We start from the raw sequence: 57671 nt of genomic DNA on the forward strand, positions 1-57671 counted from the left end.
GTTGGAGCGGGAGCGGGCCGTGCGCCGCCGCCGGGTGGCCCGCCGGGAGCGCCGCCGCGCGGTGGTACGCCGGCTGACGCCCCGCTGGCCGCGCCGCCGCGCCGGCCGGCTGGCCCGGCACTCCCGGGGCGAGCGGGCCGCGATCGTCGGCCTGACCGGCGTGGCGCTGGTCGCCATCTGGAGTTTCGTCGACGACCTGGCGCTGCGGGTGGTGCTGGTCGTGTTGTTGCTGCTGGTGCTGCCGGCGGCCGTGGTGATCGCACTGGGCCGCCGGTCCTGACGCGCACGTTATCGATTCGAGGAGAAGAGCGTTGAGCCTCACCCTGTTGCCCGCCGTGGACGTCGCCGACGGCCAGGCCGTCCGGCTCGTGCAGGGCGCCGCCGGCAGCGAGACCGCCTACGGCGACCCCCTGGAGGCGGCGCTGGCCTGGCAGCGCGACGGCGCGGAGTGGATCCACCTGGTGGACCTGGACGCCGCGTTCGGCCGGGGGTCCAACGCCGCGCTGCTGGCCGACGTGGTGGGCCGGCTGGACGTGCAGGTGGAGCTGTCCGGCGGGATCCGCGACGACGCGTCGCTGCGGGCCGCGCTGGGCACCGGCGCGGCGCGGGTCAACATCGGCACCGCCGCGCTGGAGGACCCGCAGTGGTGCGACCGGGTCTGCGGCGAGTACGGCGACCGCGTCGCCATCGGGCTGGACGTGCGGGGTCGTACCCTCTCGGCGCGGGGCTGGACCCGCGACGGCGGCGACCTGTACGAGGTGCTGGAGCGGCTCGACAAGGCGGGCGCCTCCCGTTACGTGGTGACCGACATCACCAAGGACGGCACGATGCGCGGGCCGAACCTGGACCTGCTGCGCGAGGTCTGCTCCCGCACCGACGCCCCGGTGATCGCCTCGGGTGGCGTCTCGACGCTGGACGACCTGCGCGCCCTGGCCACCCTGGAGCCGGTCGGCGTGGAGGGCGTGATCGCCGGCAAGGCGCTGTACGCGGGCGCGTTCACCGTGCGGCAGGCCCTCGACGTGCTCGCCGCCGCGTGACCGTCACCCGGTTGGGCTCGGGCGGCCCCTGGGAGGCGCTGTACGGCTACTCCCGGGTCGTCCGGGCCGGCGACCGGGCCGTCACGGCCGGCTGCACGGCGACGGTCGACGGCCGGGTGGTGCACGTGGGGGACGCCGCCGCGCAGACCGCGCAGGCGCTGCGGATCGGCCTGGCGGCCCTCGCGGAGGTCGGCGCGGGGCCCGGCGACGTGGTGCGCACCCGGATGTACGTGACGGACCGCGCGTACGCCGACGAGGTGGGCCGGGCGCACAACGCGGTGTTCGGGGCGGTCCGGCCGGCGGCGACCCTGGTCGTGGTGGCCGCCCTGCTCGACCCCGACCACCTGGTCGAGGTGGAGCTGGAGGCGTACCTCGCCGACCGCTGACCCGGCGCACCCCGCCTGCCGGGGTGCGCCGGGTCGGCGGCGGTGCGTCGTCCGGCGGCGGTGAGCCGGGGCACAGTGCGGCCCATTAGGTTGTGCACAACTCAATTGCGCACTATGTTTTTCCCGTGACCGACGATCTGGTGCTGGGACGGCAGGTGTGCTTCGCGCTCTACGCCGCGTCGCGCGCCCTCACCGACGTCTACCGGCCGATCCTCGACGAGTTCGGGCTCACCTACCCGCAATACCTGGTGCTGCTGGTGCTCTGGGAGCGCGGCGACGACGCGCCCACCGTCTCCGAGCTGGGCGCCGCCCTGCGGCTGGACTCCGGCACGCTCTCCCCGCTGCTCAAGCGGCTGGAGGCCGCCGGGGTGCTGGTCCGGTCGCGGTCCGCCGCCGACGAGCGGCGGGTCGAGGTGCGCCTCACCGACGCCGGCCGCGCGCTGCGCGAGCGGATGTGCGGGGTGCCGCTGCGGGTGGCGCTGGCCACCGGGCTCACCGAGGCCGAGCTGATCGGGCTGCGCGACACCCTCAACCGGGTCACCGAGACGATCCACCGACAGAAGGAGAAGTGATCGCCATGCAGGTCCTCTACACCGCCAACGCCCGCGCCACCGGCGACGGCCGCGACGGCCACGTCCGCACCTCCGACGGCACCTTCGAGCTGGGCCTCGCGATCCCGAAGGAGCTGGGCGGCGCGGGCGGTGCGGCGAACCCGGAGCAGCTCTTCGCCGCCGGCTACGCCGCCTGCTTCCACTCCGCCCTGCGTCGGGTGGCCCGCGCCGCCAAGGCCGACGTGACCGGCTCGGTCGTCGAGGCCGAGGTGGGCATCGGCGCCAACGGCAGCGGCGGCTTCGGCCTGACCGCCGCCCTCGTGGTGGACCTGCCGGCCGTGCCCAGGGAGGCCGCCGAGCAGCTCGTCGCCCAGGCCCACCAGGTCTGCCCCTACTCGAACGCGACCCGGGGCAATGTCGAGGTCGCCCTCACCGTCCGCGAGACCCTCGCCGCCTGAGCCGTGGCGCGCGGCGCCGGCGCACCCGGGTGTCGCCGCGCGCCGCGCCCCGCCTGATGCAGCCCCGACCAGCGACCGAGAGGACGACCGACACCGTGACCGTCAACCGTGAGATCCACCTCGCCTCCCGCCCCGAGGGGTGGCCGACCGCCGACAACTTCCGGCTCGTCGAGACCGAGGTGCCCACCCCGGGCCCCGGCCAGCTCGTGGTCCGCAACCAGTTCATGTCCGTCGACCCGTACATGCGGGGACGGATGAACGACGTCAAGTCGTACGTGCCGCCGTTCGCCCTCGACGCCCCGCTCGACGGCGGCGCGGTCGGCGAGGTGGTGGCCGGTGAGGGCAACGGGATCGTCCCCGGCGACACCGTCCTGCACGGCCTCGGCTGGCGGGAGTACGCGCTCCTCGACGCCAAGGGCGCCCGCAAGGTCGACCCGTCCCTGGCCCCGGTGAGCGCCTACCTGGGCGTGCTCGGCATGACCGGGCTGACCGCGTACGCCGGCCTGCTCGACGTGGCCGCCATGCAGCCCGGGGAGAGCGTCTTCGTCTCCGGCGCGGCCGGCGCGGTGGGCAGCATGGTCGGCCAGATCGCCAAGCTGAAGGGCGCCGCCCGGGTGGTCGGCAGCGCCGGCTCGCCGGCCAAGGTCGAGCGGCTGCGGGCGCTCGGCTTCGACGCCGCCTTCGACTACCACGACGGCCCCGTGGCCGACCAGCTCGCCGCCGCCGCCCCGAACGGGATCGACGTGTACTTCGACAACGTCGGCGGCGAGCACCTGGAGGCCGCGATCGGCGCGCTGCGGCTGCACGGCCGGGCCGCCGTCTGCGGCATGATCGCCCAGTACAACGCCACCGAGCCGCCGGCCGCGCCGCGCAACCTGGCGATGCTCATCGGCAAGCGGCTCACCCTGCGCGGCTTCCTCGTCGGCGACCACGGCCACCTGCGCGACCAGTTCGTCCAGGAGGTGGCCGGCTGGCTGCGCGAGGGCAGGCTCTCGTACGACGAGACGGTCGTCGACGGCATCGCCGCCGCCCCGGAGGCGTTCCTCGGCCTGCTGCGCGGCGACAACCTCGGCAAGATGCTGGTGCGCCTGTAAGGAAGGGCCCCTTGTTAACGCTTCCGGTAGAGAAGGGTCCCCTTCTCACCCCCCGGAGCCGTGGCGCGGAGCCGTGGCGCGGAGCCGCCCCCCGGGGAGCCGCGTGGCGGAGCCGCCCGTCGCCGGTGGTCGGCCTCACTCGGCGGCCGCCGGGGCGGGCCGGGGCGATAGGCTTCGCGGCATGACGGTGGCGGTGCGGGTGATCCCGTGTCTCGACGTGGACGCCGGGCGGGTGGTCAAGGGGGTCAACTTCCTCGACCTGCGCGACGCGGGCGACCCGGTGGAGTTGGCGGCGGCGTACGACCGGGCGGGCGCCGACGAGCTGACCTTCCTGGACGTGACCGCCTCTTCCAGCGACCGGGGCACCATGCTCGACGTGGTGCGCCGCACCGCCGAGTCGGTCTTCATCCCGCTCACCGTCGGCGGCGGCGTGCGGCAGGTCGCCGACGTCGACACGCTGCTGCGGGCCGGCGCCGACAAAGTCGGGGTGAACACCGCGGCCATCGCCCGCCCCGAGCTGATCGCCGAGATCGCCGACCGGTTCGGCCGGCAGGTGCTGGTGCTCTCCCTCGACGTGCGCCGGGCGCCGGCCGGCACCACCGCGAGCGGCTTCGAGGTGACCACCCACGGCGGCCGCCGGGGCACCGGGCTCGACGCCGTCGAGTGGGCGCGGCGCGGCGCCGAGCTGGGCGCGGGGGAGATCCTGCTCAACTCGATGGACGCCGACGGCACGAAGGCCGGCTTCGACCTGGAGCTGATCGGGGCGGTCCGCGCCGTCGTCGACGTGCCGGTGGTGGCCAGCGGCGGCGCGGGCGAGGTGGCCCACTTCCCGCCGGCCATCGCCGCCGGCGCCGACGCGGTGCTCGCCGCCAGCGTCTTCCACTTCGGCGAGCTGACCGTCGCCGAGGTCAAGGCCGCCCTGCGCGGTTCGGGTCACCCCGTGCGCTGACCCGCCCTGCGGCACCGGGTGATCCGGCCCCGCCCGTCGGTGCCGGGCCGAGCCACCGCGGTGCGACCCCGTGGCGGGCCACCAGGCCCGTCGGCACCCGGCGTCGCGCCTCGCCCGTCAGTGCCGCCCGGAGTGGCCCTCCGGCGAGCGGCGCGGGGCCGGGATCGAGCGGACGGCGTACTCCTGCACGGCGGCGGCGTGCTCGTCCTCGGGGAGGGTCCAGTCGGCGCTGCCCGGGGCGTGCCGTCGGCTCAGCACGCCCTGCACGGTGTCGACGGCCGTGGCCAGGCCGGCGCTCGGGCGCGAGCGCCAGAGCTTCTCCCCGTCGGGGGTGAGCCGGAACCAGCCGTCGGTGACGCTGACCAGGCCGGCGCCGACGAGCCGGCGGACGGCGGTCTCCACCTCCTGCCGCTCGGGGATGGCGTGGTTGAGGTGGTCGGCTGTGGAGAGCACGTCAGCGAGCCGGACGCCCTCGGGGCGCCGCGTGGACGCCGCCCTGCGGTGCCGGCCGGCACCGTTGGCGATCACCAGCGAAACGAAGATCCAGGCGTCGGTCCAGCGCCATCCGCTCTCCCCCATGCAGGAATGATGCCGTGCGCCGCCGCCGGAGGAAACACCTACTTTTCCGGTACGGGTGTCGCCGCAGCTCAGCGCGGTTACGTGGTCACGGTCCGGCGGGGCGCGGCCCGGCGACCCCCACCTCGACCGGTCCCGCGCCGGCCGGTTCCGCTTCGACGGTGAACATCGGCAGGAACAGTTGGGCCAGCGGCCCGATGGTGAGGGCGTACGCGACGGTGCCGACGCCGACGGTGCCGCCGAGCAGCCAGCCGAGGGCCAGCACGGTGACCTCGATGACGGTGCGGACCAGCCGAATGGACCGCCCGGGGCGGCGCGCCACGTACCCGGTCATCAGGCCGTCGCGGGGGCCGGGGCCGAGCCGCGCGCCCAGGTAGAGGGCGGTGGCGGCGCCGTTGGCGACGATCCCGACGACCAGCAGCGCCGCCCGTGCCGCCAGCGGGGCGCCGCCGGGCAGCAGGGCCAGGGTGGCGTCGACCACCAAGCCGATCACCAGCACGTTGCTGACCGTGCCGAGGCCCGGTCGTTGGCGCAGCGGGACCCACAGCAGCAGTACGAGAGCGCCGACGGCGATGGTGACGGTGCCGAACGACAGGCCGGTCCGGCGGGCGACGCCCTGGTGGAAGACGTCCCACGGGTCGAGGCCGAGGCCGGAGCGGATCATCAGCGCCATGCTGACGCCGTAGAGGGTCAGGCCCGCGTAGAGCTGGACCAGCCGCCGGACGGGCCGGTGCCGCAGATTGCCAATTGCCACCATGCATGCCACCCTAGGTGCCAATCCGGCGGTGGGGAGAGCCAATATCGGGAGGGTGGCCATGACAAGTCAGGTGCGTGGGGCCCAATTGGCTCGGCTCCTCGGGCAGTGGCACGCCCTGCCGGGCCGCCGGCGCAGCCCCGACTACGCCGCGCTCGCCGGCGCCGTCCGGGGGCTGCTCGCCGACGGCCGCCTGCCCCTGGGGGTACGCCTGCCGGCCGAGCGGGAGCTGGCCGAGGCGCTGCGGATCAGCCGGACCACGGTGACGGCCGCCTACCGGCAGTTGCGGGAGAGCGGCCACCTGGCCAGCCGCCGGGGGGCGGGCAGCTGGACGATGCTCCCGGGCACCCACCGGGTGGCCAGCACCGGCCTGTGGACCCCGCTGGACGACCGCGACATGATCGACCTCGGGGTGGCCGCGCTGGCCGCGCCGCCCCAGCTGCTGCCCGCCGCCCGGGCCGCCGCCGAGGACCTGCCCCGCTACCTGGGCGGGGCCGGCTACCACCCGACCGGCGTCATCGAGCTTCGCGAGGCGGTCGCCGCCGGCTACACGGCGCGGGGCCTGCCCACCTCACCCGACCAGATCATGGTCACCAGCGGCACCCAGCACGCGCTCGACCTGGTGCTGCGGCTGGCCCTGGCACCCGGGGGCAACGTGCTGGTCGAGTCGCCGACGTACCCGAACGCCCTCGCCGCCCTCGCCGCCCGCCGGGCCCGGATCACCACCCACGGGCTGGCCACCGACGCCGCCGGCTGGGACGCCGACCTGCTGCTGGGCAGCCTGCGTCAGGGGCGGCCGAAGCTGGCGTACCTGATCCCCGACTTCCAGAACCCGACCGGGCACCTGATGCCGGCCGAGCTGCGTGAGCGGGTGGTCGCCGCGGCCCACGCGGCCGGCACCGACCTGGTGATCGACGAGTCGTTCGTGGACCTGCCGCTGGACGGCACCGAGCTGCCCCCGCCCGTCGCCACGTTCGACCGGCACTCCCGGGTGATCTCCATCGGCGGGATGAGCAAGCCCTACTGGGGCGGCCTGCGCATCGGCTGGGTCCGCGCGTCCGCCCCGCAGGTGCAGCGGCTGGCCGCCGCCCGGGTCGGGGTGGACATGGCCAGCCCGGTGCTCGACCAGCTCGTCGCGGTCCACCTGCTCGCCGACGCGCCGGCCATCGTGGCCGCCCGCCGCACCCAGCTCGCCGCCCAGCGCGACGCCCTGACCGACGCGCTCGCGCGCCGCCTGCCCGACTGGCGGGTCACCGCGCCGCGCGGCGGGGTGACGCTCTGGGTGGAGCTGGACGGGCCGATCTCCAGCGCGCTGGCCCGCGCCGCCGAGGAGGTCGGCGTACGGCTGGCGCCCGGCCCCCGGTTCGGCCTGGACGGCACCCTCGAACGCTTCCTGCGGCTGCCGTTCACGCTGCCCGCCGCGGACCTGGCGGAGGCCGTCGGCCGGCTCGCGGCGGTCCGCTACGACCTGGACCGCGCCAGCCGCCCGCGCTGGCAGGAGCCGGCGGTCATCGCCTGACCCGGCCGCCCGCCCGCGCGGTCCACCGATCCGGCCGAACCCGGCTGCCCGGCGGCCCCGGGTTGGAAGACTGCGGGGGTGGGCAACGCGGGATGGTCGCTCGGGGTACGCCCCGGCGCGCCCGGCTCGCGCACCACCCGGCTGGAGCTCTTCTACGACCTGGTCTTCGTCTACGCGTTCCTCAACGTCACCACGCTGACCGTGTACTACCCGAGCCCCGTCAACCTGTGCCGCTGCCTGCTCGTGCTCGGGCTGCTGTGGTGGTGCTGGACGGGCTTCGCCGGGCTCGGCAACGCGATCCGCGCCGACCAGGGGGTCCTGCCGCTGGTCGGCTTCGTCACGATCGCCGCGACCTTCCTGCTGGCCCTGAGCATGCCGGGCGCGTTCACGGACCGGCCCGGCGGGCTGAACGGCCCGCTGGTCTTCGCGAGCTGCTACTTCCTGGTCCGCGCCTCGCAGCTCGCGGTCTTCGGCTGGGTGGCCCGGGGCGACCCGGTGCGGCTGCGGCACTGGGCGTGGCTTGCCGGGCTGCCGGTGGTCGCGGCGGCCCTGCTCGTCGCGGCCGCGCTGGTGCCGCCGCGGATCGCCCACGACGGCACGGCGACGGCCCTGCAGCTGGCCTTCTGGGCCGCCGCGCTGACCCTGGAGTACGTGGCCGGGACGAGCCTCGGCGGCGCGTACTGGGTGGTGGTGTCGGCGGGGCACTGGGCGGAGCGGCACGCCCTGATGGTGCTGATCGCGCTCGGCGAATCGATCATCGCGTTGGGGCTGGGCTCGAAGTTCGTCACCGGCCTGCCGCTGACCTGGCCGGTGGTGGTCGCCGCGGTGACCGGCATCGCGATCGCGGCGACGCTGTGGTGGGCGTACTTCGACGTCCTGGCGCTCGCCGTCGAGCAGGCGCTGCACCGGGCCCGCGACCCGGTGGCGCGGGCCCGGCTGGCCCGGGACGCGTACACGTACCTGCACCTGCCGATCGTCACCGGGGTGATCTTCTTCGCCCTCGGGATCAAGGACCTGCTCGTCGAGGCGGCGGACCCGACCTCGCCGGCCTGGGGCGAGCCGCTGGGCGCGTTCTGGATCCTCGTGCTCTACGGCGGGGTCGGCCTCTACCTGCTCAGCCTCGTCGCCTGCGGGGTGCGGGCGCTGCGGGTGCTGCGCTGGCCGCCGGTGGTCGCGGTGGCGCTGCTGGCCCTGCTCTCGCCGCTGGCCGCCCGGATCGGGGCCCTGCAGGCGCTGCTGCTGCTGGGGGCGGTCTGCGTGGCGCTGGTCGTGGTGGAGACCCGGGGCGAGGGGCGCCGCCGGCACCGGGTCCGCCAGTTGGCGCTGGCGGAGCAGACGGAGGCCGAGGCCGAGGCGAGCCGGTGGCGCGCCGAGCACCTGTGAGCCCGGGCCGCTTCCGGGCGACCGGGCGACCGGCGGCCGTGCCCCGGGCCGGGGGGGCCCGGCCGCCGGTGGGTCGGTGCCGCGTGGGCGGGGACCGCCGGGGGAGGCGGCTCAGATCTCGGCGAGGCTGCCCTCGTACATCCGGTCGATCTCGGCCGCGAAGTTGCTCTCCACGCCCCGGCGCTTGATCTTGAGGGACGGGGTCATCTCGCCGTCCTCGATGGTCAGGTCGCGGGGCAGGACGGTCACCTTCTTGATCGTCTCCCAGCGGTTGAGCTTGGCGTTGAGCTGGGCGACGTACTCCTCGACCATGGCCCGGGCCTCGGCGGAGGCGGCGATCTCGGCGTAGCTGCGCCCCTCCAGCGGGCCGCCGGCCGCCCAGCCCCGGATCGCGTCCGGGTCGAGACTGACCAGCATCGTGCAGTAGTTGCGGGCCTGACCGATGACGACCGCCTGCGACGTGTACGGGCACAGCGCCTTGAACATGCCCTCGATGTGCGAGGGGGCGACGTACTTGCCGCCGGAGGTCTTGACCAGGTCCTTCTTCCGGTCGGTGATGCGCAGGTAGCCGTCGTCGTCGAGGCTGCCGATGTCGCCGGTGCGGAAGAAGCCGTCCTCGGTGAACGCGGCGGCCGTGTCCTCGGGGAGGTGGTGGTACCCCCGCATGACCGGCCGGCCCCGGACCAGGATCTCCCCGTCGGTGTCGATCCGGCACTCCAGGTCGCCCATCGCCCGGCCGACGGTGCCGATGCGCAGGCCGCCGGGCGGGTTGACGAAGTTGCCGGCGCTGCTCTCGGTGAGGCCGTAGCCCTCGGAGATCGGCAGGTTGGCGGCGGCGAAGAAGGTGGCGATCTCCTTGCTCAGCGGCGCGGCGCCGGAGACGAGCACCCGGATCCGGCCGCCGAGGCGGGCCTGGAGCTTGCTGAACACCAGCTTCTCGGCCAGCGCGTACCGCAGCCTCAGCCCGGCGGGGACGGGCCGGCCGGCCTGCTCCAGCGCGACCTTCTCCTTGCCGACCCGCACCCCCCAGGCGAAGATCTTCGCCTTCGCGCCGCCGGCGTCCTGCGCGGTGGTGACCGCCTTGTTGTAGACCTTCTCGAAGACGCGGGGCGCCCCGCACATCAGCGTCGGCCGCACGACGGCCAGCAGCTCGACCAGCTTCTCGACCCGGCCGTCGACGTAGGTCGGCAGGCCGACGTGGGTCGCGCCGCAGAGCAGGGTCTTACCGAACGAGTGGGCCAGCGGCAGCCACAGGTACTGCAGGTCGTCTTCGCGCAGCAGCCCCACCTCGGCCTGCGCCACGCCCTCCCAGCACCAGCCGCCGTGCAGCAGCTCGACGCCCTTGGGCCGCCCGGTGGTGCCGGAGGTGTAGATGAGGGTGGCCAGGTGGTCGGGCCCGAGGTCGGCGGTCAGGCGCTCGATCAGCTCCGGGTCGTCGGCCAGGGTCCGGGCGCCCCGCTCCTCCAGCTCGGCGAGGGTCAGCTGCGGCACGGCCGCCGCCGGGTCGGGCGTGCCGTCGAAGAGCACCACGTGGGTCAGGGCCGGCAGCGTCGCGCCGGCGAGCTTGGCGGCCTGGGCCGGGTTCTCCGCGAACAGCACCCGGGAGCCGGAGTCGGCGACGATGTACGTGGCGTCCTCGGGCTCGGTGGTCGGGTAGACGGTGGTGGTGGCGCCACCCGCGCACATGATGCCGAAGTCGGCGAGCACCCAGTCGAGCCGGGTGCTCGACAGGATCGCCACCGGGTCCTCGCGGCCGACACCGAGCCCGTGCAGCCCCGCCGCGACCGCCCGGGCCCGCTGCCCGACCTGGGCCCAGGTCAGCCAGACCGGCCCGGAGTCGTCGGGGGCGGGGTGGGCGAACGCGGGGCGGTCGGGGGTGGCCGCCACGCGCTTGAGGAACATGTCGGGGATGGAACGGTACGGTACATCGAGAGACATCGCTGTAGCCGCCTTCAGGGGTGGAGGCGTGACGGGGGTCACGTCGTTTGCGGTTACCGAAGGGTATTGCCTGCACCGCGCATCGGCTAGTCCTCGCGGCGACCCGCCGGGCCCCCGGGGCGGATCAGGCGTACCGGGCGGCCCGCAGCGACCAGTCGTAGGTGGCCCGCACCCAGTTGCGGCGGGCCGCCAGGAACGAGCGCAGCGCCGGGTCGTCGTCGGCGTCGCCCAGGGCCGCCTCCCGCTCGGCGTAGCACGCCAGGGCCCGGTTGAACCGCTCGGCGGCGGCCCGCAGCGCCGCCGGCTCGCCCCGGCCGGTCTCGGCCGCGATCGCGCTGACCAGGTTGTGCGCGTCCGGCCCCGCCCGGTTCTCCTTGCCGTACGAGAACAGGTCGTTGCACCAGCAGACCAGGTCCGCCGCCAGGGTCTCGACGTCGACGAGCGCCGGCTCGACGCGGCGGTCCGCCTCCGGCGGCGCGTCGTACGCGAGGTCGGTCAGGGTGAACGCGGGATGCACCGCCCCGGTGTGCCGGCGCAGCGAGACGTACTCGGCCACCCCGGGCACCCGGCCGTGCTCCCGGTTCGCCGCCTCCCACAGCAGGGCCAGCAGGTAGTCGCGCAGCTGGCCGACGAAGCGCAGCAGCAGCGGCGGGTGCCCGTGGGCCCGGATCCGCCGGCAGAGGTCGTCCAGGGCGGCGCCCAGCGGACCGCCGGCGGGGCTGGGGCCCGGGGCGCCGTGCCGGTCCAGCACGTCCAGCAGGTCGGCGACGACCGGGGCGAGCCGGGTGGGCGCGTCGCCGAGCCCGTCGTCGTCGCAGGCGTCGTCGACGACGAAGAGCCAGGTGATCAGGTCGGTGAGCAGCCGCAGCCGGTCGGCGGGCGCGTCCGGGCAGGTGCGACCGGCCAGCTCGGCGGCGGCGGCGTGCCGCAGCCGGTGCATCCGGCGTCCGTTGGTGATCAGGCCGAATGCCTGCGCCCAGCCCAGGCTCTGCGCGGCGGCCAGATCGGTGCCGGCGTGCCGGCACGGGGGAAACGGTGGCTCGTCCAGGGCAGAGACCGCGAAGCTCCGCACGTCACCCCCTGCCGGGTCGGGCCACCCCGGGTGGGGCGACCGGCCGAGGGTACGCCAGATGAATAGATATTCATAGTTCGGTCGGGAGCCTGCCCCGCGCCGTCGAGTGACCGTTCCTGCACAGCCGGTCAGATGCCGAGCTGGGCGGCCCGGAGCCGGTCCACCGCCGCCGCCGGCCCCTCCACCTGCACCCGCGAGACCCGCTGCCGGCCGGTGAGGAAGAGCACCAGCTCGCCCGGCGCGCCGACCACGCGGATCCGTGGCCCGCCCCGCCCCGCCGACAGCGCGCCGTGCCCGGGCGCCTGCACCAGCAGGTCGGCCGGGAAGCGGCGCAGCGCCAGCCGGCCCAGCACCGAGGCCCGCCGCCACAGCACGGCGTCCAGCCCGGCCGGCAGGTCGCGCGGACCCCACCCCGCCCGGGCCCGCCGGACGTCCTCGTGGTGGATGTAGAACTCCATCGTGTTGACCAGCTCGTCGGTGACGGGGTTGCTCAGCGGGCTCCACAGCGGCGGCCGGCGCACCTGCGCCACCAGCTCGTCGAAGGGCCGCGCCGCGACCCGCAGGCGCACCCGTTCGGCGTACCCGCGCAGCGGCGGCAGCGCGATCCCCCCGGCGGCGTCCGGCCGCCGCTCCCGCACGACGACGTGGGCGGCGAGGTCCCGCACCGACCAGCCCTCGTTGACGGTCGGCGCGTCCGGACCCAGGTTCTGCATGAGGTCGGCGAGCGCCTCGCGCTCCGAACGGGCGTACCGCGGCATGGCCCGATCGTAGGCCGGTCCGCCGCGGTCGGCCCGTCGTGCGGGGACGCCGCCCGACGTGATCGCCGACATACCCGTTCCGGGACAGCGTGGCTGGACCGGTCCGGTAAGGATGAGGGAGATAATTGCAACTTACGGCGGGGGAGAGCGTGACCAGCAGGACAAGTCGGGACGTGCTCCGCAGAGGGCTGTTCGTGCTCGGCCGGGCGATCCGGGAGCAGCCCCGGATCTTCGCGGTGGCGGTCAGCGGCAGCGTGTTGTTCGGCGGGCTGGTGATCGCCAGCGCGTACGTCGTCGGGGCGGTGGTCGGCGACGTCGTGGTGCCGGCGATCGCGCGCGGGTCGGTGGGCGTCGCGGCCCTCGCCCTCGCCGCCGGGGCGCTGTTCGGCATCAGCGTGCTGCGGGTGGTCGGCATCTTCGGCCGCCGGCTCGGCGCGGGCTACATGCAGTTCCGGCTCCAGGCCGCCTACCGCCGGCAGGTGACCCGCCGCTACCTGGAGCTGCCGCTGTCCTGGCACCAGCGCAACGCCACCGGCACCCTGCTGTCCAACGCCAACTCCGACGTCGAGGCGGCCTGGTACCCGATCGCCCCGCTGCCCTTCGCCGTCGGCACCGTGGTCATGCTGGTCGGCGCGATCGCCTCCCTGTTCGTCACCGACTGGGCGCTGGCCCTGGTCGGGCTCGCGGTCTTCCCCGCCCTGTTCGCCCTCAACGTGGTCTACTCCCGCCGGATGGCCCCGCGCCAGGCCCGCGCCCAGCGGCTGCGCGCCGAGGTCAGCGGCATCGCCCACGAGAGCTTCGACGGCGCCCTGGTGGTCAAGACCATGGGCCGCGAGGCGCAGGAGACCGCCCGGTTCGCCGCCCGCGCCGGCGAGCTGCGCGACGCGCTGATCTCCGTCGGCCGGCTGCGCGGCGTCTTCGACCCGATGCTGGAGACCCTGCCCAGCCTCGGCACCCTCGCCGTGCTGGTGGTCGGCGCGTTCCGGCTCCGGCAGGGTGCCATCGGTGTCACCGACCTGGTCAGCGTGGCCTTCCTGTTCACCGTGCTGGCCTTCCCCGTGCGGGCCATCGGCTGGGTGCTGGCCGAGCTGCCGCGCAGCGTCGCCGGCTGGGACCGGGTGCGCCGGGTGCTCGACGCCACCGGCGAGATGCCGTACGGCGACGTCCCGGCCGACCCGGCCGACCCGACGCCGGCCACGCTCGCCTTCGCCGACGTCGGCTTCGCCTACGAGCCCGCCGAGGCGCACCTGCCCGGCGCCGAGGTGCTCGGCGAGGTCACCTTCACCGTGCCCGCCGGGAAGACCGTGGCCCTGGTCGGGTCCACCGGCTCGGGCAAGTCCACCATCGCCGCGCTGGCCGTGCGGCTGGTCGACCCGCACACCGGCACGGTCAGCCTCGACGGCGTCGATGTCCGCCGGCTCACCGCCGCCTCGCTGGCCGGCACCGCCGCCCTGGTCGCCCAGGTGCCGTTCGTCTTCGACGACACCGTGCGGGCGAACATCGCGCTGGACCGGCCCGGCGTCACCGACGACGACGTCTGGGCCGCGCTGCGGCTCGCCGAGGCCGACGGCTTCGTCGCCGCGCTCCCCGAGGGGCTCGACACGATGGTCGGCGAGCGGGGCACCTCGCTCTCCGGCGGGCAGCGGCAGCGGCTCACCCTGGCCCGGGCCCTCGCCGGGCGGCCCCGGCTGCTGGTCCTCGACGACGCCACCAGCGCGGTCGACCCGAGGGTGGAGGCGGCCATCCTCGCCGGGCTGCGCGCGCCGGCCGCCGGCGGCCCCGCCGCCTCGATCCTGGTGGTGGCCTACCGGCGGGCCACCATCGCGCTCGCCGACGAGGTGATCTACCTGGAGCGGGGCCGGGTTGTCGCCCGGGGCACCCACGCCGAGCTGCTCGCGACCGTTCCCGGCTACGCCGACCTGGTCACCGCCTACGAGCAGGCCGAGGCCGACGGCGAGCAGCAGCCCCGCCCGTACGACGAGGTCGCCCCGTTGACCTCCGGCCTGGAAGTCGAGGTGGACCGGTGAGTGTGGTGGAGGCCGAGCAACCGGCGGAGAACACCTGGCGCACGCTGCGGCGGGGCCTGGCCCTCTCGCCCGAGCTGCGCACCGGCCTGGCCGGCACCCTCGCGTTGGCGCTGGTCTACATGGTGGGCCGGGTCGCCGTCCCGGTCGCCGTGCAGCAGGGCATCGACGAGGGCATCGTCGGCGGCCTCGACCTCGGCGTGGTGTGGACCGTCGTCGCGGTGACCGCCGCCGTGCTGGTGGTGACCACCACCTGCGGCTACCTGATGATGCGCCGGCTGTTCACGGTCAGCGAGACGGCCCTGGCCAACGTGCGCACCCGGGCGTTCCGGCACGTGCACGACCTGTCGATGCTGCACCAGCAGTCCGAGCGGCGCGGCTCGCTGGTCTCCCGCGTCACCAGCGACGTCGACCAGATCACCCAGTTCCTCCAGTGGGGCGGGGTGATCCTGATCGTCAACCTCGGCCAGCTCGCGGTGACGACGGCCGTCATGCTGGCCTACTCCTGGCAGTTGACCCTCGTGGTGCTCGCCGCGTTCGCGCCGGCGGTGCTGGTGATCCGGCAGCTCCAGCGCCGCCTCGCCGGGGCGTACGGGACGGTCCGGCAGCGGATGGGCACCCTGCTCGGCACGATCGGCGAGAGCGTCGTCGGCGCGCCGGTGATCCGGGCGTACGGGATCGCCGGGCGGACCGCCCGGCGGCTCGACGCGGCGATCGAGGGGCAGCAGCGGGCCCAGCAGCGGGCCATCCGGATCAGCATCCTGGGCAGCTCCGTCGGGGAACTGGCGGCCGGGCTGGCGCTGGCCGGCGTCGTCGTGCTCGGGGTGCTGCTCGGCGTGGACGGCACCCTGTCTATCGGGCAGCTCACCGCGTTCCTGTTCCTGGTCACCCTGTTCATCCAGCCGGTGCAGATCGCCACCGAGGTGCTCAACGAGGCGCAGAACGCCATCGCCGGCTGGCGGCGGGTGCTCGACGTGCTCGACGTCGCCCCGGACGTGGCCGACCCCGGCGAGCGGGGCCGGGACCTCCCGGCGGGGCCGCTGGACATCCGCTTCGCCGGGGTCGGCTTCGCCTATCCGGGCGGGCCGCCGGTGCTGCACGACGTGACCCTGGACATCGCGGCGAAGAGCCGGGTCGCCGTGGTGGGCGAGACCGGCAGCGGCAAGACCACGTTCGCGAAGCTGCTCACCCGCCTGATGGACCCGACCGCCGGGGCGGTGCTGCTCTCGGGCGTGCCGCTGACCGAGGTCCGGTTCGCCTCGCTGCGCTCCCGGGTGGTGATGGTGCCGCAGGACGGCTTCCTGTTCGACGCCACCGTCGGGCAGAACGTCCGCTTCGCCCGTCCGGAGCTGACCGACGCGGAGCTGACGGCCGCGTTCACCGAGCTGGGGCTGGCCGACTGGCTGGCCGGGCTGCCGGCGGGGCTGGACACCCCGGTCGGGGAGCGGGGCGAGGCGCTGAGCGTGGGGGAGCGGCAGCTCGTGGCGCTGGCCCGGGCGTACGTGGCGGACCCGGACCTGCTGGTGCTGGACGAGGCGACCAGCGCGGTGGACCCGGCGACCGAGGTGCGCCTGCAGCACACCCTGGACGCGGTGACCCGGGGCCGGACCACCCTCGCGATCGCCCACCGGCTCTCCACCGCCGAGGCCGCCGACGAGGTGATCGTGGTGGACCGGGGCCGGATCGTGCAGCGCGGGCCGCACGACGAGTTGATCCGCGACCCCGACTCGGTCTACGGCCTGCTGCACGCCTCCTGGCTGGAGCAGACCCGCTGACCGGCGCGGACGGGCGAACCGGCGGTGCGGTGGACGCGGGGACGCGCATGGTCTACCGTGCTGCTTAGGTAAGCCTAACCTTCGGAGGTGGGTCATGCGCCCCAGTCCCGCCCTGCGCCCCGCGCCCGCGGAGACCGTCCGGACGCTGGTCGCCGGCCGGCTCCCGGCCCTGGTCCACCTGGCCCAGCGGCCCGGCCCGTACCACGTCCGGCACGCCACCGACGCCGACGGGCGGGTCCTGCTCCTCGTCGGCGTGCACAGCGACCTGGCGGCGGCGCTGCCCCGGGGCGCGGGCGCCGACGTCGCCGTGGCGCTGGACGTGCTCGACCTGCCGCCCGCCGCCGGCGCCCCGTCGCTCGGCCGCGCCTGGGTCTCCGGGTGGGCCGCCGCCCTGCACGGCGACGAGGCCCGCCAGGCCACCCTGGACTTCGCCGAGGTGGACCCGACCGGCGACCTGCTCGACGTGGGCACCCGCTTCCGGCTGTACCGCTTCGAGGTGGCCGAGGCCCGCCTGGAGCGCCCCGACGGGCTGCTGCGGATCGACCCCGTCGCGTACGCCGAGGCGGAGCCGGACCCGCTGCACCCGGTGGAGCCGGAGCTGCTCACCGAGCTGGCCGTGCACCACGGCCGGGAGATGGCCGCGTACGTCCGGCGTCAGCTCGGCCTGGTCGAGTCCGGCCCCGACGGCCCGCCCCGCGTGGTCCGCGTCGACCGGTACGGGCTGCTGGTCTCCCTCGGCCGGCCCGGCGCCCGGCGGCGGGCCCGGCTGGCCTTCCCGCGCCCGGTGGCCGACCACCGGGAGCTGGCCCGGCTGCTGCACCCGATGCTCTGCCAGCACCCGCGCTCCGCCGCCCCCCGAGGCTGAGCGCACCGTGCCGCCGTGGGGCGCGCGCCGCGCCCCGGTGGGTGAGCGGGGTACCCCGCTCTACCGAATGCGTTAACAAGGGGCCCTTCCTTACCCCAGCTCCCCGCGCAGGTAGCGCTGGACGGTCGGGCCCACCGCCGCGACCAGGGTCTCCGGCGGGGCGGAGGCGACCGGCTCCAGCCGCACGACGTGCCGCATGAGGGCCAGCCCGACCAGCTGGCTGGCCACCAGCGACCCGCGCAGCGGCAGCTCGGCCGGGTCGACGTCGAGGTGGTGCAGGACCCGGCGCAGCACCTGGGTGACCAGGAACTCGCGCAGCAGCCGGGCCGTCCACTCGTTGCTCACGGCCGAGCGCAGCAGCGCCACCGCGGCGGTGCCGGCCGGGGAGTCCCAGACGCCGAGGAAGGTGCGCACCAGCCGCTCACCGACGCCGTCGGCGTCGCCGGCCAGCACCCGGGGCAGCAGCTCGCCCGGGTCGAGCGGGGCGCCCATCGCGGCCAGGAAGAGCTGGTCCTTGCCGCCGAAGTAGTGGTGCACCAGCGCCGGGTCGACCCCGGCCGCGGCGGCGATCGACCGGATCGAGGCCGCGTCGAAGCCCCGCTCGGCGAACGCGGCACGCGCCGCGGCGAGGATCGCCTCGCGGGTGCCCGGGTTGCCGGGCCGCCGCCCGGTGCGTCGCGCCGTCGCCATCCGCGCCCCGCCCGCGCGTCAGCCGCTACGGCGGCGCAGGGTGGCCGCGGCCAGCGCCAGCGCCAGCACCACCGCCCCGGCCACGACCCCGAGGTCGCGCCACATGGTGGCCGTCGGCTCGGCGTGCGCGCCAACCTCCTGCAGCGCCTCGACGGCGTACGACAGGGGGAGCGCGTCGCTGACCGCCTGCAACCAGCCGGCCATCTCGTCGCGGGCGACGAACAGCCCGCACAGCAGCAGCTGGGGGATCACCACGACGGGCATGAACTGCACGGCCTGGAACTCGGTGCGGGCGAAGGCGCTGCAGAACAGGCCGAGGGCGACGCCGAGCACCGCGTTGACCACGGCGATCACGATCACCAGGGCGCTGCTGCCGGCGGTGGTCAGCCCGAACACCCAGTACGCCACCGCCGAGGCGATCGCGGCCTGGCCGGCGGCGGCGAGGCCGAACGCGATGCCGTAGCCGAAGAGCAGGTCGAGCCGGCCCAGCGGGGTGGTGAGCAGCCGCTCCAGGGTGCCGGAGGTGCGCTCGCGCAGCATCGCGATGCTGGTCACCAGGAACATGATCACGAAGGGGAAGACGCCGAGCATCACCAGGGCCACCCGGTCGAACATGCTCGGCTGGCCGGGCGGGGTGGGCTGGTCGGCGTACATGTAGTAGACGAGCGTGAGCAGCAGGGCCGGCACCAGCACCAGCAGGGCGACGGTGCGCCGGTCGTGCCGCAGCTGGCGCAGGACGCGGCCGGTGGTGGCGGCCAGGATGCGCGCGTTCACGATGCCGCCCCCGCGCCGGCTGCCCGCCCGAGGCCGTCAGCCTGCCCGCCGCCGCCCGGCCCACCGCCACCCGGTCCGCCGTCGTCCTGTCCGGCGGTCGCCTCGCTGGCCCGGATCAGGCGCAGGAACGCCTCGTCGAGATCGTCGACCCCGGCGGCGGCGCGGACCGCGTCGGGGGTGTCGTCGGCGACGAGCCGGCCCTCGCGGATCAGCAGCAGCCGGTCGCAGCGGGCGGCCTCGTCCATCACGTGGCTGGACACCAACAGGGTCGTCCCGGCGGCGGCGAGGGCGTGGAACCGGGCCCACAGGTCGGCCCGCAGCACCGGGTCCTGCCCGACCGTCGGCTCGTCGAGGACGACCAGCTCCGGCTCGCCGACCAGGGCGCAGGCCAGCGACGCCCGGCTGCGCTGCCCGCCGGAGAGGGAGCCGACGAGCTGGCCGGCGGCGTCGGCCAGCCCGACGTCGGCCACGGACCGGTCGGCCTCGGCCCGGCCCCGGCCGTGCAGGGCGGCGAAGTAGCGGGCGTTCTCGGCGACGGTGAGGTCGGCGTAGACGCTGGGCGCCTGGGTCAGGTAGCCCACCCGGCTGCGCAGCGCCGGGGAGCCCGCCGGCCGGCCGAGGACGGTCACCGAGCCCGAGCGGACCGTCTGCACCCCGACGACGGCCCGCATGAGGGTGGTCTTGCCGCTGCCGCTGGGCCCGAGCAGGCCGGTGACGGCGCCGCGCGGCACCGCACATGTCACGCCGTGCAGCACCCGGCGTCGGCCCCGGTCCACGACCAGGTCGCGGACCGCGATCGCGTGGTCCATCGCCACCCCCTGGGAAGTAATTCATCATCTGATGAACTCCACGCTAGGTGAGGGAGGGGGTCGCCCGCAACGGTCGCCGCCCGGCCGGGCGGTACTGCCACCGAGCCGGGCGGTACTGCCGCCGCGACGGGCGGGGCGGTCGGCCGGAGTCGGGGTGCCGCCGGGCGGCGGCGAAAGGTACCCCGAGGCAGGAAAGAGAACCCTCGGGCACTAGCCTTCGGACCGGGGCGTCAGCCTTCTGACCGGACAGCCCGTCCGGCATCGGGCATTGCGCCCCGATCGGGCGTACGGCACGATGGCGCGGTGGGTCACTCTGCGTCACCGGAAAGTGGATTCCTCGACGACTGGGCCGCCCGGCTGCGGCAGGCGGCCGAGCGCCCCGTCGTCGGCATCCTGCTGCGGGGCAGCCACGCCCGCCGGGCCGCCACGGCGCACAGCGACGTCGACCTCGACGTGCTGGTCGCCGACGCCACGCCGGGCCGCCCGGCCGGGCCGCCGATCAACGCCCCGTACGCCGCCCGCCGCGCCTACCTGGCCGAAACCGGCGGCCGGCTCACCCACGTCTCGGTGGCGGTCCGCGACGTCCGCTCCTGGCTGGAGCGGCTCGCCCAGCCGGCCGAGTGGGCGTTCGGGCTGCCGGTCACCGCGCCGATCCGGCTGCTCTGGGCCGACGAACGGTGGCGTGCCCGCATCGACCTGCCGGTGCTCTGCCAGCCCGCCGACGAGCCCCGGCTGGAGGAACTGATCGCCACGCTCGGTAAGGTCGCCGGGGCCCGGGCCCGGGGTGACCACCTCGGCGTCCGGCTGGCCGCCGCCGACCTGGCCCGGCTCTGCCCGTCCGTGCTGCGGCTGGCCAACCCGTCGGTACGGGTGGTGTCCCGCCGGGCGGCGTTCGCCGCCGCCCTCGACCTGCCGGTCGCCCCGCCCGGATACCGCGACGACATGCTGCTCTGCCTCGGCGTGCGCCCCGGCTCCGTCGGGCAGCTCTGGGCCGCCGCCGGGCGGCTGGTCACCGGCACCGTCCCGCTGGTCCGCCCGTACGCCGAGGAGATCGCCGCCGTCGCCGGCACGGACCTCGCCGAGGCCCTGTCCGACGGGCGGCTGGACCGCTACCTCGCGCAGCTCACCGGCGGGCCCGTACCGGCGCGGGCCCGCGTGCCCGAGCCGGCGCCGGGTGCCCGGCGGGAGCCGTCGCCGGTGCCGTCGCCGCGTGCGGGAGAATGGCTGACTGTGCCCGTACCTGACGCGCCGGTGACCGGCGCCAACGCCCCCAGGACCCCGGCGGCGACGCCCGGCCCGGCCCGCCCGTCCCGGCTCGACCCGGCCGTCGCCGCGCGGCTGCGCCGCACCCCCGACGGTCTGGTGGCCGCCGTGGTGCGCCAGCACGACACGGGCGAGGTGCTGATGGTCGCCTGGATGGACGACGAGGCGCTGCACCGCACCCTCACCACCGGCCTGGCCACCTACTGGTCGCGCAGCCGGCAGGAATACTGGGTCAAGGGGGCCACCTCCGGCCACCTCCAGCACGTCCGCTCGGTCGCGCTGGACTGCGACGGCGACGCGCTGCTGGTCAGCGTCGACCAGGTCGGCGCGGCCTGCCACACCGGCGAGCGCACCTGCTTCTTCACCGAGCTGCCGGTCACCACCACCGGGGGGCAGGCATGACCGACGGCGTCGTCAGCCCCGACCAGGTCACCTTCGCCGACCTGGCGGCCCGCTGGCGGGTCGTCCCGGTCACCCGGCGGCTGCTCGCCGACGCGGAGACCCCGGTGGGCGTCTACCGCAAGCTGGCCGGCGGCCCCGGCACGTTCCTGCTGGAGTCCGCCGAGCAGGGGGCCGGCTCGGCGGGGATGGCCTGGTCGCGATACTCGTTCATCGGGGTGCGCAGCAGCGCCACCCTCACCGAGCGCGACGGCGTGGCGGGCTGGACCGGCCAGCCGCCGGCCGGGCTGCCCTCCGGCGGCGACCCGGTCAAGGTGCTGCGCGAGACCGTCGAGGCCCTCGCCGGCCCGGCCTGGGACCCGGCCAGCGGCATGCCGCCGCTGACCGGCGGCATGGTCGGCTACCTCGGGTACGACCTGGTCCGTCGCTTCGAGCGGCTGCCCGAGCTGACCGAGGACGACCTCGGCCTGCCCGAGCTGGGCATGATGCTCGCCACCGACCTGGTGGTCCTCGACCACTACGACGGCTCGGCGATCCTCATCGCCAACGCGGTACTCCCGCCGGCCGACGAGCCGGGCCGGGACGCCCTGGTCGCCGCCGCCTACCACCACGCGGTCGGCCGGCTGGACGCGATGACCACGGCGCTGTCCCGGCCCATCCCGCCGATGATCTCCACGGTCGACCGGCCGGCCGTGGGCGACGTGGTCAGCCGCACCGACGCGGGCGGCTACCCGAAGGCCGTCGAGGCGGCCAAGGAGGCGATCCGGGCCGGGGAGTGCTTCCAGATCGTGCTGGCCCAGCGCTTCGAGCGGCCCACCGACGCCGACCCGCTGGACGTCTACCGGGTGCTGCGCACCACCAACCCGAGCCCGTACATGTACCTGCTGCGCTTCGACGGCTTCGACGTGGTCGGCTCGTCGCCCGAGGCGCACCTGAAGGTCAACGCCGGCCCCGACGGCCGCCGCCGCGCGCTGCTGCACCCGATCGCCGGCACCCGCCCGCGCGGCGCCACGCCGGACGCCGACGCCCGGCTCGCCGCCGAGCTGCTCGCCGACCCGAAGGAGCGCTCCGAGCACGTCATGCTGGTCGACCTGGGCCGCAACGACCTGGGCCGGGTCTGCCGCCCGGGCACCGTCCAGGTGCCGGAGTTCGCCACCATCGAGCGGTACAGCCACGTCATGCACATCGTCTCGACCGTGGTCGGGGAGTTGCGCCCGGAGCAGACGGCGTTCGACGCGCTGGCCGCGACCTTCCCGGCCGGCACCCTGTCCGGCGCGCCGAAGGTCCGGGCCATGGAGATCATCGAGGAGCTGGAGCCGGTCCGGCGCGGCCTCTACGGCGGCACGGTCGGCTACTTCGGCTTCGGCGGGGACCTGGACATGGCGATCGCCATCCGCACCGCGCTGATCCGCGACGGCCGCGCGTACGTGCAGGCCGGAGCGGGGGTGGTGGCCGACTCCGACCCGGCCGCCGAGGACCGGGAGACCCGCGACAAGGCCGCCGCCGTGCTCGCCGCCATCGCCGCCGCCGAGACGCTGCGGCCCGCCCGATGAGCGCGGCGGGGCGGCGCGTCGTGGCGCCGGGCGGCGGGTGGCCGCGGTGACCGGGCCGGCGACCGACCGGGAGACCTCCGGGGCCGGCGCGCCGGCCGCGCGGGCGCGCCGTGAGCTGACGTACGCGGTGCTGCTCTGCCTGGCCGGCGCGGGCCTGGCGCTGTGGGCGTCGACCCGGACGTGGGCGGTGGAGCTGGCCGCCCGGCCGGCGCCGCTGCCCCCGGTGCGCGCGGCCCGCACCGGGGCGGGGCTGCTGCCCTGGCTGCCCGCGCTCGCGGTGGTCGGGCTGGCCGGGGGCGGCGCGGTGCTGGCCACCAGGGGGCTGCCGCGTCGGCTGGTCGGCGTCCTGCTGCTGGCGCTCGGGGCGGCCGTCGCGGTCGGCGGCGGCTACGGCCTGGTGGCCGCGTTCGACGGCACGGTGAGCCGGCAGTGGCCGGCGTTCTGCCTGGTCGGCGGCCTGCTCGCCGCCCTCGGCGGCGGCCTCGTCGCGCTGCGCGGCGCGGGCTGGCCGGCGATGGGGGCGCGTTACGAGCGCCCGGGTCGGCGCGGCGCGGGCCCCGCCCCGGCGGAGGCCGCGGCCGGCCCGGTGACCGGGCGGCGCACCACCGAGGCGTGGGACGCGCTGGACCGGGGCGAGGACCCGACGGCCGACTGACCGGCGAACGCCGTCCGCGTCGGGCGCGAGGGCGAGGGCCCACTGTCGAACCGGCCGGCCGGCGAACCGACTGGCCGGCGAAACGACTGGCCGGCGAACCGACTGGCCGGCGAAACGACTGGCCGGCGGCCTCGCGGCCGGGGCCGGCCCGGCGGCCGGGGTCAGCCGACCGGCTGGCGGTCCCGCGTCGCGGCGCGGGCGGCGGCCAGCTCGGCCACCAGGCGGTCCAGCTCGGCGCGCTGGTGGGCGCGGGCCCGGTCGGCGCAGACGGCCTCCCAGGCGTTGCCGCGCGCGGTGCGCACCCGGGCGTCGCCCACGACGGCCCGCTCCAGGGTGTGCACCACCCCGACGGCCAGCGACGCCACGGTGCGGGAGATGGTGGTCAGTCCGATGGTCGGGTTGGGCCCGGCAGTGCTCATCTGGTCACCCCACGCGAGATCGTTCCGACGGCTCGGGCGGCTGCTCGCCGCGGCCGCCCGATGGGCCGCAGGCAGGCCCCTCGTCGAGTCTGCCCGAGCTCCACGGTGCCCGGCTCACGTTTCGCCGTGGTCACCGCCACGTCAACTGTCCGCCGGATCCGTCCACCTGGGCAGGGCCGTTCAGCCTTGAGCTTCGTCACAACATCGACCGGCGTGCGCGCGGTCGCCGGCCGGCGCGCGTGCGGGTCGCCGGCCGGTCGCGCCGGTGGGCACCGGGCGGCGTGCGCGCGGCGCGGCGCCGACGGACAATGATCCGATGAAGATGGGCGATCATCGATGGCCTGGTGGGCGGTGGCGTCACCGCGATCGATGCGGGAGATCGCGCTCGGTGATCCACCGTTCACCGGAAGTCGGCCATTATGCCGCAGCCCATCTCGTGAGGAGCGCCATACCCCCGGCACGTGCTGCCAGGTGGCGCCCCCTAGCATCGGCCCATGACACCCGGAGAGGGGAGTCCGTTGGTGACTGCTGAGCATGCGCACGCGGAGGGGGACGGGGTCGGTCCGGCGGCGTCCGGAAGCGTCCTCGACGAGATCCTGGCCGGCGTCCGCGAGGACGTCGCCCGGCGGCAGGAGCAGGTTCCGCTGGAGCGGATCCGTGAGCTCGCCGCCGCCGCGCCGCCACCGCTGGACGCGTACGCGGCCCTGCGCCGACCCGGCGTGGCCGTGATCGCCGAGGTGAAGCGTTCGTCGCCGTCCAAGGGCCAGATCGCCGAGATCGCCGACCCGGCCGTCCTCGCCGCCGACTACGCCGCCGGGGGTGCGCGGGTCATCAGCGTGCTCACCGAGGGGCGCTGGTTCGGCGGCTCGCTGGACGACCTGGCCGCCGTCCGGGCCGCGGTCAAGGTCCCTGTCCTACGCAAGGACTTCGTCGTCTCCAGCTACCAGGTGCACGAGGCCCGCGCGCACGGTGCCGACCTGGTCCTGCTGATCGTGGCCGCGCTGGAGCAGAACGCGCTGGTCGGGCTGCTGGAGCGGATCGAGTCCCTCGGCATGTGCGCGCTGGTCGAGGTGCACACCGAGGAGGAGGCCGACCGGGCCATGGAGGCCGGCGCGCAGGTGATCGGGGTCAACGCCCGCGACCTGCGTACCCTGGAGGTCGACCGGTCGGTGTTCGAGCGGATCGCGCCCGGCCTGCCCAGCAACGTCGTCAAGATCGCTGAGTCCGGCGTGCGTGGCCCCCACGACCTGATCCGCTACGCCTCGGCCGGCGCCGACGCCGTGCTCGTCGGCGAGGGCCTGGTCACCCACTCCAGCCCCCGCGAGGCGGTGGCCGCCCTGGTCAACGCCGGCAACCACCCGGCGACGCCCCGCCCGGCGCGCTGAGCCGTGCCGGGCGCCCCGCCCGGCGCGCTGAGCAACCCGGGGCGAGAAGTCAGCAGCGAGAGGACACCGCCATGAGCGCCACCGAACCGGCCCCGGCCGGTCAGCTCCCCGACGCCGCCGGTCACTTCGGCCGGTTCGGCGGCCGGTTCGTCCCGGAGGCGCTCGTCGCGGCGCTCGACGAGCTGGACGCCGCGTACCGCAAGGCGATGTCCGACGAGTCGTTCCGCGCCGAGTTCGACGCGCTGCTGCGCGACTACGCCGGCACCCCCTCGCGGCTCTACCCGGCCCACCGGTTCTCCGCGAAGATCGGCGCGCGGGTGCTGCTCAAGCGGGAGGACCTCAACCACACCGGCGCCCACAAGGTGCGCAACGTGCTCGGCCAGGCGCTGCTGACCAAGCGGATGGGCAAGCGGCGGGTGATCGCCGAGACCGGTGCGGGCCAGCACGGCGTGGCCACCGCGACGGCCGCCGCCCTGTTCGACCTCGAATGCGTGGTCTACATGGGCGAGGTCGACACCCAGCGGCAGGCGCTCAACGTGGCCCGGATGCGGATGCTCGGCGCCACGGTCGTCCCGGTCACCACCGGCTCGCGCACCCTCAAGGACGCGATGAACGAGGCGATGCGGGACTGGGTGGCCAACGTCGACGAGACGCACTACCTCATCGGCACGGCCGCCGGCCCGCACCCGTTCCCCGAGCTGGTCCGGGACTTCGTCCGGGGCATCGGCGTCGAGGCCCGCGCGCAGTGCCTGGAGGCGACCGGCGCGCTGCCCGACGCCGTGGCGGCCTGCGTCGGCGGCGGTTCCAACGCGCTGGGCATCTTCCACGCCTTCGTGCCTGACGAGGGCGTGCGGCTCTACGGCTTCGAGGCCGGCGGGGAGGGCGTGGACACCGACCGGCACGCGGCCAGCATCACCGGCGGCACGTCCGGCGTGCTGCACGGCGCCCGCACCTACGTGCTGCAGGACGCCGACGGGCAGACCGTCGAGTCGCACTCCATCTCGGCCGGCCTGGACTACCCGGGCGTCGGGCCGGAGCACGCGTGGCTGCACGACAGCGGCCGGGCGAACTACCTGCCGGTCACCGACGCCGAGGCGATGGCCGCGTTCGAGCTGCTCTGCCGCACCGAGGGGATCATCCCGGCGATCGAGAGCGCGCACGCCCTCGCCGGCGCGCGCAAGATCGCCCCGGGGCTCGCCGCCGAGCTGGGCCGGGAACCGGTCATCCTGGTCAACCTCTCCGGCCGGGGCGACAAGGACGTGCACACCGCCGGCGAATACTTCGGCATCCTCGACAAGGAGCAGTGACTCGTGAGCCGCATCGGGGTCGCGTTCGACAAGGCCCGGGCCGACGGGCGGGCCGTGCTGGTGGGCTGCATGCCGGCCGGCTTCCCGACCGTCGAGGGCAGCATCGCCGCAATGAAGGCGATGGTCTCCGCCGGCGTGGACGTCATCGAGGTGGAGATCCCCTACTCCGACCCGGTGATGGACGGCCCGGTCATCCAGAAGGCCAGCGACATCGCCCTGGCCGGCGGCGTACGCACCGCCGACACGCTGCGCATCATCGAGGCCGTCGCGGCCACCGGCGCGCCGGTGGTCACCATGACCTACTGGAACCCCATCGAGCAGTACGGCGTCGACGCCTTCGCCCGGGACCTCGCGGCGGCCGGCGGCACGGGCCTGATCACCCCCGACCTGATCCCCGACGAGGCCGACGAGTGGCTGGCCGCCTCGGACGCGCACGGGCTGGACCGCACCTTCCTGGTCTCCCCGTCGTCGACCGACGCGCGGCTGCGGATGACCGTGGAACACTGCCGGGGCTTCGTCTACGCCACCGCCATCATGGGCGTCACCGGCGCCCGGTCGCAGACCTCGGAGGCCGCGCCGATCCTGGTCTCCCGGCTGCGCGAGGTGACCGACCTGCCGGTCGGCGTCGGGCTCGGCGTCGGCACGGGCGCGCAGGCCGGCACCGTCGCCGGGTACGCCGACGGCGTGATCGTCGGCAGCGCGCTGATCCGCTGCCTGCTCGACGCGCCCGACCCGGCCGCCGGCCTGACCGCCCTGCGGGCGCTGAGCGCCGAGCTTGCCGAGGGCGTCCGCCACCCGCAGCGCTGATCCGCCCCGCCCCCCGTCCGGCGTCGCTCGTGCGCGCCGTGCGGGGTGAGAAGGGGACCCATCTCTACCGTATGCGTTAACAAGGGGCCCCTCCTTGCACCCGGCCCGGGGTGCCGGTCGGGCGGTGGGCGGCGGTAGCGTGTGCACCCGTGACCCTCGTCTCCACGATCCCCCAGGCGGCCCTGCCGAGCCCCAGCACGGCCGTCTGGCAGCTCGGCCCGCTGCCGCTGCGGGCGTACGCGCTCTGCATCATCGCCGGCATCGCGGTGGCCTGCGTGGTCACCGAGCGCCGGCTGCGCCAGCGCGGCGTCGCCCCCGGCGCGGTGCTCGACATCGCCGTCTGGGCGGTGCCGACCGGCATCATCGGCGCCCGGATCTACCACGTGATCACCTCGCCGGAGAAATACTTCGGCGCGGGCGGCGAGCCGCTCAAGGCGTTCGCCATCTGGGAGGGCGGCCTCGGCATCTGGGGCGCGGTGGCCGGCGGTGCGCTCGGCGCGTGGATCGCCGCCCGCCAGCTCGGCATCCCGTTCGCGGTGGTGGCCGACGCGCTCGCCCCGGGGCTCCCGCTCGCGCAGGCGGTCGGCCGGTTCGGCAACTGGTTCAACAACGAGCTCTACGGCGGCCTGACGACCCTGCCGTGGGGGCTGCGGGTGCACGACATGGACCCGCGCAACCCCGGTCATGCCAAGGTCGTCGACGGCGAGCCGGTGCTGCTGCCGGGGCTCTACCATCCGACGTTCCTCTACGAGGCGCTGTGGAACGTCGGCGTCGCCGCCCTGGTCCTCGTCCTCGACCGGCGGCTGCGGCTGGGCCGGGGGCGGGCGTTCGCGCTCTACGTGATGGGCTACACGGCCGGCCGGTTCTGGATCGAGCTGATGCGCACCGACGAGGCCAACCACATCCTCGGCCTCCGGCTCAACGTCTGGACGGCCGCGCTGGTCTTCGTCGGGGCACTGGTCTACTTCCTGCGGGTGCGCGGGCCCCGCGAATACCTCGTCCCGGTGGGCGGCCCCGCCCCGGAGCCGGCCCCGACCGGGGGCGACGTGTCCCAGCTCGACCTGTCCGAGCGGGAGGCCGGCGCGCGGGCCGCCGCCCCGGAGGGCTACCGGGTGGTGAGCGAGGAGCAGTTCCGCGCGTACCGGGAGACCGGGGTCGTCCCCGACGACCCGGCCGCGGCCGGCCCCGACGCGGCGGGCGACGCCGATCGGGACGAAGACGGAGCCGACGAGACGGACGACGAGGCGGCCGGGGCCACCGGCACCCGCGCCGCCGACCGCGAGAGCTGAGCGGGAGGGGTCGGCATGCGTACCGCGGTGGTGGTCGGCGCCGGGATCGGCGGCCTGGCGGTCGCCGGCGCGCTGGCCCGGTCCGGCTGGCAGGTCACCCTCCTGGAGCGCGCCGACCGGGTCCGCCCGGACCCGACGGCCGTCGTGCTCTGGCCCAACGGGGTACGCGCGCTGCGCGCCCTCGACCTCGGCGCGGGGCTCGACGCGATCGCCACGCCGCTGCCCGACGGCGGCGTGCGCCGCCCCGACGGGCAGTGGCTGGTGCAGCCCCGCCCCACCCCGGCTGACCGGCTGCCCGTGGTGGTGCACCGGGAGGACCTGCACGACGCCCTGATCGCCGGCCTCGGCGAGCGGGTGGAGCTGCGCACCGGCGTGTCGGTGCGCACGGTGCGGGCCGAGCCGGGCCAGCGCCCGTCGGTCGGCGACGGCCGGCAGCGCTTCGAGGCCGACCTGATCGTCGCGGCCGACGGCACCGACAGCGAGATCCGCCGGCAGTTGGCCCCCGAGTCCCGGGTGGTCAGCTCCGGCTGCGCCGCCTGGCGGGCGGTGATCCCCTGGTACCGGGCGCCCCGGCTGCCGGCCGACCAGCCCGTCGGCGGGGAGACGCTGGGCGCCGGGTACCGCTTCGTGGCCGCCTCGCTGGGCGAGCGCGGCTCGTCGGGCGCGTCGAGCCGGGGCGGCATCTACTGGGTGGCCACCGCCGCGGGCGCGCCCCGCCCGGAGCCGCCGGAGACCCAGCTCACCCTGCTGCGCCGCTGGTACGCCGGCTGGCCCACGCCGGTCGGCGAGCTGCTCGACGCCACCGACCCGGCCGACCTGGTGCAGCAGGAGATCCGCGAGCTGCGCCCGCTGCCCCGCTCCTACGGCTTCCCGGCCGGGCCGGGCGGGGTGGTGCTGCTCGGCGACGCCGCGCACGCCATGCCCCCGCACCTCGGCCAGGGCGCCTGCCTCGCCTTCGAGGACGCCGCCACCCTCGCCTCGCTGCTGCGCGAGTCGCGCCTGCCGGACGCCGTGGTCGCGTACGACCGGCTGCGCCGCCCCCGCGCGGCGACGGTGGTGCGGCAGACCCGCCGGATGTCGGCGGTGCTCCAGGCCCGGGGCCGGCTCGCCCTGCGGGCGCGCGACGCCGCCCTCGGCGCGATCAGTCCCCGCCTGCTCTCCGGCGCGGCGGCCTCCGCCGCGCAGTGGCGCCCCCCGTCCTGACGGCCCGGGGCCGAGCCGGGCCGGGTCCGGTCCGGTCCGGGTCCGGGCGCGTCCGGGCACCGGCTGGGTCCGGGCGTGGGCCGGGTCCGGCCCCGGGCGTCATGTCGGCGACATGGCGGTATCCCCGACGCCCTGATACCGCGATGTCGCCGACACCGCCGCGCGCCCCCGGCCGGCAGCGCCGCGCGTCCCTGGCCGGCAGCGCCGCGCGTTCCCGGCCGGCAGGCGGCGGCGCCTCCCGCCGGTCCGCCGCGACGGCGACGGCGGCGTCAGATGATCGCGGCGGGCTCGGCGATGCAGGCGGTGCCGATCCGGCGGAAGCCGACCCGCACGTAGACGCGGGCGATGTCCTCGCTGCCGGCGGAGAGGAAGACCAGGTCGGTGCCGGCGGCGCGCAGCGCGTGGGCGAGGGTGGCGGTGACGGCCGCGGCGAGCCCCCGGCGGCGGGCGGCCGGCAGGGTGGCCACCCCGGCGATCTCGGCGGTGTCGCCCACCCGCATCGCCATCCCGCTGGCCAGCGCACCCTCGCCGGGGGCCTCGGCGAGCGCGGACAGCCGCCGGCCGTCGGCGGTGCGTGCCCGCTCCTCCTCCAGCGCCGCCACGTCCAGCTCGGTGATCGCCGCGTCCCGCTGCGCCGGGCCGGCGTCGCCCCGGGCGGTGCCGGCGGCGGCGAAGCCCACGGCGGCGACCGCCCGGCGGGCGGCCACGTCGGCGGCGAGGCCGGGGGAGGCCGCGTCCAGCAGGCGCACCGGCACGTCGGTGAAGCTGCCCGGGTCGGCCAGGGCGGCGGGGTCGAGGACCATCAGCGGGGCCTCCAGGACGGTCAGCCCGGCAGCGCGGGCCACCGCGAGCAGGTCCGGGTTGCGCTCGTGCACCCACTCGAACGCCTCCGGCAGGCCGAGGTCCCGCTGCCGCTGGCGCACGGCGGTGATGTCGGCCACGGAGGGTGGCCCGGCGGCGTCGAGGCGGGGACGCGCGTAGAACGGCCATCCCGCCCCTTCCCGGGCGAACAGGACCAGGGGGCCGTGCTCCTCGGCGCGGGCCACGTCGCGGGGCACGGCGTCGTAGAACCGCTCCAGCCGGTCGAACGTCACGGTCGTCTCAACGCGTACGTGATCCACCGCGCGAGACTACCTTTCCCAGGATCTGGAAGTGTGATCAATCTGAACTGGCCTTGCGCGCCTACCCCTAACGTAGACTCAATAGACCCATAAGGGCCGACGTCGTCCCGACCATGATCCAACCTGAGTGACGACAGGAGGCCCGGTGGCCTTTCCGTACCCTCTCAGCCAGCAGTCGGCCCCGCCCGCGGCCGGGCTGTACGACCCCGCGCACGAGCACGACGCGTGCGGGGTGGCGTTCGTGGCGGACCTGTACGGCCGGCGCTCCCACTCGGTCGTCGCCAACGGTCTCGGCGCGCTGCTCCGGCTGGACCACCGGGGCGCCCGGGGCGCGGAGCACAACACCGGCGACGGCGCGGGCATCATGATCCAGGTGCCGGACGCGTTCCTGCGCGAGGTCGTCGACTTCCCGCTGCCGCCCGCCGGCGAGTACGCCACCGGCCTGGTCTTCCTGCCGACCGACGACGACGGCGAGGCCCGCGCCCGCCGGGTCCTGGAGAAGTACGCCCTGGTCGAGGGCGCCGAGGTCCTCGGCTGGCGGGACGTGCCCACCGACCCGAGCGGCCTCGGCGAGACCGCCCTGGCGGCGATGCCCCGGGTGCGGCAGGTCTTCCTGGCCGCCAGCCGGCTCACCGACACCCCCGCCGGCCCGGCCGGCTCCCCGCTGTCCGGCCTCGACCTGGACCGGGTGGCGTTCTGCGTCCGCAAGCAGGCCGAGCGGGAGACCGCCGAGCGGGGCGTGGCGGCCTACTTCCCGTCGCTGTCGTGCCGGACGATGGTGTTCAAGGGGATGCTCACCCCCGACCAGCTCCCCGAGTTCTTCCCCGACCTGACCGACGGGCGGGTCGACAGCGCCATCGCGCTGGTGCACTCCCGGTTCTCCACCAACACGTTCCCGTCGTGGCCGCTGGCCCACCCGTACCGGATCATCGCCCACAACGGCGAGATCAACACGATCCGCGGCAACCGCAACTGGATGCAGGCCCGCGAGGCGCTGCTGCGCAGCCCGAACCTGCCCGGCAACATCCGCCGGGTGTTCCCCGTCTGCACCCCGGCGGCCTCCGACTCGGCGAACTTCGACGAGGTCCTGGAGCTGCTGCACCTGGCCGGGCGCAGCCTGCCGCACGCGGTGCTCATGATGATCCCCGAGGCGTGGGAGAACGACCCCGACATGCGCGCCGACAAGCGCGCCTTCTACCGGTTCCACGCGAGCCTCATGGAGCCGTGGGACGGGCCGGCGTCGGTCGCGTTCACCGACGGCGAGATCGTCGGTGCGGTGCTGGACCGCAACGGGCTGCGCCCGGGGCGCTGGTGGCGCACCGCCGACGGCCTGGTGGTGCTCGGCAGCGAGGCGGGCGTGCTCGACCTCGACCCGGCCACCGTGGTCGCCAAGGGCCGGCTCCAGCCGGGCCGGATGTTCCTGGTCGACACCGTCGCCGGCCGGATCGTCTCCGACGACGAGATCAAGACCGAGCTGGCCGCCGCCCAGCCGTACGCGGAGTGGCTGCACGCCGGGCTGATCGACCTGGGCGACCTGCCGCCGCGCGAGCACATCGTCTACACCCACGACTCGGTGCGCCGCCGCCAGCAGACCTTCGGCTACACCGAGGAGGAGCTGAAGATCCTGCTCGCCCCGATGGCCCGCACCGGGGCCGAGCCGCTGGGCTCGATGGGCACCGACACCCCGATCGCCCCACTCTCGACCCGGCCGCGGCTGCTCTACGACTACTTCCACCAGCTCTTCGCCCAGGTCACCAACCCGCCGCTGGACGCCATCCGTGAGGAGCTGGTGACCAGCCTCCAGCACACGATCGGCGCGGAGGGCAACCTGCTCGACCCGGGCCCGGCGAGCTGCCGGCAGATCGTGCTGCCCTACCCGGTGATCGACAACGACGAGCTGGCCAAGATCCTCTCCATCGACGAGGACGGCGACCTGCCCGGCTTCAAGGCCGTGCGGGTCTCCGGGCTCTACCGGGCCCGCGACGGCGGGGCCGGGATCAAGGCGCGGCTCACCGAGATCTGCCGGCACGTCTCCGAGGCGATCGAGGACGGCGTACGCATCCTGGTGCTGTCCGACCGCGACTCCAACGCCGACCTCGCCCCGATCCCGTCGCTGCTGCTCACCGCCGCCGTGCACCAGCACCTCGTCCGCGAGCAGACCCGCACCCAGGTGGCGCTGGTCGTCGAGTCCGGCGACTGCCGCGAGGTGCACCACGCGGCCGTGCTGATCGGCTACGGCGCGGCGGCCGTCAACCCCTACCTGGCCTTCGAGTCGGTCGAGGACATGATCGCCACCGGCGCCCTGACGGGCGTCGAGCCGGCGAAGGCGGTGCGCAACTACGTCAAGGGGCTCGGCAAGGGCGTCCTGAAGATCATGTCCAAGATGGGCATCTCGACCGTGTCGTCGTACTGCGGGGCGCAGGTGTTCGAGGCCGTCGGCCTGGACGCCCGCCTCGTCGAGCGCTACTTCCGGGGCACCCCCAGCACGATCGGCGGGGTCGACCTGCACGGCGTGCACGCCGAGGTGGCCGCCCGGCACTCGCTGGCCTGGCCGGCGCCGGGCGCGGTGGCGACCGACCGGCTGGAGGTCGGCGGGGAATACCAGTGGCGTCGCGAGGGCGAGCTGCACCTGTTCAACCCGGAGACCGTCTTCCTGCTCCAGCACGCCACCCGCAGCCGTCAGTACGACGTGTTCCGGCAGTACACGGCCAAGGTCGACGAACTGGCCGCGAAGGCCGGGTCGCTGCGCGGGCTGTTCACCCTGCGCACCGGCGTCCGTCCGCCCGTGCCGCTGGACGAGGTCGAGCCGGCCAGCGAGATCGTCAAGCGGTTCGCCACCGGCGCGATGTCGTACGGGTCGATCTCCGCCGAGGCGCACGAGACCCTGGCCATCGCCATGAACCGCCTCGGCGGCAAGTCCAACACCGGCGAGGGCGGCGAGGACGTCGACCGGCTGCACGACCCGGCCCGCCGCTCGTCGGTCAAGCAGATCGCCAGCGGCCGGTTCGGCGTGACCAGCGAATACCTGGTCAACGCCGACGACCTCCAGATCAAGATGGCCCAGGGCGCGAAGCCCGGCGAGGGCGGCCAGCTGCCCGGCAACAAGGTGTGGCCGTGGATCGCCCGCACCCGCCACGCCACCCCCGGCGTCGGCCTGATCTCCCCGCCGCCGCACCACGACATCTACTCGATCGAGGACCTGGCGCAGCTCGTCCACGACCTCAAGTGCGTCAACCCGGCCGCCCGGGTGCACGTCAAGCTGGTCAGCGAGACCGGCGTCGGCACCGTCGCGGCCGGCGTGGCCAAGCTCAAGGCCGACGTCATCCTCATCTCCGGCCACGACGGCGGCACCGGCGCGTCCCCGCTCAACTCGCTCAAGCACGCCGGCACCCCGTGGGAGCTGGGCCTGGCCGAGGCGCAGCAGACCCTGCTGCTCAACAAGCTGCGCGACCGGGTCACCGTGCAGGTCGACGGCCAGCTCAAGACGGGCCGGGACGTGCTGGTCGCGGCGCTGCTCGGCGCGGAGGAGTTCGGCTTCGCCACCGCCCCGCTCATCGTCGAGGGCTGCGTGATGATGCGGGTCTGCCACCTCGACACCTGCCCCGTCGGCATCGCCACCCAGAACCCGGTGCTGCGCGAGCGGTTCACCGGCAAGCCGGAGTTCGTGGAGAACTTCTTCCTCTTCCTCGCCGAGGAGGTCCGGGGCTACCTCGCCGAGCTGGGCCTGCGCTCGATCGAGGAGGCGATCGGGCAGACCGAGCTGCTCGACGTCGTACCGGCCATCGACCACTGGAAGGCCCACGGCCTCGACCTCGGTCGGGTCCTGCACCTGCCGGAGCTGCCGGCCGGCGCCGCCCGGCGCGGCGTACGGGCCCAGGAGCACGGGCTGGAGCTGGCGCTGGACAACGAGCTGATCGCCCTCGCGCAGCCGGCACTGACCGACGGCACGCCCGTGCGGGTCGAGGTGGCGGTGCGCAACGAGCACCGCAGCGTCGGCGCGATGCTCGGCGGCGAGGTCACCCGCCGCTTCGGCGGGGCCGGCCTGCCCGCCGACACCATCGAGTTCCTGCTGCGCGGCACCGCCGGGCAGTCCTTCGGCGCGTTCCTGCCCGCCGGGGTCACGCTGCGGCTGCACGGCGACGCCAACGACTACGTCGGCAAGGGGCTCTCCGGCGGCCGGCTCGTCGTCCGCCCGGACGCCGCCGCGCCGTTCGTCGACGGCGAGGCCGCGTCGGGGGAGCGGGCCGAGGACCAGATCATCGCCGGCAACACCATCCTGTACGGGGCCACGGCCGGCGAGGTCTTCCTGCGCGGCCGGGTCGGCGAGCGGTTCGCCGTGCGCAACTCGGGCGCGGTGGCGGTCGTCGAGGGCGTCGGCGACCACGGCTGCGAGTACATGACCGGCGGCACGGTGGTGGTGCTCGGCGAGACCGGGCGCAACTTCGCCGCCGGCATGTCCGGCGGCACCGCGTACGTGTGGCGGCTCGACGAGCGGCGGGTCAACACCGAGCTGGTCGACCTGTCGCCGCTGAGCGACGAGGAGTCCGACCGGCTGCACGAGCTGGTGCACCGGCACGTCGCCGAGACCGGCTCGGCGGTCGCCGAGGCGCTGCTCAAGCGCTGGCCGGAGGCGGTGGAGGAGTTCACCGCGGTGGTGCCCCGGGACTACCGCCGGGTGCTGGAGATCATGCGGGCCGCCGAAGCCGCCGGCCATGACGTCGACGACGCGGTGATGAGCGCGCTGAGCGCGCCGGCCGCGCCGGTGCCGCCCGCCACGCGGGTGGTCGCCCAGGAGGTGGCTCGTGCCTGACCCGAACGGTTTCCTGCGCTACGACCGGCGGCTGCCCGCGCGCCGGCCGGTGCCGGTGCGGATCACCGACTGGCGGGAGGTGTACCCGCCGGCCGGCGAGGCGCTGATCCGCGAGCAGGCCACCCGCTGCATGGACTGCGGCATCCCGTTCTGCCATGACGGGTGCCCGCTGGGCAACCGCATCCCGGACTGGAACGACCTGGTCCGCACCGGCGGCTGGGACGCCGCGGTGGAGTCGCTGCACGCCACCAACAACTTCCCCGAGTTCACCGGCCGGCTCTGCCCGGCGCCCTGCGAGGCGGCGTGCGTGCTCGGCATCGGCGGCGGGCAGCCGGTCACCATCAAGCAGGTCGAGGTGGAGATCGCCGACGCGGCGGCCCGGGGTGGCCTCGCGCCGCGGCCGGCGGCGGCGCCGACCGGCCGGTCGGTCGCCGTGGTCGGCTCCGGGCCCGCCGGCCTGGCCGCCGCCCAGCAGCTCGCCCGCGCCGGCCACGCCGTGACGGTGTACGAACGCGACGACGCGATCGGTGGCCTGCTCCGCTACGGCATCCCCGACTTCAAGCTGGAGAAGCAGCACATCGACCTGCGGCTGGCCCAGCTGGAGGCCGAGGGCGTCCGGTTCCGCACCGGCGTGAACGTCGGCGTCGACGTGACCGCCGAGCAGCTGCGCGAGGCGCACGACGCGGTGCTGCTCGCCTGCGGCGCGTTGCAGGGCCGGGACACCCCGGAGACGCCGGGGCGGGCGCTGCGCGGCGTGCACCAGGCGATGGCGCACCTGGTCGCCGCGAACCGCGTCGTCGCGGCCGCGGGCGAGGGCCGGCCGGCCCTCGCGGTGCTGCCCGACGACACCCCGATCGACGCCGCCGGCAAGCACGTGGTGATCATCGGCGGCGGCGACACCGCCGCGGACTGCCTCGGCGTGGCCCACCGGCAGGGCGCGGCCGGCGTACACCAGCTCGACCTGTACCCCGAGCCGCCGCACGCCCGCGACGCCGCGCGCGACCCGTGGCCGACCTGGCCGTGGATCCTGCGCAGCTACCCGGCGCACGAGGAGGGCGGCGACCGGGTGTTCGCCGCCGCCGTGCAGGAGTTCGTCGACGACGGCACCGGCCAGGTGCGCGCCGTGCGCATCGCCGAGGTGACCGTCGAAAAGCGCGACGGCCGGCGGATCGTCACGGCGGTGCCCGGCTCGGAGCGGGAGCTGCCGGCGGACCTGGTGCTGCTGGCGATCGGCTTCGAGGGCACCGAGGAGCAGCCGCTGCTGGCGCAGTTCGGGGTGGCCCGCAACGCCCGGGGCGCGATCGACGCCCGGCCGGACTGGCAGACCGACGCCGACGGCGTCTTCGTCGCCGGGGACATGCACCGGGGTGCGTCGCTGATCGTGTGGGCGATCGCCGAGGGGCGGGCGGCGGCCGCCGCGATCCACTCCTACCTGGGCGGGGTGGGCGAGCTGCCCGCCCCGGTCGACCCGGCGCGGCAGCCCCTCGCCGCCCGCTGACGGCCCCGCTCGGCGGGGCGGGGCCGGGTGTGCCGGCCCGCCGGCGTGTCAGTGCAGCAGCTCGTGGGCCTCGCGGACCTTGGCCCACGACTTCGGCTTGACCGGGGCGGCCGGGGTGGCGGCGGCCCGGGCCGCCGCCGCGTCCGACGTCAGCTCCGGGCGGCCCTTGGTGAACAGCCAGGTCGTGAACAGGGCGTCGAGGTCCTTGCCCGAGACCTGCTCGGCGAGGGCCTGGAACTGCGCGATCGTGCCGTTGCCGTGGCGGTGGGCGGCGGTCCACTCCGGCAGGATGCGGAAGAACGCCGCGTCGCCGACGGCCAGTCGGAGCTGGTGCAGGGCCATCGCGCCCCGGTCGTAGACCGCGCCGTCGAAGACGTTGTTCGCGCCCGGGTCGCCGGGCGGCACCTGCCAGAACTCGTCATCGGCCGGGTAACTGGCGTAGGTGAAGTCGAACCACTCCTGCGCGGTGCCCTCGCCCTGCTCCTCCGACCAGAGCCACTCGGCGTAGCTGGCGAAGCCCTCGTTGAGCCAGATCTGGCTCCAGTCCGCGACCGAGACCGAGTCGCCGAACCACTGGTGGGCGTTCTCGTGCACGACCACGTAGGTGTTCGACCCGCGCCGCCAGAAGCCCGGCCCGTACACCGAGCGGGTCTGCGTCTCCAGGGCGAAGCCGAGGCTGTTGGCCGGAGCGGCGACGCCGCCCTGCGCCTCGAACGGGTACGGCCCGAAGATCCCGCTCTCCCAGTCGACGATCTCGGCGGTGCGTCCGATGCTGGCCCGCGCGGCCGGCCCGAGCGAGCCCAGCGTGGTGCTGTACGCGTTGACGACCGGCTGCCCGTTCGGCGCGGTGTCGGTGACGATGTCGTACTGCCCGATGGCGAGGAACGCCAGGTACGTCGCGCCCGGCGTGGCGCTGCGCCAGCCCCAGCGGGTCCGGTTGCCGGGCTCGGCCAGCGGCGGCCGGGGCTGCACCCCGTTGCTGACGACCTCGACGCCGGTCGGCACCGACACGGAGACGTCCCACGTGGCCTTGTCGCTGGGGTGGTCGTTGCTCGGGTACCACCACCAGGCCGACTCGGGCTCGTTGACGGCCAGCGCCCCGTCGGCGGTCTTCGTCCAGCCGGTCCAGCCGTCGACGCGGGTCTGCGACGGCACGCCCGCGTACTGCACCACGATGGTCAGGGACTGGCCCGAGACGATGGGGCGGGGCGCGGTGATCACCAGCTCGTGGGCGCCCTCGCGGGCGAAGGTGGCCGGGTAGTTGTCGACCTTCACCGACTGGACGCCGAGCACGAAGTCCAGGTTGAACCGGGAGAGGTCCTGGGTGGCCCGGGCGAGGATCGTGGTGGTGCCGGAGAGCTGGTCGGTGGCGGGCTCGTAGCGCAGCCGGACGTCGTAGTGGTCGACGTCGTACCCGCCGTTGCCGTAGTCGGGGAAGTAGCTGTCGCCGATGCCGGGGCTGCCCGGGGTGGGCGCGGCCGGCGCCGCGGCCGGCCGGCCCCAGCCCGATCGGGCGGCGGCGTGGCCGGGTGCGCCGGCCGCGACCGTGCCGGCGGTGGAGACGGTCAGGGCGGCGATGGCCGCCGCGAGAACGCGTCGCACGGGATGGACTCCCTCCGTTGGGTGTACGCCGGCCAACCTAATCGACAGATGTAAACGGGTGTGTCCCGCGCGGGCGGTCCGCGCCCTATTCCCTCGATGGAAATGTTTCGATAGCATTACCGACCAGTAACCACCACCCCTGGGCCACGCGCGCGGTTCCGAGGATCCACCACCCCTGCCCCCGCGGAGGTTCCCCATGCCCCACCGCCCGCTGGCCCGCGCCCTGACCGCGCTGACCGCCCTGCTCGCCGCGACCCTCGGCGCGGCGGCCGCCCCCGGCGTCGCCCAGGCCGCCCAGGCGGCGAAACCCGCCCGTGCCGCCGCCGCGATCAACTACGTGGCGCTGGGCGACTCCTACTCGTCCGGCGTCGGCGCCGGGCCGTACGACCTGTCCACCTGCCTGCGCAGCGACAAGTCGTACGCCCCGCTCTGGGCCGCCGCCCACCAGGTCGCCAGCTTCACGTTCCCCGCCTGCGGCGGCGCGGTCACCGCCGACGTCATCAACAAGCAGGTGAGCGCGCTGAGCACCAGCACCACCCTGGTCACCATCACCATCGGCGGCAACGACGCCGGCTTCGTCGACGTCATCACGAGCTGCCGGTTCGGCAGCACCAGCACCTGCGAGGGCGCGGTCAACGAGGCCAGGACGTTCGCCACCACCGAGCTGCCCGGCCGCCTCGACCGCACCTACGCCGCGATCCGCGAGAAGGCCCCCAACGCCCGGCTCGTCGTGCTCGGCTACCCGCGCCTGTTCGAGACGACCTCCTGCGGCGCGCTGGCGATGAGCGCCTACAAGCGCACCATCATCAACGAGGCCGCCGACCTGCTCGCCTCGGTCACCGCCGGCCGGGCCGCCGCGGCCGGGGCCACCTTCGCCGACGCCCGCCCCTACTTCGCCGGGCACGGCGTCTGCGCCGCCGCGCCGTGGATCCGCGACGTCACCGGCGTCATCGAGGCGTACCACCCGAACGCCGACGGCTACCGGCTGGGCTACCTGCCGGCGCTCACCGCCGTCACCGGCTGACCCCGCGCCACCACAGCCGGCCGGCGACCGGGGGCCCCGCCTCAGGCCCCGCCGCCGGCCCGTCACCGGCCCCGCCGGCCGCCCCGGCGGGGCCGGTGCGCGCGCCGCCGCGGCGGACTGTCCGACGCTGCCGCGCGTCCGTTAGGGTTCGCTGGATCAGACGGCCATCGCGCGTGGGGGGCAGCAGAGGGTGGGCAGGCTCGCGTCGGCGTACGGTCAGGCGGTCGCCGCCCATCGGCAGGCCCGCGAGCGGCTCGACCGGGCCCGCCGGTGGATGGGCGCGCCGGGTCCGGCCGCCCCCACCGCCGCCGACGTCGTCGCCCGGCTGGCCGCCGTGGGCGGGCGGCTCGCCGCCCCCGCCCCCGGGGTCACCGCGCTGACCGGCGCGCCCGCCCCGATCCGCGTCGGCGAGGCGACCACACTGGACGGCGGCTTCCCCGTGCTCGTCCCGCTCGGCGGCGGCTGCCACCTCACCGTCGACGCCGACGCCCGGGACCCGCGCGTCGGCGAGCTGCTGCGCGCGGTGGTGCTGCGGCTGCTCGCCACCGCCCCGCCCGGCACGGTCCGGGTCGCCGGGATCGACACGGTGGCCTTCGGGGCCACCTTCCTGCCGCTGCGCCCGCTGCTCGACGCCGGGGTGCTCGCCCCGACCGCCACCACCGCCGCCGAGGTCGCCGCGCTGCTCGACTCCGCCGAGCGGCACGCCCGGGCCGCCCAGGAGGCCGACCCCGCCGCCCGCGAGCTGCTGGTGCTGGTCGTCGCCGCCGCGCCCGGCCCCCGCGAGCTGGCCCGGCTCGCCGCGCTCACCCACGCCGGGGCGTCCGCCGCGGTCTGCGTGCTGCTCGCCGGCCACCGCGCCGCCTCACCCGGCGGCGCCGGCCAGCAGAGCCCCGCCGGCTCCGACGCGCCGCCGCCGGGCGCGGCCACCGCGCTGCGCCTGATGCAGCGGTACGCCCACGTCGGCGACCCGCCCGGGCACCCGTTCAGCGCCGACGGCTCCGGGCTGGCCGCCCCCGTCGTCCTCGACGGCGACCTGCCGCCGGCCACCGTGGCCGCCCTCGCCGCGCACCTCGCCCCCGCCGCCCGCCGCGACACCCCGCCCGCCTTCGCCGACCTGCTGCCGGCCCGCCGCTGGGCGGCGACCAGCGCCGCCGGGCTGTCCACCGTGGTCGGCCGGGCCGGGCGGCAGCCGGTCACCGTCGCCTTCGACGACGCCACCCCGCACTGGCTGGTCGCCGGCCGCACCGGCGCCGGCAAGACCGTGTTCCTCCTCGACGCCCTCTACGGGCTGGCCGCCCGCTACGCCCCCGACCAGCTCCAGCTCTGGCTGCTCGACTTCAAGGAGGGCGTCAGCTTCACCGAGTTCGTGCCCACCGAGCGGGACCCGTCCTGGCTGCCGCACGCCCGCGTCGTCGGCATCGAGAGCGACCGGGAGTACGGCCTGGCCGTGCTGCGGGAGCTGCGCCGGGAGCTGAACCGGCGGGCGACCGTCCTCAAGCGGCACGGCGTCACGAAGCTCGCCGACCTGCCCCGCGACGCGGCGGTGCCCCGGATCGTGGCGGTCGTCGACGAGTTCCAGGTGCTGCTCGCCGGCACCGACGCCGTCGCCCGCCAGGCCGTCGACCTGCTGGAGGAGCTGGCCCGCAAGGGCCGCTCGTACGGGGTGCACCTGGTGCTGGCCAGTCAGTCCACCGCCGGCATCGAGTCGCTGTACGGCCGCGCCGAGGCGATCTTCGGGCAGTTCCCGCTGCGGGTGGCCCTGCCCGGCGGCGGGGGAGTGCTGGACGCGCTCAACACCGCCGCCGACGCGCTGCCGATCGGCGCGGCCGTGCTCAACACCGCCGCCGGGGCGGCCGGGGCCGACACCGTGGTCCGCTTCCCCGACGCGTACGCCGCCCGCGCCGAGCTGGCCCGGCTGCGCCACGAGCTGTGGCGCGAGCGGCCGGCCGGGTCCGCCGGACCCACCGTCTTCCGGGGGTACGATCCGGCACGGCTGGACGACGACCCGGCCCTCGCCGCCCTGCGCCCCGGCGTCGGGCCCCCGGTCGCCCTGGTGGGCCGCGTCGTCGACGTGGCGAACAGCCCCGCCTCGTTCACCCTCGACGCGACCCCGGGCCGGCACCTGGCCGTGGTCGGCACCTCGACCGTCGGCGCGGAGGTGCTGCGCGCCGCCGCGCTGGGCCTCGCCCGGCAGCACGCCCCCGGCGGGGCCCGGTTCCTGCTGGCCGGGCTGGCCGCCGCCGTCGACCCGGTGGTCGACGCGACCGCCGACGCGCTCGCCGCCGCCGGCCACCCGGTGGAGCGGCTCGACCCGGCCGCCCTGCGCGACCGGATCGCCGCCCTCGCCGCCGGCCAGCCCGCCGCCGGCCGCACCTACCTGGTGCTCTTCGGCGCGGACGCGGCCTCGGCCGCCCTCGCCGGCACCGACCCGACCACGTTCCGCTCCGGCTTGGACGACCTGCGCGCCCTGCTGCGCGAGGGCCCGGGCCGCGGCGTGCACCTGCTGGGCTGGTGGCGGGGGCTGCGCCGGCTCGCCGACGACCTCGGCGGGGCGCACCACCGCGACGACGTCGCCTGCCTGGTCGCGCTGAACGTCCCCGGCGCGGAGCTGGGACTGCACCTGGGCGAGCACGACCTCGCCTACACCCCGCGCCCCGACCGGGCGCTGCTGGTGGACCGGCACGACCAGCGCACCCGGCTGATCGTGCCGTTCACCGGGCCGGGGCACGAACAGGACGAGGAGCGCTGAGCCGTGGCCACCTTCGCCGAGTACGCCGCCCTGGCCCGGCAGCTCGCCGACCAGCGCCGCGAGACCGACCGGGACGCCGTCGCCGCCGACCGCCGCCGCTCGGCCCTGCGCGCGACGCTGGACCAGCTCACCCGACGCCTCGACGCCCAGTCCCACCGCCTCGACCAGCTCGGCCGGGCCGCCGGCGTCACCGCCGAACCGGCACCCACGGCGGGCGAGCGCCCCGCGTCGCCGGCCGCCACCCCGACGGCAGCGGCCGGGGCGGGGCCGTCCGGCGGCAGGGCCGGTGGGTCGCCGGAGCCGGGGACGGCGGGGGCTGGCGGCGCAGCCGCCGCGCCGGGGCGGCCGGGTGTCGGGGCGTACCCCCAGGGTGCGACGACGACCGGCGCGGTGGTGGCGGTGCCGACGGCGGCCGGGGTGCCCGCGCCCCGCGCCGGGGGCGTCGACCCGGGCACGGAGCTGGCCGAGGCCCGGCGGCTCGCCGACGAGACCGACCGGCTGATCGGCCTCACGGAGGCCGTCGGCCGGCGGCCGCCGCTGCTGCCGGCGTGGTCGCCGCTGGCGCGGGCCCTGGCCGTGTACGCGGGGTGCGCGGCGGCCGGCGTCGTGCTGGCGGTGGTGCTGCTGGGCGTCGCGGGCGTGGTGGCCAGCCCGGGGGCCGTCTACGTGGCGACCTGCGGGGCGCTGCCCGTGCTCTGCTTCGTCGCCGGCTACCTGGTGCTCGGCCGGTGGGGGCGGCCGGCGCTGGGCGCGGACGGGCCGCCGCCCCGGTTCGTGCCGCTCGGCTTCGTGACCTGCGTGCTGCTCATGCCGCTGGCCTACTGCGGCTACCTGGTGCTGTTCCGCCTGCTGGGCTGAGTCCGGCAGCCCCGGTCCCAGTCCCAGTCCCGGTCCGGTCGCCGGTCCCGGGTCGCCGGTCGCGCCGCCGGTCAGCCGTCCAGGGCGAGGCGGGCCACCTCGGCCGCGCACCCCCAGGACAGGGTGACCCCCGCGCCGCCGTGCCCGTACGCGTGCACCAGCCGGCCCCCGGCGGGGCCCGCCGGCTCGACCGCCACCCGGGGGCCGCCGTGCCGGGCCGGGCGCAATCCGATCCGCTCGCCGAGCACCGGCGCGTCGGCCAGCTCCGGCACGAGCGCCACGCACCGCCGCCGGATCGCCGCCGCCGTCGCCGGGTCGGGCCCGGTGTCCCACACCCCCGGCTGGTACGTGCCGCCGAGCACCACGTCGTGCCGGCGCGGGTGCACGTAGGTGATCCCGGCCGGGTCGTCCTCGTCCCGCACCGAGGTGGTCAGCCCCGGGTTGGCCACCAGCACCACGTGCCCGCGCACCGGGTGCACGGCGGGGTCGGCGGCGAGCCGGCCGGCGGCCAGCCCGGTCGCGTTGACCACCGTCGGGGCGACGTCGAACGCCTCGGCGAGGTCCCGCACCCGGCGGCGCAGCACCCGCCCCCCGCCGGCGGTGACCCGCCCGGCCAGCCACCCCAGGTACGGCGTCATCTCCACCGTCGGCGCGGTGAACCGCAGCACCGCCGTGTACGGCGGCTCGGCCGGCCCGGCCACCAGGTCCCCGGTGGCCGCCGCCCACCACGGCGGGCCGCCGTAGCGGTGGCGCAGCAGCATCCGGGTCGGCCGGGCCACCACCCCCGGCACGCCCGCCCCCGCCTGGCGGCCCAGCTCCGCGTGCGTCTCGCTCGCCCAGCGCAGCACCCGGGGATCCTCGTCGGTGTGCGTCGGGTACCACACGGCGGCGGCCACCGTCGACACCGTGTCCGCCGGGTCGTCCGCCGCCAGCACGGTCACCCGCGCGCCCCGCTCCTGCAGGGTCACGGCGGCGGTCAGCCCGATGATCCCGCCGCCGACCACCACCACGTCCATCCGCTCCGCCATCGTCCGCTCCTTCCGGTCGTCGTTTGGATCGTGGCCGGCCGTCCGGGCGGGCGTCCAAGACGGAACGGGCAGGCGGCGATAAGCGGCGCTTATGATCCGGGGATGGACGCCTGGTCGGATCTGCGCCGGCTGCGCTACTTCGCCGTGCTCGCCGAGGAGCTGCACTTCACCCGGGCCGCCGCCCGCCTGCACATCGCCCAGCCGGCGCTCAGCCAGCAGATCCGCGCCCTGGAACGTCAGCTCGGCGTGCCGCTGGTGCACCGCACCAGCCGGGGCTGCACGCTGACCGAGGTGGGGCAGCGGGTGGCCGCCGAGACCGCCCGGCTGCTCGCCGACGTTGACGCCGGCACCGCCCGCATCAGGGATCTGGTGCGGGGCCGGGGCGGGCGGCTGCGGCTCGCGTACACCCGGTCGGCGCGCGGCGGTCCGGTGGACGCCCTGGTGGCCCGGTTCCGCGCCGCCCATCCCGACGTGGAGGTCGTCGCCGAGACCGCCTGGACCGCGCCGAACGTCGCCGGGCTGCTCGCCGGCCGGCTCGACGCGGCGTTCGTCCGCCCGCCGGTCGACGAGCCGGCGCTCGCGTGCCGCACCGTCGACACCGAGGAGCTGCTGCTGGCCCTGCCGGCGGGGCATCCGCTGGCGACCGGCCGCCGCCGGATCAGCCGGGCCGAGGTGGTGGACCTGCCGGCCGTCATGTGGCCCCGCGACAACGGCCCCGGGATGTTCGACCGGACCATCGCCCAGGTCTGGCCGCGCGGCGGCTTCCGGCTGGTCCGGCAGGAGCCCGACGACGAGCAGTTGCTGCGCGCGGTGGCGCAGGGCGACGTGATCGCGGCCGTGCCCGCCGGTCGCGCGCGGGCGCTGAAGGTGCCGGGGGTACGGCTGCGCCGGTTCACCGCGCCGACCCCCACGGTGGACGTCGGCCTCGCCTGGCCCCACCTCACCACCAACCCGGCCGTCCACGCCCTCGTGGCGCTCCTGGGCTGACTGTGCCGCCCCTTGTCGTCCCGTGGCCGCCGGGATCTTGGACAGTGGTCGTCCGTTGTGGACGATAGGTGTCCAGGATTCCGGCGCGGGGTCGGGTCGGGCGAGGGGGAGGCGGCGATGAGCGAGGACCTGGGCGGGTTCATGATCGGGTACGTGCCGGCGGGGGTCGACGGGGAGGTGTCCGACTTCGCCAGCGAGTGGGAGGGGGTGCGCTTCCGCACCCGGGTGTGGGAGCGGCAGGTGGCGGAGGGCTGGCGGGTCGACCTGCGGGTGCACGTCCTGCGCGGGAGCCGGCTGGGCACGCTCGACGCGCTGCGTGAATTCCTCGCCGACTATCACGAGCGGGACGCCGCGGCGTGGCCGCTCACCGAGTTCACCGAGGGCGACGTGACCGGCCTCGTCGGCGGCGGCGAGGCGTTCCGGCTGGTCGAGCCCGGGGTGGCCGTCGACGTGCGCGCCGAGCCGGAGCGGGTGCCCGAGTCGGAGCTGCGGGCCGTGGCGGCGGGGGTCCGACCCGTTGCCGCCGCCCCCGAGCCTGCCGCAGACTGACCACCGTCCGTGAGGTGGCCGGCGACGTGTGTGCGACGCCGGCCCGAGGTCACCCTTCGTGATGCCCCCGCGACCCCGCCAGACTTCCCGCTGTCCCTTTGCTCTGCACCCATATGCGCATCACGGTGGCCTGGCTCGACACATAGACGCAAGCGAGTCGGTGCGGGCGGGGCTGGTGGGTTACCGTGCGTGGCTGTTGCGTATCCGGGTGCAGAGCAAAGGGCTTGCGCGGGGTGTGGCCGCCGGGCGGTCGCGGCAGCGCAGCGTGACGCCCTGAGGTCGTCCCGTCCCGACGTCGTCGGCATGGGCCGCCGCTCGTGGGTCGGTGGCCGACACCGACGACGAGGGGCGTCCCGGTCGGGTGGTCGTCACCCGGGTGGGCGGGGTCAGCCGGGCAGGTCGGCCAGGCAGGTCAGCCAGAGCTGGTAGCTCACGGGCGCGCTGCCGGCGGCCTCCCGGGTCAGCCGCAGCTCCTCCAGCGCCCGGTCGGCGTCACCGCGCTCCGCCGCCGCGCGGGCCAGGTCGAACCGGTCGGTGACGAAGACCGACAGCCGCCGGAGGTGGTCCGCTGCGGACGCGACCAGGGCCCGCAGCTCGTCGGTCGAGCGCTCGTCCGCGTCGCCCCGCCCGGTGGCGACGGGTACTCCCTCGGTGGGCAGCGTGGGGATCGCGTGGACGCTGTCGTCGTCCCGTTGCGGGGGATGGCCGTGGCGGATCGCGCCGAGCCCGGCCAGGGCCGTCAGGTCGCTGAGCGCCTGGTCGCCCAGGAGCGCGGCGACCCGGTCGAGGGTGTGCCCGACCTGTTCGGGGCTGCCCTCGGCGAGCTGGTCGTCGAGCTCGGTGGTCAGGCAGGTGAGCTGTTCGGACACGCCGGCCAGGCCCTCCGCCAGGAAGGCGATCTCGTCTTCGAGCCGCTCCAACACCTCGTCGGCGGTGCTGAGAAGGCTGTCCCGCATGGCTCTCCCGGTCGTGTCGGTCCACAGTGATCGCGAAGAATCTTGACCCATCAACGGATGAAGATCGTCGATAGTATCTGTGAACTTCTGTCGGATACCCGATACGCCCAGGGTGGGTGGATGTGGGCACTCCTTCATATCCTGTCGTGTTCACCGTCGAGCAGCTCAACTCCGTGCAGCACGTCGCCTCGCGCGCCACCCGGCATGTCACCCTCAAGCAGAACCCGTTGCGCCGCGAACACCTCCAGGGCTTCGTGGGCTGCTACCTGCCGGGCAAGGACCGGTCGGAGCGCGTCGAGACCGGACGCGGCCATGGAAGTGACGGACAAGGCGCTCAAGACAGGAGCGGAGGGCGTCGATGCCGCCAAGTGCCTCGGCAACGCGACCTTCGACCTGGTCAGGAAGGCGGCAGGCAAGACTTCCAGCCTGATCACCGATCGAGCGTCCGGTCAGCGCGGGGGCGACGAGGGCTGAGCCGGCCGACCGCCGGCCTCGTGAACCACCACCGCAACCGTCATCATTGAGCCTTTTCCAGGCTGACGGCCACGAGCGGCGGCTGCCGTAAGAGCGTCCGCATGGTCAAATCGATGGCGGACACAGCATCGCAATATCCATGGTTGTCGGATTATCATGTGGCGGACCGGCGAGCCGGTCCCGCGCCGTAGCAAAATCCGAAGGGGCTCGAATGACGGCAATCGCCAACCGCCTGGATAAAGCGGTAGCTGACGTGGAAAACGCCAACATCGCACGGATTTACGATTACTATCTGGGAGGACTCTACAACTTCACCATCGACCGGCAGAAGGCGGAGCGCATCAAGCTGACGCTGCCCAGCGTCGACCTGCTGGCTCGCGGTAACCGGGAGTGGCTGCGCCGGTCCGTGCGATATCTGGTGGCGCAGGGGGTGGAGCAGTTCATCGATATCGCGGCGGGTCTGCCGACGGCCAACAATACACACGAAGTGGCGCACGCCCTCAACCCCCGCGCGCGGGTGATTTATGTGGACAACGACCCGTCGGCCGTCATCCACGGCGAGGAAATTCTTGCGAAGGAGCCGCTTGCCGCCATGGCGGAAGCCGACGGGAGGCACCCCGAGCAGGTATGGGCACACCCGGCAATCCGCGATTTGATTGATTTGTCTCAGCCGGTGGGGATCATCCTGGGTGGGCTGCTCGTGTTCGTTCCCGACGAGGATGATCCGAAGGGGCTCGTCGCGGCGTACCGGGACGCCCTGGCGCCTGGCAGTTACCTCGCGATCTCCCACCTCACCGCCGACACGGTGGACGCGGAAACAAGAGCACAGGTAGACCGGATGGTCGCCGCCTACCAAGCCGGGGTCGGCGCGACCCTCCACGTGCGGGACAAGGCGACGTTCGCGTCCTGGTTCGAAGGTATGGAACTGGTTGATCCGGGGGTGACCCTGATGGCGGACTGGCGTCCGGACCCGGGTCTGGACGTGGATGCCCAGACGCCGTCGCGGCAGCTCGGCTACGGCGCGATGGGCCGGATCGCCAGCTGATCCGTGACAGCGCGCCCGCGTTCGGCATGCTCACAGGCCGGGTAGGCGGCTTTGCGGGATGGGCCGCGCCGCCTACCCGGTCGGCGTCCGGGCCGGGACAACTCCTGGCCGTACGGAGTGCTCGCGGCGGCCCCGGAACGGCTCCGGCGAGGCGCGGAGGCCATCACTCGCGGGTGTCGTCGTCGGACAGTCGAACCTTTCACCTCGCCGTCGTCAACGCGCTCTGCGGTCTCGTAGGGCCCCATCGGGAGCACCGAGCCACGACCCATGCGCCGACGATAGGGCGATCGTCGCTGTCCGATCGGCAGTAGCCAATTGACCGGTTGGCCTGCCGCAAAGGTGGCCGTATGCCACGACGAGTGTCCTACAAGGAGTACCTGCTCGCCACCGCTCTGACCCTGGTCTGTCGGCACAAGCCCGTGTGGTCGTGGATTCGGTGGCGGTACGTCTGCGCGTGCGGCGGAGCGGATGGGAAGCCGTGAGCGCCACGCGTGATGTCGCCGATGACTCAGCTCCCTATGCGCCGACAGAAGCCCTGCTGCGGGCGGGGACGCTGCTGTACGTGACCCGGGCGGCGAGCCCGCAGTTCGTCCAGCCGATCTTCTTTCGGCTGATCCGGGTGCACGCCGACCGGATCACCTACCACGGCTGGACCTGGCTCGACGGGTATCAGATCGACGCGCGGGGCGACGCGGTCGCGCGCCGGTCGATCTTCGTGCAGCCTGCCGGGCTGCGGGCGAGCAGGGAGAACGCGTTCGGCAGCCGCCCCGTCCAGGCCGCCGCCGTGACTCCGCCCGGCCGCCAGAACGGTTCGGGGTGTTCGGCCAGGTGCAGCGGTTCCAGGCCGGCGGCGAGCACCGCGTTGACGATTTCCCCGAGGGTCCACTGCCATTCCACCGCCCCGTTCCCCGGGAACGTGTCGTTGACGAAGCAATCACCGAAGTAACTCCGGTCGGCCCGGATCCGGGGCTCGTCGGCGTCCCAGCTCCACAGGGCGGCCGCCGGGTGCGCCTCGTACACGAACAGGTGACCCGCCGGCCGCAGCAGCCGGGCGACGTCGCGCGCCCAGGCGGCCAGGTCCCGCATCCAGATCAGCGCGCCCTTGCCCGTGTAGACCAGGTCCGCGCAGCCGTCGCGCAGTGGAGCGCCGGGAAGTTCGGCCACCACGTACCGGCAGGCCAGCCCCAGTGCGGCGGCGCGCCGGTTCGCCGCGCCGGTCGTCACCGCGCTGTAGTCGACCCCGATCACCGTACGCGCGCCGGCCTCGACCAGGGCCACGTCGTCGAGGCCGTGGCCGCTCTGCAGGTGCACCACCGTCGGCGCGGCGCGCAGCAGCGGTTGCGTCGTACGGCGTCGTCCACGATGGGGAGTGTCGATGCCTGCCTCAGAAATGGCGAGTGGTCTTCACCTCCTGTGAATTCCATTGCCGCCCGCCCTGACTGGAGTCATGAGACATTGTCGGAATTCCGCTGGCGAGATCCACTGTGGACGGGTAACGTGCAGCGTCGTCGTCGACTCCCGTGCATGGGATCGGTGGCATTCATCGTACCTGCGCAATTCCTCCGACGGTCGGCCGAGCCGCCCGTCCGAAACGCCGTGCCCTTATCCGTTCCCATTCGCCACCCTCTCCCGGTGGCGGTTGAGTCGAGGAGCCGCCGTGCGCGACCCGGACCCTGAACCGCAGGTCAGACCTGCCGCAGCCGACACACCGGCCGATTCCGCAACGCCCGCCGATCCCGCGTCCACCGGCGAGGGCGCGTCCCGCCTCGCGCAGCGCTTCGCCGCCCGGCCTCCCGGATATCCGAGCGTGCTGGTCTGGCTGCGCGCCGGGGTGGTGCGTGACTGGCGCGGGGTGCTGGGCGCGTTCCTGGCCACCTGGTTCTACGTGCCCGCCGCGTTGTTCCTCGGGGTGGGCGGCGCGATCGTGTTCGGCGTGGCCGGCATCATCAACGGGGGCGGCAACCTCGGCGAGGTGCTGCCGGAGCCGGTGCGGGACGCCCCGCTGGTCGGCTCGCTGCTCGACGCCTTCCTCGACCGCTCCGGCGGGGTGCTCGGCAGCTTCGTGGGCGTCGCGTTCGGCTTCCTCGCCGGCTCCCTGCTCGTGCTGGCGCTGCCCTGGCGCGAGGCGTTCGACGAGCCGGCGAACCTGTTCACCGGCCTGGCCGGGATGGTGGGCGCCGCCGCGCTGATCGGCGTGCTCTACACCCTCTACCGGGTCATGTGGGAGCCGCGCCTGCTGGCCATCTCGGGCGCACGCCGGCTCAGCCGCCGCGAGGCCGAACGGCTGCAACCCGTCCTGTACGACTGCGCGCACGCCCTCGGCCTGCCCACCGTGCCCCGGCTGCTCATCGAGGACGACCCGGTGCTCACCAACGCCCGCGCGTACGCCCGGCACGTGGTCGTCACCACCGGTCTGCTCGACGAACCGGACGAGAACATCGCGGCGCTGCTCAGCCACGAACTGGTGCACTGGCGCACCGGCGACGAGGTGACCAGCGCGTTCGTCCGTGGCGTGGCGCTGCCCCTGGTGCTGGTGCACGCCGTGCCGACGTGGCTGATGCGGACCTACCCGCACCCGGCGACCAACTTCGTGGTGTTCGTCTTCTTCTGGCCCGTGCTGCTCACCATGAAGTACGTGGTGCTGCCGCTGCACTCCCGCGACGTGCGGGCCGCCGAGTACCGGGCCGACGCGGGCGCCGTGCTCGCCGGCCACGCCCAGGGCCTGCGGGACATGCTGGAGCGGCGCAAGTCGTTCGAGACCGGGCGCAGCGGCTGGGACGAGGCGGTCTGCGCCACGCACCCGGCGTCCGAGCTGCGGCTGGACCGGCTGGAGACGCTCACCCCGGCGGCTGCCGACGGCGTCGTCGCCGCCCCGGTGACCGCCGAGGGTCTGTTCGGGCGGCCGGGGGCGGTCGCCTCCCCACGGGCGATGCTGGTCGCCGGCGCGCTGGCCCTGGCCTGTGCCTTCGGCGGCATCCTGCTCGGGGTGACGCAGTGGGCCCTGTTCCGCCCGGCGCAGGCCGTCGACGGCTACTTCTCGGCGCTGGCCGACCACGACGCCCGGGCGGCCCTGGAACTGCTGACCCCCGACGCGCGGTCGGCGGCCGGCGACGTCGACCGGCTCGCCGCGCTGGTCGAGGCGAAGGGCTACCGGCCCCCCGACGACGTCGAGGTGCTCTCGGTCGACCGGGACGGCGACGAGGCCACGGCGAAGGTGGAGTTCACCCTCGCCGGCCAGCGGGTGCCGGCCGAGCTGTCGCTGCGCCGGGAGGAGTCGGCGACCCTGGGCCTGTTCCACGGGTGGCGACTCGCCGGCGGGCCGGTCACGGTGGGCGTCCCCGGTGGGCAGGCGGGCCTGACGGTCAACGGGGTGCCGGTCGAGACGCCCCCGGAGGGGGACACCCTCGCGCTGCTGCCCGGCGTCTACACGGTCGGCGGGCAGAGCACGGTGCTCGCGGAGACCCCGGCGCAGGCCGTCGCAGTCGTCCCCGGCATGGACAGCGCGGGTCAGGTGCGGCTGGAGCCGGTGCTGGCCCCGGGCGCGCGGGAGGCGGCCGAGGCGGAGGTGCGCCGGCACCTGGACGCCTGCGCGGCGCAGAAGGTGGCCGCCCCGGCGGGCTGCCCCTTCCGCTACTACAACGGCAGCGCGGTGAAGAAGATCGCCTGGAAGATCACCGAGTACCCGCGGATCGCGGTGGAGCTGACCGGCCCCGCCACGGCCCGGGTGTCGACCCCGTACGACGCGCAGGGGGCGGTGCTGGCGACCGGCACCACCGACGGCTACTTCGGAGCCACCCCGTTCAGCGACGACGACTCGTTCGGCGTCGAGGGCGTCCTGTCGGTGGTCGACGGCAGGATCACGTTCCTGCCCAGCGGCGAGTGAAGGAGAGCCGCCACGTGACGGAGACCTCGACGGGGGCGTCGGCGGGGGCGCGGCAGCCGGTGCGGCTGGTGCTGACGCCGCGCGCCGCCCGGCCGCCCCGGGTGCCGCTGCTGACCTGGATCCACCAGCGCCCGGAGTTCCGCGCGCCGGGGTGCGCGACGCCGGGGGCGGCCGGTCTGGCGGGCGGCCCGGGTTCAGCGATGCGGTGATCATCGCGGTGGTGGCGCAGGCGCTGCTGCCGGGGCTGTTCCACCTGTTGCAGAGCTGGGTCGACCAGCAGCGCACCGAGGTGAGCGTCCGGGTGCAGGCGGGGGAGTCCGAGGTGGAGATCCAGTTCAACGGCCGCACGGACGCCACGAAGCTCATCGACCAGGCCACCCGGGCGCTCCGCGAGGCGATCGAGTCCGGCGGCGGCCCCGACGCGGCGGCCTGACCGCCGGGTCGGGGCCGACAAGATCATGTCGGGAAGGTGGCGGTATCCGGGTGCCGTGGATACCGCCATCTCGCCGACATGGAGTCGATCATGAGCCCGGGTCGCCGGAATTCGCGCTGGGCGCGACATCCTGTTACTCGCGCGTAACTTTCCATTGACGTCGCTGGATCGGCGGCCCCATCATCTTTCCACGATCGATCGGAACGCCCCTCGCCTCCGCCCGGCCCGGCCGGGACACCCCCACCAGGAGGGTGCAGCCATGCTGCTCCGAAAGATCCTCGCCGTCCTCGCCGCGTCCACCGCCACCGCCGCCGCCGTGCTGGCCGGACCCTCCCCGGCCGCAGCCCAGGCCGCCACCGTGGGCGGGCCCGCCGCCGCAGCCCGGGCCGCCGGGCCCGCCAGCACCGCCGCGCCGGCCGGGACCCGGGCCGCCGGGCCCGCCAGCACCGCCGCCCGGGTCGCCGCTGCCGCCAACCCCGTCATCGTCGTCGCCGGGCTCAGCACCCCCGCCCTCGGCTACGAGCCGCTCGCCGCCCGGCTGCGCGCCGACGGCTTCCGGGTGTCGATCTTCCAGCTCCCCGGCCTCGGCTTCGGCGACATCGCCGACTCCGCCCGGGCCTTCTCCGCGTACGTCGACCAGGTGCGCGCCGCCACCGGAGCGGCCCGCGTCGACCTCGTCGCCCACTCCGAGGGCGGCCTGGTCTCCCGCTACCTCATCCGCAACCTCGGCGGCGGCACCAAGGTGGGCCGGTACGTCAGCCTCGGCACCCCGCACTACGGCACCTACGTCGCCGACATCGCGAAGTTCCTCGGCCTCGGCAGCTGCCTCGGCATCGTCGCCTGCCAGCAGATGGCCATCGGGTCGAGCTTCCTCACCGCCCTCAACGACGGCGACGACACCCCGGGCGACGTGCGCTGGACGGCCGTGCGCACCCTCCAGGACGAGCTGGTCCGGCCCGTCGACAACGCGACCCTCGCCGACGGGGCCACCAACGTGCTCATCCAGTCGTGGTGCCCGCTGCGGCTCGTCGGGCACCTCGGCCTCGTCCTCGACGGCACCACGTACACCGTCGTCCGGGGCGCGCTCACCGACTCCCCGGTGCGCCCCGACTGCTACGCCCTCTGACCCGCCGGCGTCGGGCGCGTCCGACCACGAGGGTGGGCTCAGGCGGCCTTTGCGAGGGCCGCGTACTCGTCGTCGGTGAGCTGCACCTGCGCGGCGGCCACGTTCTCCTCCAGGTGCGCCACCGACGACGTACCCGGGATGGGGAGCACGACCGGCGAGCGCCGCAACAGCCAGGCGAGCGCGAGCTGCGCGGGCGTCGCGCCGTGGTCGGTGGAGATCGCGTCCAGCGGGCCGCCCGGCTTCGCCAGGTTGCCGGTGGCGATCGGGAACCACGGGATGAACGCCAGGTCGTTGCGCTCGCAGTGGTCGAGCACGTCCTCGGCGCTGCGGTCGGCCAGGTTGTAGAGGTTCTGCACCGACACGATCGGCGTGATCTGGCGGGCCTGCTCGATCTGCGCGACGGTCACCTCGGACAGCCCGATGTGCCGGATCTTGCCCTCCTGCTTGAGCAGCGCCAGCTCGCCGAGCTGGTCGGCCAGCGGCACCAACGAGTCGATGCGGTGCAGCTGGTAGAGCCCGATGGACTCCAGGCCCAGGTGGCGCAGGCTCAACTCGCACTGCTGGCGCAGGTACTCCGGCCGGCCCACCGGCCGCCAGTCGCCCGGCCCGGAGCGGGTCAGTCCGGCCTTGGTCGCGATGACCAGGTCGTCGGCGTACGGGTGCAGCGCCTGCCGGATCAGCAGCTCGGAGACGAACGGCCCGTACGAGTCGGCGGTGTCGATGAACGTCACGCCCAGCTCGTACGCCCGGCGCAGCACCCGCACCGCCTCCGCCGGGTCCCTCGGGTCGCCCCACACGCCCGGCCCGGTGAGCTGCATCGCCCCGTAGCCGAGTCGGTCGACCTGGAGGTCGCCGCCGATCCGGTAGGTGCCGGAGGCCTTCGCGGGCTGCCTGCCAGCGTCGTCACCCATGAGTCGAACCCCAATCCTGTGCGTGTCGTCCGGTCGATTGTGCTCCCGTACCCCGCCCGTCCGGAGTCAGTCGGCGAGGATCAGGTCGGCCGCCCGCCAGGCCAGCGCCATCACCGGCGCGTTGAGGTACCCGGACACCAGCACCGGCAGCACCGAGGCGTCCACCACCCGCAGCGTGTCGACGCCGCGTACCCGCAGCCGGGCGTCGACGACGTGCTCATCGGACGGGCCCATGCCGCAGGTGCCGACGGCGTGGTAGCCGCAGTAGCCCAGCGCCAGCGCCGCCTCGACGATCTCCCGGTCGCCGCGCACGGCCGGGCCGGGCACCGTCTCGGCGGCGATCCGCCCGGCGATCGGCGCGGTGGCGAACAGCTCCCGCATCCGGCGGAACGCGTCCACGAGGACCCGCCGGTCGTGCGAGGTGGCGAAGTAGTTGGCCACGATCCGCGGCGGCGTGCCCGGGTCGGCCGAGGAGATGGCGAGGCTGCCCTCGCTGTCCGGCCGGGTGACCGTGCACAGCCCCATCATCCCCGCCTCGGTCTCCAGTTCCAGCGCGTGGCCCGGCCGGGGCGGGGCCGCCGAGAACGGCGCGATCAGCAACTGGGCGTCCGGGTGGTCGACCTGCGGCGTGGACCGGATGTGCGCCCCCACGTCGTGCACCGGCAGGCTCAGCGGGCCCCGCCGGGTCAGCGCGTACCGCAGCGTGGCCAGGCCCTGCCCGAGCAGGCTGCCCAGCATGTGGTTGTAACCGCCGTCGCCGACCAGCCGGAACTGCGCCGGCACCGACCGGTGCTCGCGCAGCCCGAGGCCCACCCGGGGCCGGTCGAGCAGCACGTCGACGCCGGCCCGGCGCAGCGTGTCGGCGGGCCCGATGCCCGACACCTGCAACAGTTGCGGGCTGGCGATCGCCCCGGCGGCGAGGATCACCTCCGCCGAGGCCGCGTAGTCGACGGTGCGACCGCCGCTGCCGGCCCGTACGCCGATCGCCCGGCCGCCACGCACGAGGATCCGCCGCACGGCCGTGCCCACCGCGACGGTCAGGTTCGGCCGGTCCCGCACCGGGTGCAGGAACGCGTCGGCGGCGCTGACCCGACGGCCGTCGCGGATGGTCGCCGTGACGTACCCGATCCGCTCGTCCTCGGTGGCGTTGAGGTCGTCGGACCGGCGCCAGCCCAGCGCCTGGCCGGCGGCGATCACGTCCTCGCAGAGCGCGTCGGTGCCGGTCGCCGACGACAGCCGCAGCGGCCCGCCGGCCCCGCGCGTGGGCGACGCGCCCAGCGGATGGTCCTCCAGCCGCCGGAAGATCGGCAGCATGGTGTCCCACCCCCAGCCCGGGTTGCCGAGGCGCTCCAGGCCGTCCCAGTCGAGGCGGTCGCCCCGGCCGTAGACCATGCCGTTGACGGAGCTGGACCCGCCGACCAGCCGGCCGCGCTGCCACACCTCCCGCCGCCCCGGCGCCGCCTCGGCCGGGTAGTGCCAGGCGGTGCGCCGGTCGTCCATCAGCCTGCTGAACGCCTTGGGGATGCGCACGAACGGGCTGCGGTCCCACCCGCCGGCCTCGACCAGCAGCACCCGGGTCGCCGGGTCCGCGCTGAGCCGGTGGGCCAGCACGCATCCGGCCGCGCCCGCGCCCACCACGACGTAGTCGAACTCCTCCACGCGATCCCTCACTCACCACCGGTTACGAGAATCCCTCAGAAGGTAGTGGGTTGATCACTGTGGGGGAAGGGGCCTCCGTGGGCCGGCGTGCCGCAGCACCACCAGCGCCTGGTCGTCCTCGGAGCCAGCCCGCCCGTCCAGCAGCGCGTCGGCGACCGCCTCCACCGGGGCGTCGCGGGCCGCGTCGACCGCGCCGCACAGCGCCGCGAGCCCCGCGTCGTACGTTCGCCCGCGCCGCTCCACCAGCCCGTCGGTGTACGCCACCAGCAGGTCACCGGGCCGGAACGGCACCGTCGTCACCGCCACCGGCTCCCGCACCATGCCCAGCGGCAGCGAGCTGGCCGTCTCGACCGGCTCCGGGGCGCTGCCGGGACGCGCCAGCACCGGGTGCGGGTGGCCGACCCGGGCCACCGCCACCTCACCGGCGGCCGGGTCGACGACCAGCGCCAGGCAGGTGCCGAGGAACCCGACGCCGATCAGGTCGGTCAGCCGGGGGAAGACCTCGCCCAGCGGCACCCCGAGCCGGATCAGCGTGTTCACGACGGTGCGCAGCTGCGCCATGTCGGCGGCGGCCTCGACCTGGTGGCCGACCACGTCGCCGACGACCACGGCCAGCCGGTCGCCGTCGAGCCGGATCAGGTCGAACCAGTCGCCGCCGAGGTGCATGCCGGTGACCGCGGGCCGGTAGCGGGTGGCGACGTCCAGGGTCGGCGGCGCGGCCCGCGCCGAGGTGCGCAGCCGCCCGGCCAGCCGGGTCACCAGGTCGTGCTCGGTGGCGGCCAGCCGGGTCCGTTCCAGGGTCTGCTCGGACAGGTCGGCGACGGTGTCCAGCAGGGCCACGTCGCTCTCGCGCAGCGGGCGTCGCCGGGGCCAGCCGAACCCGAGCGCGGCGATCGGCCGGCGCTGGGCGTCGAACAGGGGCAGCGCGACCGTGGTGACCAGGCCGTGCGCCCCCGCCGTGTCGGGGCCGCCCGGGAACCGGTCGGCGAACTCGGTCCGGTCGTGGAGCACCACCCGCTCCCCGGTACGCAGCGCGGTGGCCAGCGGACGCGGGTCGTCGACCGTCATCCCGTCGTACGCGGCGCGCAGCCCCGCCGGCACGTCCCCGCCGGCCCACAGCCGCAGCCGACGCCCCCGGCCGGGCACCGCCAGCCCCGGCAGCCGCGCCCCGAGCACGACCGGCGCGCCGGCGAGGACGACCTCGATAGCCTCCGCCGTGGAGCGGGTGGCGCTGAGCCGTGCGGCGAAGTCGGCCATCAACTGCGC

49 protein-coding genes and 3 pseudogenes (2 of these 52 cut by a window edge) are annotated in these 57671 nt (G+C 75.4%); 35 read left to right on the forward strand and 17 right to left on the reverse strand.

Features of this window, described 5'->3' with window-relative positions; translation table 11 throughout:
• The 7 genes from LPA42_RS21875 to hisF all read left to right on the forward strand — a co-directional run.
• On the forward strand, positions 1-280 hold the 3' portion of the coding sequence (locus tag LPA42_RS21875; RefSeq protein WP_043967338.1) for a hypothetical protein. Its footprint begins 44 nt before the window's first position; only the last 280 of its 324 coding nucleotides appear in the window; its start codon lies off the left edge, out of view; it ends in the stop codon at positions 278-280.
• 31 nt (positions 281-311) lie between these two features.
• Complete coding sequence (gene priA, locus LPA42_RS21880; RefSeq protein WP_043967340.1) at positions 312-1037, forward strand: bifunctional 1-(5-phosphoribosyl)-5-((5-phosphoribosylamino)methylideneamino)imidazole-4-carboxamide isomerase/phosphoribosylanthranilate isomerase PriA; 726 nt, start codon at positions 312-314, stop codon at positions 1035-1037.
• The gene (locus LPA42_RS21885; RefSeq protein WP_077939073.1) at positions 1034-1423 is read left to right on the forward strand and encodes a RidA family protein; all 390 of its coding nucleotides are present in this window, start codon (positions 1034-1036) and stop codon (positions 1421-1423) included. The genes priA and LPA42_RS21885 overlap by 4 nt, the downstream gene beginning before the upstream one ends.
• A gap of 125 nt (positions 1424-1548) precedes the next feature.
• Positions 1549-1995: a MarR family winged helix-turn-helix transcriptional regulator gene (locus tag LPA42_RS21890; RefSeq protein WP_043967344.1), complete on the forward strand. Its 447-nt coding sequence runs from the start codon at positions 1549-1551 to the stop codon at positions 1993-1995.
• Positions 1996-2000: 5 nt separating this feature from the next.
• Positions 2001-2432 (forward strand): organic hydroperoxide resistance protein, encoded by a 432-nt coding sequence (locus LPA42_RS21895; protein WP_077939078.1) that lies wholly within the window; start codon positions 2001-2003, stop codon positions 2430-2432.
• 56 nt (positions 2433-2488) lie between these two features.
• Entirely contained in the window at positions 2489-3526 is a 1038-nt protein-coding gene (locus tag LPA42_RS21900; RefSeq protein ID WP_077939079.1) for an NADP-dependent oxidoreductase, read from the forward strand.
• A gap of 181 nt (positions 3527-3707) precedes the next feature.
• Positions 3708-4475 (forward strand): imidazole glycerol phosphate synthase subunit HisF, encoded by a 768-nt coding sequence (gene hisF / locus LPA42_RS21905; protein ID WP_043967348.1) that lies wholly within the window; start codon positions 3708-3710, stop codon positions 4473-4475.
• A 117-nt stretch (positions 4476-4592) separates the two neighbouring features.
• On the opposite strand, the gene LPA42_RS21910 is transcribed toward hisF, so the two are convergent.
• Both LPA42_RS21910 and LPA42_RS21915 read right to left on the reverse strand, forming a co-directional pair.
• Positions 4593-5054, reverse strand: coding sequence for a hypothetical protein (locus LPA42_RS21910; RefSeq protein ID WP_043967350.1), 462 nt, complete (start codon positions 5052-5054; stop codon positions 4593-4595).
• Positions 5055-5139: 85 nt separating this feature from the next.
• Positions 5140-5808 carry a YitT family protein gene (locus tag LPA42_RS21915; protein ID WP_077939074.1) on the reverse strand — a complete coding sequence of 223 codons (669 nt, stop codon included), beginning with the start codon at positions 5806-5808 and terminating at the stop codon, positions 5140-5142.
• 58 nt (positions 5809-5866) lie between these two features.
• Here LPA42_RS21915 and LPA42_RS21920 point away from each other — a divergent pair, with 58 nt between their 5' ends.
• Together LPA42_RS21920 and LPA42_RS21925 are read left to right on the forward strand one after the other, a co-directional pair.
• Complete coding sequence (locus tag LPA42_RS21920) at positions 5867-7324, forward strand: PLP-dependent aminotransferase family protein (protein WP_077939075.1); 1458 nt, start codon at positions 5867-5869, stop codon at positions 7322-7324.
• Positions 7325-7402: 78 nt separating this feature from the next.
• Complete coding sequence (locus LPA42_RS21925) at positions 7403-8707, forward strand: low temperature requirement protein A (protein WP_077939076.1); 1305 nt, start codon at positions 7403-7405, stop codon at positions 8705-8707.
• Positions 8708-8818: 111 nt separating this feature from the next.
• Here LPA42_RS21925 and LPA42_RS21930 read toward each other — a convergent pair whose 3' ends face one another.
• The 3 genes from LPA42_RS21930 to LPA42_RS21940 form a co-directional block, all read right to left on the reverse strand.
• Positions 8819-10645 carry a long-chain fatty acid--CoA ligase gene (locus LPA42_RS21930; RefSeq protein WP_228986823.1) on the reverse strand — a complete coding sequence of 609 codons (1827 nt, stop codon included), beginning with the start codon at positions 10643-10645 and terminating at the stop codon, positions 8819-8821.
• 124 nt (positions 10646-10769) lie between these two features.
• On the reverse strand, positions 10770-11717 hold the full coding sequence (locus LPA42_RS21935; RefSeq protein ID WP_077939080.1) for a terpene synthase: 948 nt from the start codon (positions 11715-11717) through the stop codon (positions 10770-10772).
• A 128-nt stretch (positions 11718-11845) separates the two neighbouring features.
• On the reverse strand, positions 11846-12475 hold the full coding sequence (locus LPA42_RS21940) for a TIGR03085 family metal-binding protein (protein ID WP_077939095.1): 630 nt from the start codon (positions 12473-12475) through the stop codon (positions 11846-11848).
• 149 nt (positions 12476-12624) lie between these two features.
• On the opposite strand from LPA42_RS21940, the gene LPA42_RS21945 reads away from it, so the two are divergent.
• The 3 genes from LPA42_RS21945 to LPA42_RS21955 all read left to right on the forward strand — a co-directional run bounded on the left by LPA42_RS21945 (position 12625) and on the right by LPA42_RS21955 (position 17139).
• Positions 12625-14502 (forward strand): ABC transporter ATP-binding protein, encoded by a 1878-nt coding sequence (locus LPA42_RS21945; protein WP_198956670.1) that lies wholly within the window; start codon positions 12625-12627, stop codon positions 14500-14502.
• Between the two features lie 5 nt (positions 14503-14507).
• Positions 14508-16274, forward strand: a complete 1767-nt coding sequence (locus LPA42_RS21950; RefSeq protein WP_077939097.1) for an ABC transporter ATP-binding protein — start codon at positions 14508-14510, stop codon at positions 16272-16274.
• A gap of 112 nt (positions 16275-16386) precedes the next feature.
• The gene (locus tag LPA42_RS21955; RefSeq protein ID WP_077939098.1) at positions 16387-17139 is read left to right on the forward strand and encodes a DUF2470 domain-containing protein; all 753 of its coding nucleotides are present in this window, start codon (positions 16387-16389) and stop codon (positions 17137-17139) included.
• A 90-nt stretch (positions 17140-17229) separates the two neighbouring features.
• Here the strand turns inward: LPA42_RS21955 and LPA42_RS21960 are convergent, their stop codons facing one another.
• The 3 genes and pseudogenes from LPA42_RS21960 to LPA42_RS21970 all read right to left on the reverse strand — a co-directional run.
• Positions 17230-17829, reverse strand: coding sequence for a TetR family transcriptional regulator (locus tag LPA42_RS21960; protein ID WP_077939081.1), 600 nt, complete (start codon positions 17827-17829; stop codon positions 17230-17232).
• Between the two features lie 18 nt (positions 17830-17847).
• On the reverse strand, positions 17848-18603 hold the full coding sequence (locus tag LPA42_RS21965) for an ABC transporter permease (protein WP_077939082.1): 756 nt from the start codon (positions 18601-18603) through the stop codon (positions 17848-17850).
• A 101-nt stretch (positions 18604-18704) separates the two neighbouring features.
• A pseudogene (locus LPA42_RS21970) lies at positions 18705-19412 on the reverse strand (ABC transporter ATP-binding protein); the annotation flags it as partial.
• Between the two features lie 702 nt (positions 19413-20114).
• On the opposite strand from LPA42_RS21970, the pseudogene LPA42_RS21975 reads away from it, so the two are divergent.
• From LPA42_RS21975 to LPA42_RS21990, 4 genes and pseudogenes are all read left to right on the forward strand, one after another.
• Positions 20115-20438 (forward strand): annotated as a pseudogene (locus tag LPA42_RS21975) (phosphoribosyl-AMP cyclohydrolase); the annotation flags it as partial.
• A gap of 204 nt (positions 20439-20642) precedes the next feature.
• Complete coding sequence (hisI, locus tag LPA42_RS21980) at positions 20643-21077, forward strand: phosphoribosyl-AMP cyclohydrolase (protein WP_043969313.1); 435 nt, start codon at positions 20643-20645, stop codon at positions 21075-21077.
• On the forward strand, positions 21074-22627 hold the full coding sequence (locus tag LPA42_RS21985; RefSeq protein WP_077939084.1) for an anthranilate synthase component I: 1554 nt from the start codon (positions 21074-21076) through the stop codon (positions 22625-22627). The genes hisI and LPA42_RS21985 overlap by 4 nt, the downstream gene beginning before the upstream one ends.
• 46 nt (positions 22628-22673) lie before the next feature.
• A complete protein-coding gene (locus LPA42_RS21990) occupies positions 22674-23282 on the forward strand; it encodes a Trp biosynthesis-associated membrane protein (protein ID WP_043967377.1) in 609 nt (202 codons plus the stop codon).
• Between the two features lie 161 nt (positions 23283-23443).
• Here LPA42_RS21990 and LPA42_RS21995 read toward each other — a convergent pair whose 3' ends face one another.
• Entirely contained in the window at positions 23444-23701 is a 258-nt protein-coding gene (locus LPA42_RS21995) for a hypothetical protein (RefSeq protein WP_043967379.1), read from the reverse strand.
• Positions 23702-24222: 521 nt separating this feature from the next.
• Here LPA42_RS21995 and trpC point away from each other — a divergent pair.
• The 5 genes from trpC (at position 24223) to LPA42_RS22020 (ending at position 29692) form a co-directional block, all read left to right on the forward strand.
• Positions 24223-25086 carry an indole-3-glycerol phosphate synthase TrpC gene (trpC, locus tag LPA42_RS22000; protein ID WP_077939086.1) on the forward strand — a complete coding sequence of 288 codons (864 nt, stop codon included), beginning with the start codon at positions 24223-24225 and terminating at the stop codon, positions 25084-25086.
• Positions 25087-25157: 71 nt separating this feature from the next.
• The gene (gene trpB, locus LPA42_RS22005; protein WP_077939087.1) at positions 25158-26393 is read left to right on the forward strand and encodes a tryptophan synthase subunit beta; all 1236 of its coding nucleotides are present in this window, start codon (positions 25158-25160) and stop codon (positions 26391-26393) included.
• A gap of 3 nt (positions 26394-26396) precedes the next feature.
• Entirely contained in the window at positions 26397-27200 is an 804-nt protein-coding gene (trpA, locus tag LPA42_RS22010) for a tryptophan synthase subunit alpha (protein WP_077939088.1), read from the forward strand.
• A gap of 149 nt (positions 27201-27349) precedes the next feature.
• Positions 27350-28489 carry a prolipoprotein diacylglyceryl transferase gene (gene lgt, locus LPA42_RS22015; protein ID WP_077939089.1) on the forward strand — a complete coding sequence of 380 codons (1140 nt, stop codon included), beginning with the start codon at positions 27350-27352 and terminating at the stop codon, positions 28487-28489.
• A 15-nt stretch (positions 28490-28504) separates the two neighbouring features.
• Positions 28505-29692 (forward strand): NAD(P)/FAD-dependent oxidoreductase, encoded by a 1188-nt coding sequence (locus tag LPA42_RS22020; protein WP_077939090.1) that lies wholly within the window; start codon positions 28505-28507, stop codon positions 29690-29692.
• A 269-nt stretch (positions 29693-29961) separates the two neighbouring features.
• On the opposite strand, the gene LPA42_RS22025 is transcribed toward LPA42_RS22020, so the two are convergent.
• Positions 29962-30813: a GNAT family N-acetyltransferase gene (locus LPA42_RS22025; protein ID WP_077939091.1), complete on the reverse strand. Its 852-nt coding sequence runs from the start codon at positions 30811-30813 to the stop codon at positions 29962-29964.
• Between the two features lie 145 nt (positions 30814-30958).
• Between LPA42_RS22025 and gltB the strand changes: the two genes are divergently transcribed.
• Together gltB and LPA42_RS22035 are read left to right on the forward strand one after the other, a co-directional pair.
• A complete protein-coding gene (gene gltB / locus LPA42_RS22030) occupies positions 30959-35623 on the forward strand; it encodes a glutamate synthase large subunit (RefSeq protein ID WP_077939092.1) in 4665 nt (1554 codons plus the stop codon).
• A complete protein-coding gene (locus LPA42_RS22035) occupies positions 35616-37121 on the forward strand; it encodes a glutamate synthase subunit beta (protein WP_077939093.1) in 1506 nt (501 codons plus the stop codon). The genes gltB and LPA42_RS22035 overlap by 8 nt, the downstream gene beginning before the upstream one ends.
• Before the next feature lie 48 nt (positions 37122-37169).
• Here the strand turns inward: LPA42_RS22035 and LPA42_RS22040 are convergent, their stop codons facing one another.
• Positions 37170-38723, reverse strand: a complete 1554-nt coding sequence (locus tag LPA42_RS22040) for a M1 family metallopeptidase (protein ID WP_077939094.1) — start codon at positions 38721-38723, stop codon at positions 37170-37172.
• Between the two features lie 196 nt (positions 38724-38919).
• Between LPA42_RS22040 and LPA42_RS22045 the strand changes: the two genes are divergently transcribed.
• The 3 genes from LPA42_RS22045 (at position 38920) to LPA42_RS22055 (ending at position 43354) form a co-directional block, all read left to right on the forward strand.
• Positions 38920-39747 carry an SGNH/GDSL hydrolase family protein gene (locus LPA42_RS22045; protein WP_077939099.1) on the forward strand — a complete coding sequence of 276 codons (828 nt, stop codon included), beginning with the start codon at positions 38920-38922 and terminating at the stop codon, positions 39745-39747.
• Between the two features lie 190 nt (positions 39748-39937).
• Positions 39938-42496, forward strand: coding sequence for an FtsK/SpoIIIE domain-containing protein (locus tag LPA42_RS22050; RefSeq protein WP_228986824.1), 2559 nt, complete (start codon positions 39938-39940; stop codon positions 42494-42496).
• A 3-nt stretch (positions 42497-42499) separates the two neighbouring features.
• Positions 42500-43354, forward strand: coding sequence for a hypothetical protein (locus tag LPA42_RS22055; protein ID WP_228986825.1), 855 nt, complete (start codon positions 42500-42502; stop codon positions 43352-43354).
• Positions 43355-43425: 71 nt separating this feature from the next.
• Here the strand turns inward: LPA42_RS22055 and LPA42_RS22060 are convergent, their stop codons facing one another.
• A complete protein-coding gene (locus tag LPA42_RS22060) occupies positions 43426-44382 on the reverse strand; it encodes an FAD-dependent oxidoreductase (protein ID WP_077939100.1) in 957 nt (318 codons plus the stop codon).
• A 102-nt stretch (positions 44383-44484) separates the two neighbouring features.
• Between LPA42_RS22060 and LPA42_RS22065 the strand changes: the two genes are divergently transcribed.
• A complete protein-coding gene (locus LPA42_RS22065; protein WP_228986826.1) occupies positions 44485-45369 on the forward strand; it encodes a LysR family transcriptional regulator in 885 nt (294 codons plus the stop codon).
• A gap of 117 nt (positions 45370-45486) precedes the next feature.
• The gene (locus LPA42_RS22070; RefSeq protein ID WP_077939102.1) at positions 45487-45918 is read left to right on the forward strand and encodes a hypothetical protein; all 432 of its coding nucleotides are present in this window, start codon (positions 45487-45489) and stop codon (positions 45916-45918) included.
• Positions 45919-46304: 386 nt separating this feature from the next.
• Here LPA42_RS22070 and LPA42_RS22075 read toward each other — a convergent pair whose 3' ends face one another.
• The gene (locus LPA42_RS22075) at positions 46305-46874 is read right to left on the reverse strand and encodes a hypothetical protein (protein WP_077939103.1); all 570 of its coding nucleotides are present in this window, start codon (positions 46872-46874) and stop codon (positions 46305-46307) included.
• A 312-nt stretch (positions 46875-47186) separates the two neighbouring features.
• Here LPA42_RS22075 and LPA42_RS22080 point away from each other — a divergent pair, with 312 nt between their 5' ends.
• From LPA42_RS22080 to LPA42_RS22090, 3 genes and pseudogenes are all read left to right on the forward strand, one after another.
• The gene (locus LPA42_RS22080; RefSeq protein ID WP_158229449.1) at positions 47187-47348 is read left to right on the forward strand and encodes a hypothetical protein; all 162 of its coding nucleotides are present in this window, start codon (positions 47187-47189) and stop codon (positions 47346-47348) included.
• A 211-nt stretch (positions 47349-47559) separates the two neighbouring features.
• Positions 47560-48393 carry an SAM-dependent methyltransferase gene (locus LPA42_RS22085; protein WP_158229450.1) on the forward strand — a complete coding sequence of 278 codons (834 nt, stop codon included), beginning with the start codon at positions 47560-47562 and terminating at the stop codon, positions 48391-48393.
• Between the two features lie 535 nt (positions 48394-48928).
• A pseudogene (locus LPA42_RS22090) lies at positions 48929-49126 on the forward strand (hypothetical protein); the annotation flags it as partial.
• Here LPA42_RS22090 and LPA42_RS22095 read toward each other — a convergent pair.
• Positions 49063-49707, reverse strand: coding sequence for a bifunctional 2-polyprenyl-6-hydroxyphenol methylase/3-demethylubiquinol 3-O-methyltransferase UbiG (locus tag LPA42_RS22095; RefSeq protein ID WP_198956671.1), 645 nt, complete (start codon positions 49705-49707; stop codon positions 49063-49065). The pseudogene LPA42_RS22090 and the gene LPA42_RS22095 overlap by 64 nt on opposite strands.
• A gap of 343 nt (positions 49708-50050) precedes the next feature.
• Between LPA42_RS22095 and LPA42_RS22100 the strand changes: the two genes are divergently transcribed.
• From LPA42_RS22100 to LPA42_RS22115, 4 genes are all read left to right on the forward strand, one after another.
• Positions 50051-52276 (forward strand): M48 family metalloprotease, encoded by a 2226-nt coding sequence (locus LPA42_RS22100; RefSeq protein ID WP_144082721.1) that lies wholly within the window; start codon positions 50051-50053, stop codon positions 52274-52276.
• Positions 52277-52290: 14 nt separating this feature from the next.
• Complete coding sequence (locus LPA42_RS22105; RefSeq protein ID WP_144082722.1) at positions 52291-52485, forward strand: hypothetical protein; 195 nt, start codon at positions 52291-52293, stop codon at positions 52483-52485.
• Positions 52482-52709, forward strand: coding sequence for a hypothetical protein (locus tag LPA42_RS22110; RefSeq protein ID WP_077939109.1), 228 nt, complete (start codon positions 52482-52484; stop codon positions 52707-52709). The genes LPA42_RS22105 and LPA42_RS22110 overlap by 4 nt, the downstream gene beginning before the upstream one ends.
• 259 nt (positions 52710-52968) lie before the next feature.
• On the forward strand, positions 52969-53835 hold the full coding sequence (locus LPA42_RS22115) for a triacylglycerol lipase (protein WP_077939110.1): 867 nt from the start codon (positions 52969-52971) through the stop codon (positions 53833-53835).
• 38 nt (positions 53836-53873) lie between these two features.
• On the opposite strand, the gene LPA42_RS22120 is transcribed toward LPA42_RS22115, so the two are convergent.
• The 3 genes from LPA42_RS22120 to LPA42_RS22130 all read right to left on the reverse strand — a co-directional run.
• Positions 53874-54746 (reverse strand): aldo/keto reductase, encoded by an 873-nt coding sequence (locus tag LPA42_RS22120; RefSeq protein ID WP_077939111.1) that lies wholly within the window; start codon positions 54744-54746, stop codon positions 53874-53876.
• A 66-nt stretch (positions 54747-54812) separates the two neighbouring features.
• Complete coding sequence (locus LPA42_RS34560; protein WP_228986827.1) at positions 54813-56417, reverse strand: GMC family oxidoreductase; 1605 nt, start codon at positions 56415-56417, stop codon at positions 54813-54815.
• A gap of 42 nt (positions 56418-56459) precedes the next feature.
• A protein-coding gene (locus tag LPA42_RS22130) for a PP2C family protein-serine/threonine phosphatase (protein ID WP_077939113.1) crosses the window boundary here: on the reverse strand, positions 56460-57671 show its 3' portion. 1131 nt of this gene lie beyond the right edge of the window; only the last 1212 of its 2343 coding nucleotides appear in the window; the start codon falls outside the window, past its right edge — the gene reads right to left on this strand; its stop codon occupies positions 56460-56462.

The sequence above is a fragment of the Micromonospora sp. DH13 genome (assembly GCF_020873825.1).
GTDB classification, from domain to species: Bacteria; Actinomycetota; Actinomycetes; order Mycobacteriales; family Micromonosporaceae; genus Micromonospora; species Micromonospora haikouensis.

What these genes read in the sequence shown, in the direction of transcription:
- LPA42_RS21960 (WP_077939081.1), bottom strand. Translation starts at nt 17,829, where the DNA reads ATGGCGACGGCGCGACGCACCGGGCGGCGGCCCGGCAACCCGGGCACC.
- LPA42_RS22020 (WP_077939090.1), top strand. Translation starts at nt 28,505, where the DNA reads ATGCGTACCGCGGTGGTGGTCGGCGCCGGGATCGGCGGCCTGGCGGTC.
- LPA42_RS21985 (WP_077939084.1), top strand. Translation starts at nt 21,074, where the DNA reads ATGACCGACGGCGTCGTCAGCCCCGACCAGGTCACCTTCGCCGACCTG.
- LPA42_RS22115 (WP_077939110.1), top strand. Translation starts at nt 52,969, where the DNA reads ATGCTGCTCCGAAAGATCCTCGCCGTCCTCGCCGCGTCCACCGCCACC.
- LPA42_RS22075 (WP_077939103.1), bottom strand. Translation starts at nt 46,874, where the DNA reads ATGCGGGACAGCCTTCTCAGCACCGCCGACGAGGTGTTGGAGCGGCTC.
- LPA42_RS21900 (WP_077939079.1), top strand. Translation starts at nt 2,489, where the DNA reads ATGCAGCCCCGACCAGCGACCGAGAGGACGACCGACACCGTGACCGTC.
- LPA42_RS21920 (WP_077939075.1), top strand. Translation starts at nt 5,867, where the DNA reads ATGACAAGTCAGGTGCGTGGGGCCCAATTGGCTCGGCTCCTCGGGCAG.
- LPA42_RS22080 (WP_158229449.1), top strand. Translation starts at nt 47,187, where the DNA reads ATGGAAGTGACGGACAAGGCGCTCAAGACAGGAGCGGAGGGCGTCGAT.
- LPA42_RS22085 (WP_158229450.1), top strand. Translation starts at nt 47,560, where the DNA reads ATGACGGCAATCGCCAACCGCCTGGATAAAGCGGTAGCTGACGTGGAA.
- LPA42_RS21910 (WP_043967350.1), bottom strand. Translation starts at nt 5,054, where the DNA reads ATGGGGGAGAGCGGATGGCGCTGGACCGACGCCTGGATCTTCGTTTCG.
- LPA42_RS22120 (WP_077939111.1), bottom strand. Translation starts at nt 54,746, where the DNA reads ATGGGTGACGACGCTGGCAGGCAGCCCGCGAAGGCCTCCGGCACCTAC.
- LPA42_RS22060 (WP_077939100.1), bottom strand. Translation starts at nt 44,382, where the DNA reads ATGGCGGAGCGGATGGACGTGGTGGTGGTCGGCGGCGGGATCATCGGG.
- LPA42_RS21940 (WP_077939095.1), bottom strand. Translation starts at nt 12,475, where the DNA reads ATGCCGCGGTACGCCCGTTCGGAGCGCGAGGCGCTCGCCGACCTCATG.
- LPA42_RS21995 (WP_043967379.1), bottom strand. Translation starts at nt 23,701, where the DNA reads ATGAGCACTGCCGGGCCCAACCCGACCATCGGACTGACCACCATCTCC.
- LPA42_RS22070 (WP_077939102.1), top strand. Translation starts at nt 45,487, where the DNA reads ATGAGCGAGGACCTGGGCGGGTTCATGATCGGGTACGTGCCGGCGGGG.
- LPA42_RS21895 (WP_077939078.1), top strand. Translation starts at nt 2,001, where the DNA reads ATGCAGGTCCTCTACACCGCCAACGCCCGCGCCACCGGCGACGGCCGC.
- LPA42_RS21930 (WP_228986823.1), bottom strand. Translation starts at nt 10,645, where the DNA reads ATGTCTCTCGATGTACCGTACCGTTCCATCCCCGACATGTTCCTCAAG.
- LPA42_RS21915 (WP_077939074.1), bottom strand. Translation starts at nt 5,808, where the DNA reads ATGGTGGCAATTGGCAATCTGCGGCACCGGCCCGTCCGGCGGCTGGTC.
- LPA42_RS22065 (WP_228986826.1), top strand. Translation starts at nt 44,485, where the DNA reads ATGGACGCCTGGTCGGATCTGCGCCGGCTGCGCTACTTCGCCGTGCTC.
- LPA42_RS22045 (WP_077939099.1), top strand. Translation starts at nt 38,920, where the DNA reads ATGCCCCACCGCCCGCTGGCCCGCGCCCTGACCGCGCTGACCGCCCTG.
- trpB (WP_077939087.1), top strand. Translation starts at nt 25,158, where the DNA reads ATGAGCGCCACCGAACCGGCCCCGGCCGGTCAGCTCCCCGACGCCGCC.
- hisF (WP_043967348.1), top strand. Translation starts at nt 3,708, where the DNA reads ATGACGGTGGCGGTGCGGGTGATCCCGTGTCTCGACGTGGACGCCGGG.